Annotated in this window: 54 protein-coding genes and 1 riboswitch (1 of these 55 cut by a window edge); of the genes, 29 read left to right on the forward strand and 25 right to left on the reverse strand. The window is 72.6% G+C overall.

Annotation, left to right across the window (positions count from 1 at the left end; translation table 11 throughout):
- Positions 1-460: 460 nt before the first annotated feature.
- Positions 461-1,399 carry a hypothetical protein gene (locus JFN87_RS07765; protein WP_209339168.1) on the forward strand — a complete coding sequence of 313 codons (939 nt, stop codon included), beginning with the start codon at positions 461-463 and terminating at the stop codon, positions 1,397-1,399.
- A 99-nt stretch (positions 1,400-1,498) separates the two neighbouring features.
- Here the strand turns inward: JFN87_RS07765 and JFN87_RS07770 are convergent, their stop codons facing one another.
- Both JFN87_RS07770 and JFN87_RS07775 read right to left on the reverse strand, forming a co-directional pair.
- Positions 1,499-4,852 carry a trypsin-like serine protease gene (locus JFN87_RS07770; RefSeq protein WP_245178932.1) on the reverse strand — a complete coding sequence of 1,118 codons (3,354 nt, stop codon included), beginning with the start codon at positions 4,850-4,852 and terminating at the stop codon, positions 1,499-1,501.
- Between the two features lie 261 nt (positions 4,853-5,113).
- Entirely contained in the window at positions 5,114-5,833 is a 720-nt protein-coding gene (locus JFN87_RS07775; RefSeq protein WP_209339170.1) for a copper homeostasis protein CutC, read from the reverse strand.
- Between the two features lie 190 nt (positions 5,834-6,023).
- Here JFN87_RS07775 and JFN87_RS07780 point away from each other — a divergent pair, with 190 nt between their 5' ends.
- The 3 genes from JFN87_RS07780 (at position 6,024) to JFN87_RS07790 (ending at position 10,493) form a co-directional block, all read left to right on the forward strand.
- Entirely contained in the window at positions 6,024-8,315 is a 2,292-nt protein-coding gene (locus JFN87_RS07780; protein WP_209339171.1) for a heavy metal translocating P-type ATPase, read from the forward strand.
- A gap of 132 nt (positions 8,316-8,447) precedes the next feature.
- Positions 8,448-9,140, forward strand: coding sequence for an HD domain-containing protein (locus tag JFN87_RS07785; RefSeq protein WP_245178929.1), 693 nt, complete (start codon positions 8,448-8,450; stop codon positions 9,138-9,140).
- A 102-nt stretch (positions 9,141-9,242) separates the two neighbouring features.
- Positions 9,243-10,493 carry a Cmx/CmrA family chloramphenicol efflux MFS transporter gene (locus JFN87_RS07790; RefSeq protein ID WP_209339217.1) on the forward strand — a complete coding sequence of 417 codons (1,251 nt, stop codon included), beginning with the start codon at positions 9,243-9,245 and terminating at the stop codon, positions 10,491-10,493.
- Between the two features lie 37 nt (positions 10,494-10,530).
- Here JFN87_RS07790 and JFN87_RS07795 read toward each other — a convergent pair whose 3' ends face one another.
- Together JFN87_RS07795 and JFN87_RS07800 are read right to left on the reverse strand one after the other, a co-directional pair.
- Positions 10,531-10,800 (reverse strand): DUF4031 domain-containing protein, encoded by a 270-nt coding sequence (locus JFN87_RS07795; RefSeq protein ID WP_209339172.1) that lies wholly within the window; start codon positions 10,798-10,800, stop codon positions 10,531-10,533.
- On the reverse strand, positions 10,797-11,162 hold the full coding sequence (locus tag JFN87_RS07800) for a DUF8819 family protein (RefSeq protein WP_209339173.1): 366 nt from the start codon (positions 11,160-11,162) through the stop codon (positions 10,797-10,799). Before JFN87_RS07800 ends, JFN87_RS07795 begins: the two co-directional genes overlap by 4 nt.
- Positions 11,163-11,261: 99 nt before the next feature.
- Here JFN87_RS07800 and JFN87_RS07805 point away from each other — a divergent pair, with 99 nt between their 5' ends.
- From JFN87_RS07805 to JFN87_RS07825, 5 genes are all read left to right on the forward strand, one after another.
- Positions 11,262-12,179, forward strand: coding sequence for a MurR/RpiR family transcriptional regulator (locus JFN87_RS07805; protein WP_209339174.1), 918 nt, complete (start codon positions 11,262-11,264; stop codon positions 12,177-12,179).
- A 224-nt stretch (positions 12,180-12,403) separates the two neighbouring features.
- Complete coding sequence (gene murQ, locus JFN87_RS07810) at positions 12,404-13,375, forward strand: N-acetylmuramic acid 6-phosphate etherase (protein ID WP_209339175.1); 972 nt, start codon at positions 12,404-12,406, stop codon at positions 13,373-13,375.
- A gap of 52 nt (positions 13,376-13,427) precedes the next feature.
- A complete protein-coding gene (locus JFN87_RS07815) occupies positions 13,428-14,972 on the forward strand; it encodes a PTS transporter subunit EIIC (RefSeq protein ID WP_209339176.1) in 1,545 nt (514 codons plus the stop codon).
- 33 nt (positions 14,973-15,005) lie between these two features.
- Positions 15,006-15,632, forward strand: coding sequence for a DUF7010 family protein (locus JFN87_RS07820; RefSeq protein ID WP_209339177.1), 627 nt, complete (start codon positions 15,006-15,008; stop codon positions 15,630-15,632).
- A gap of 60 nt (positions 15,633-15,692) precedes the next feature.
- Positions 15,693-17,198 carry a purple acid phosphatase family protein gene (locus tag JFN87_RS07825; protein ID WP_209339178.1) on the forward strand — a complete coding sequence of 502 codons (1,506 nt, stop codon included), beginning with the start codon at positions 15,693-15,695 and terminating at the stop codon, positions 17,196-17,198.
- Between the two features lie 48 nt (positions 17,199-17,246).
- Here the strand turns inward: JFN87_RS07825 and groL are convergent, their stop codons facing one another.
- The 4 genes from groL to thrC form a co-directional block, all read right to left on the reverse strand.
- Positions 17,247-18,872 carry a chaperonin GroEL gene (gene groL / locus JFN87_RS07830; protein WP_209339179.1) on the reverse strand — a complete coding sequence of 542 codons (1,626 nt, stop codon included), beginning with the start codon at positions 18,870-18,872 and terminating at the stop codon, positions 17,247-17,249.
- 364 nt (positions 18,873-19,236) lie between these two features.
- Positions 19,237-19,440, reverse strand: a complete 204-nt coding sequence (locus JFN87_RS07835) for a cold-shock protein (protein WP_005315736.1) — start codon at positions 19,438-19,440, stop codon at positions 19,237-19,239.
- A gap of 394 nt (positions 19,441-19,834) precedes the next feature.
- Positions 19,835-20,113, reverse strand: coding sequence for a ubiquitin-like small modifier protein 1 (locus JFN87_RS07840; protein ID WP_209339180.1), 279 nt, complete (start codon positions 20,111-20,113; stop codon positions 19,835-19,837).
- An 82-nt stretch (positions 20,114-20,195) separates the two neighbouring features.
- Positions 20,196-21,497 (reverse strand): threonine synthase, encoded by a 1,302-nt coding sequence (thrC, locus tag JFN87_RS07845; protein ID WP_209339181.1) that lies wholly within the window; start codon positions 21,495-21,497, stop codon positions 20,196-20,198.
- A 17-nt stretch (positions 21,498-21,514) separates the two neighbouring features.
- Positions 21,515-21,642, reverse strand: a riboswitch (SAM riboswitch).
- A 434-nt stretch (positions 21,643-22,076) separates the two neighbouring features.
- Between thrC and JFN87_RS07850 the strand changes: the two genes are divergently transcribed.
- Positions 22,077-23,510 carry an alpha,alpha-trehalose-phosphate synthase (UDP-forming) gene (locus tag JFN87_RS07850; RefSeq protein WP_209339182.1) on the forward strand — a complete coding sequence of 478 codons (1,434 nt, stop codon included), beginning with the start codon at positions 22,077-22,079 and terminating at the stop codon, positions 23,508-23,510.
- A gap of 238 nt (positions 23,511-23,748) precedes the next feature.
- On the opposite strand, the gene otsB is transcribed toward JFN87_RS07850, so the two are convergent.
- The 3 genes from otsB to JFN87_RS07865 all read right to left on the reverse strand — a co-directional run bounded on the left by otsB (position 23,749) and on the right by JFN87_RS07865 (position 26,242).
- Positions 23,749-24,612, reverse strand: a complete 864-nt coding sequence (gene otsB / locus JFN87_RS07855; protein WP_209339183.1) for a trehalose-phosphatase — start codon at positions 24,610-24,612, stop codon at positions 23,749-23,751.
- Positions 24,613-24,638: 26 nt separating this feature from the next.
- Positions 24,639-24,827: a DUF3263 domain-containing protein gene (locus JFN87_RS34505; RefSeq protein WP_372449200.1), complete on the reverse strand. Its 189-nt coding sequence runs from the start codon at positions 24,825-24,827 to the stop codon at positions 24,639-24,641.
- Between the two features lie 143 nt (positions 24,828-24,970).
- Positions 24,971-26,242, reverse strand: coding sequence for an extracellular solute-binding protein (locus JFN87_RS07865; protein WP_443732199.1), 1,272 nt, complete (start codon positions 26,240-26,242; stop codon positions 24,971-24,973).
- Between the two features lie 208 nt (positions 26,243-26,450).
- Between JFN87_RS07865 and JFN87_RS07870 the strand changes: the two genes are divergently transcribed.
- The 3 genes from JFN87_RS07870 to JFN87_RS07880 all read left to right on the forward strand — a co-directional run bounded on the left by JFN87_RS07870 (position 26,451) and on the right by JFN87_RS07880 (position 29,715).
- Entirely contained in the window at positions 26,451-27,383 is a 933-nt protein-coding gene (locus JFN87_RS07870) for an ROK family protein (RefSeq protein ID WP_209339184.1), read from the forward strand.
- Positions 27,383-28,642: an N-acetylglucosamine-6-phosphate deacetylase gene (nagA, locus tag JFN87_RS07875; protein ID WP_209339185.1), complete on the forward strand. Its 1,260-nt coding sequence runs from the start codon at positions 27,383-27,385 to the stop codon at positions 28,640-28,642. Before JFN87_RS07870 ends, nagA begins: the two co-directional genes overlap by 1 nt.
- Positions 28,643-28,791: 149 nt before the next feature.
- On the forward strand, positions 28,792-29,715 hold the full coding sequence (locus tag JFN87_RS07880) for a 1-phosphofructokinase family hexose kinase (RefSeq protein ID WP_209339186.1): 924 nt from the start codon (positions 28,792-28,794) through the stop codon (positions 29,713-29,715).
- 42 nt (positions 29,716-29,757) lie between these two features.
- Here JFN87_RS07880 and JFN87_RS07885 read toward each other — a convergent pair whose 3' ends face one another.
- Together JFN87_RS07885 and cdgB are read right to left on the reverse strand one after the other, a co-directional pair.
- Complete coding sequence (locus JFN87_RS07885) at positions 29,758-30,792, reverse strand: carbohydrate-binding protein (protein WP_209339187.1); 1,035 nt, start codon at positions 30,790-30,792, stop codon at positions 29,758-29,760.
- A gap of 93 nt (positions 30,793-30,885) precedes the next feature.
- Complete coding sequence (gene cdgB / locus JFN87_RS07890; protein ID WP_209339188.1) at positions 30,886-32,682, reverse strand: diguanylate cyclase CdgB; 1,797 nt, start codon at positions 32,680-32,682, stop codon at positions 30,886-30,888.
- A gap of 430 nt (positions 32,683-33,112) precedes the next feature.
- On the opposite strand from cdgB, the gene JFN87_RS07895 reads away from it, so the two are divergent.
- Positions 33,113-33,595 carry a flavin reductase family protein gene (locus tag JFN87_RS07895; protein ID WP_209339220.1) on the forward strand — a complete coding sequence of 161 codons (483 nt, stop codon included), beginning with the start codon at positions 33,113-33,115 and terminating at the stop codon, positions 33,593-33,595.
- Between the two features lie 74 nt (positions 33,596-33,669).
- Here JFN87_RS07895 and arfB read toward each other — a convergent pair whose 3' ends face one another.
- On the reverse strand, positions 33,670-34,104 hold the full coding sequence (arfB, locus tag JFN87_RS07900) for an alternative ribosome rescue aminoacyl-tRNA hydrolase ArfB (RefSeq protein ID WP_209339189.1): 435 nt from the start codon (positions 34,102-34,104) through the stop codon (positions 33,670-33,672).
- Positions 34,105-34,137: 33 nt separating this feature from the next.
- Positions 34,138-35,103, reverse strand: a complete 966-nt coding sequence (locus tag JFN87_RS07905) for a LysR family transcriptional regulator (RefSeq protein ID WP_209339190.1) — start codon at positions 35,101-35,103, stop codon at positions 34,138-34,140.
- A 137-nt stretch (positions 35,104-35,240) separates the two neighbouring features.
- On the opposite strand from JFN87_RS07905, the gene JFN87_RS07910 reads away from it, so the two are divergent.
- Positions 35,241-36,548 carry an MFS transporter gene (locus tag JFN87_RS07910; RefSeq protein ID WP_209339191.1) on the forward strand — a complete coding sequence of 436 codons (1,308 nt, stop codon included), beginning with the start codon at positions 35,241-35,243 and terminating at the stop codon, positions 36,546-36,548.
- 100 nt (positions 36,549-36,648) lie between these two features.
- The gene (locus JFN87_RS07915; protein WP_209339192.1) at positions 36,649-37,224 is read left to right on the forward strand and encodes a TerD family protein; all 576 of its coding nucleotides are present in this window, start codon (positions 36,649-36,651) and stop codon (positions 37,222-37,224) included.
- A gap of 128 nt (positions 37,225-37,352) precedes the next feature.
- Here the strand turns inward: JFN87_RS07915 and JFN87_RS07920 are convergent, their stop codons facing one another.
- Positions 37,353-38,708 carry a M1 family metallopeptidase gene (locus tag JFN87_RS07920; RefSeq protein WP_209339221.1) on the reverse strand — a complete coding sequence of 452 codons (1,356 nt, stop codon included), beginning with the start codon at positions 38,706-38,708 and terminating at the stop codon, positions 37,353-37,355.
- A gap of 222 nt (positions 38,709-38,930) precedes the next feature.
- On the opposite strand from JFN87_RS07920, the gene JFN87_RS07925 reads away from it, so the two are divergent.
- Positions 38,931-39,428: a hypothetical protein gene (locus JFN87_RS07925; RefSeq protein ID WP_209339193.1), complete on the forward strand. Its 498-nt coding sequence runs from the start codon at positions 38,931-38,933 to the stop codon at positions 39,426-39,428.
- A gap of 26 nt (positions 39,429-39,454) precedes the next feature.
- Here the strand turns inward: JFN87_RS07925 and JFN87_RS07930 are convergent, their stop codons facing one another.
- Complete coding sequence (locus JFN87_RS07930; RefSeq protein WP_209339194.1) at positions 39,455-39,874, reverse strand: cupin domain-containing protein; 420 nt, start codon at positions 39,872-39,874, stop codon at positions 39,455-39,457.
- Between the two features lie 103 nt (positions 39,875-39,977).
- On the opposite strand from JFN87_RS07930, the gene JFN87_RS07935 reads away from it, so the two are divergent.
- From JFN87_RS07935 to JFN87_RS07945, 3 genes are all read left to right on the forward strand, one after another.
- Positions 39,978-40,580 (forward strand): DJ-1/PfpI family protein, encoded by a 603-nt coding sequence (locus tag JFN87_RS07935; RefSeq protein ID WP_209339195.1) that lies wholly within the window; start codon positions 39,978-39,980, stop codon positions 40,578-40,580.
- A gap of 460 nt (positions 40,581-41,040) precedes the next feature.
- The gene (locus JFN87_RS07940; RefSeq protein ID WP_209339196.1) at positions 41,041-41,625 is read left to right on the forward strand and encodes a sigma-70 family RNA polymerase sigma factor; all 585 of its coding nucleotides are present in this window, start codon (positions 41,041-41,043) and stop codon (positions 41,623-41,625) included.
- Entirely contained in the window at positions 41,622-42,374 is a 753-nt protein-coding gene (locus JFN87_RS07945; protein WP_209339197.1) for an anti-sigma factor, read from the forward strand. Before JFN87_RS07940 ends, JFN87_RS07945 begins: the two co-directional genes overlap by 4 nt.
- Before the next feature lie 165 nt (positions 42,375-42,539).
- On the opposite strand, the gene JFN87_RS07950 is transcribed toward JFN87_RS07945, so the two are convergent.
- The 3 genes from JFN87_RS07950 to JFN87_RS07960 form a co-directional block, all read right to left on the reverse strand.
- The gene (locus tag JFN87_RS07950) at positions 42,540-43,061 is read right to left on the reverse strand and encodes a GNAT family N-acetyltransferase (protein WP_209339198.1); all 522 of its coding nucleotides are present in this window, start codon (positions 43,059-43,061) and stop codon (positions 42,540-42,542) included.
- A 153-nt stretch (positions 43,062-43,214) separates the two neighbouring features.
- Positions 43,215-43,874: a fasciclin domain-containing protein gene (locus JFN87_RS07955; protein ID WP_209339199.1), complete on the reverse strand. Its 660-nt coding sequence runs from the start codon at positions 43,872-43,874 to the stop codon at positions 43,215-43,217.
- A gap of 93 nt (positions 43,875-43,967) precedes the next feature.
- Entirely contained in the window at positions 43,968-45,641 is a 1,674-nt protein-coding gene (locus tag JFN87_RS07960) for a molybdopterin-dependent oxidoreductase (RefSeq protein WP_209339200.1), read from the reverse strand.
- Between the two features lie 169 nt (positions 45,642-45,810).
- Between JFN87_RS07960 and JFN87_RS07965 the strand changes: the two genes are divergently transcribed.
- From JFN87_RS07965 to JFN87_RS07980, 4 genes are read left to right on the forward strand one after another with little or no spacing between them, the layout of a single operon-like run.
- Positions 45,811-47,091, forward strand: coding sequence for an NAD(P)/FAD-dependent oxidoreductase (locus JFN87_RS07965; RefSeq protein ID WP_209339201.1), 1,281 nt, complete (start codon positions 45,811-45,813; stop codon positions 47,089-47,091).
- Positions 47,088-47,837: a DUF1365 domain-containing protein gene (locus JFN87_RS07970; protein ID WP_209339202.1), complete on the forward strand. Its 750-nt coding sequence runs from the start codon at positions 47,088-47,090 to the stop codon at positions 47,835-47,837. The genes JFN87_RS07965 and JFN87_RS07970 overlap by 4 nt, the downstream gene beginning before the upstream one ends.
- A gap of 54 nt (positions 47,838-47,891) precedes the next feature.
- On the forward strand, positions 47,892-49,151 hold the full coding sequence (locus JFN87_RS07975) for an SAM-dependent methyltransferase (protein WP_209339222.1): 1,260 nt from the start codon (positions 47,892-47,894) through the stop codon (positions 49,149-49,151).
- Entirely contained in the window at positions 49,148-49,963 is an 816-nt protein-coding gene (locus JFN87_RS07980; RefSeq protein ID WP_209339203.1) for a DUF1295 domain-containing protein, read from the forward strand. Before JFN87_RS07975 ends, JFN87_RS07980 begins: the two co-directional genes overlap by 4 nt.
- Positions 49,964-50,036: 73 nt before the next feature.
- Here the strand turns inward: JFN87_RS07980 and JFN87_RS07985 are convergent, their stop codons facing one another.
- The 5 genes from JFN87_RS07985 to JFN87_RS08005 all read right to left on the reverse strand — a co-directional run bounded on the left by JFN87_RS07985 (position 50,037) and on the right by JFN87_RS08005 (position 52,535).
- Positions 50,037-50,633 (reverse strand): alkaline shock response membrane anchor protein AmaP, encoded by a 597-nt coding sequence (locus tag JFN87_RS07985; RefSeq protein WP_209339204.1) that lies wholly within the window; start codon positions 50,631-50,633, stop codon positions 50,037-50,039.
- Positions 50,634-50,675: 42 nt separating this feature from the next.
- Positions 50,676-51,335, reverse strand: a complete 660-nt coding sequence (locus tag JFN87_RS07990) for a DUF6286 domain-containing protein (protein WP_209339205.1) — start codon at positions 51,333-51,335, stop codon at positions 50,676-50,678.
- 2 nt (positions 51,336-51,337) lie between these two features.
- Complete coding sequence (locus JFN87_RS07995; protein WP_209339206.1) at positions 51,338-51,685, reverse strand: Asp23/Gls24 family envelope stress response protein; 348 nt, start codon at positions 51,683-51,685, stop codon at positions 51,338-51,340.
- Complete coding sequence (locus JFN87_RS08000; protein ID WP_209339207.1) at positions 51,685-51,873, reverse strand: hypothetical protein; 189 nt, start codon at positions 51,871-51,873, stop codon at positions 51,685-51,687. Before JFN87_RS08000 ends, JFN87_RS07995 begins: the two co-directional genes overlap by 1 nt.
- A gap of 125 nt (positions 51,874-51,998) precedes the next feature.
- A complete protein-coding gene (locus JFN87_RS08005) occupies positions 51,999-52,535 on the reverse strand; it encodes an Asp23/Gls24 family envelope stress response protein (RefSeq protein WP_209339208.1) in 537 nt (178 codons plus the stop codon).
- A 222-nt stretch (positions 52,536-52,757) separates the two neighbouring features.
- Between JFN87_RS08005 and JFN87_RS08010 the strand changes: the two genes are divergently transcribed.
- The 5 genes from JFN87_RS08010 to ligD form a co-directional block, all read left to right on the forward strand.
- Positions 52,758-53,351, forward strand: a complete 594-nt coding sequence (locus tag JFN87_RS08010) for an RNA polymerase sigma factor (RefSeq protein ID WP_307865357.1) — start codon at positions 52,758-52,760, stop codon at positions 53,349-53,351.
- The gene (locus JFN87_RS08015) at positions 53,342-54,073 is read left to right on the forward strand and encodes a hypothetical protein (protein ID WP_209339209.1); all 732 of its coding nucleotides are present in this window, start codon (positions 53,342-53,344) and stop codon (positions 54,071-54,073) included. Before JFN87_RS08010 ends, JFN87_RS08015 begins: the two co-directional genes overlap by 10 nt.
- The gene (locus JFN87_RS08020) at positions 54,067-54,438 is read left to right on the forward strand and encodes an Asp23/Gls24 family envelope stress response protein (RefSeq protein ID WP_209339210.1); all 372 of its coding nucleotides are present in this window, start codon (positions 54,067-54,069) and stop codon (positions 54,436-54,438) included. Before JFN87_RS08015 ends, JFN87_RS08020 begins: the two co-directional genes overlap by 7 nt.
- Positions 54,439-54,507: 69 nt before the next feature.
- Positions 54,508-55,230: a DNA polymerase ligase N-terminal domain-containing protein gene (locus tag JFN87_RS08025; RefSeq protein ID WP_209339211.1), complete on the forward strand. Its 723-nt coding sequence runs from the start codon at positions 54,508-54,510 to the stop codon at positions 55,228-55,230.
- On the forward strand, positions 55,227-55,717 hold the 5' portion of the coding sequence (gene ligD, locus JFN87_RS08030) for a non-homologous end-joining DNA ligase (protein WP_209339212.1). It continues 526 nt past the right edge of the window; the window shows 491 of its 1,017 coding nt (coding positions 1-491); it begins with the start codon at positions 55,227-55,229; the stop codon falls past the right edge of the window. The genes JFN87_RS08025 and ligD overlap by 4 nt, the downstream gene beginning before the upstream one ends.

Consider the following 55,717-nt stretch of genomic DNA (forward strand, 5'->3'; position numbering starts at 1 on the left):
TGGGATCACCGTGCGGCGCACAGCACGGTGATCCCACCGGCGGCCGTGCCCGCCCGGGCGCGCGGGGCGCCCCCGTACGTGCCGCGCCGGCAGCGCCCGAGCAGGCGCCGCGCCACCTCCTCGAACAGCGTCGCACCGCCCTTCGCGCGTGCTTCGCCACGACGCCGGGCTCGCGTCCGCCGTGAGCGCGTCCCCCGTGAGCGCGTCGCCGTGAGCCGACGGCACCGCCCGCCCGGGACCGGAAGCGGTCCCGTACGCCCGGCGCCGCGAGCGCGCCCGGAAGCCGCCGCACCGCCTGCCCGAACAGCGTCGCGCTCGTGCCCACGCGGCGGGCGATTACGCATCCAGCGTCCCGCGTCAGGCGGCGACCGCCCGCCGCGAGGCGCCACTCGCTCTGGACCATTGACGGCGGCGCGTCGATAGTGGGAGGCGCATCGTCCGCCGTGGATGGAGGTACGCGATGGCGAGTGGCGTGCCGTTGGTTCCCGTCGACCGTCCGCTGGACCGTGAGTTGCGCCGGCTGCTGCGGCACGGCACGTTCGCCCAGGTGCTCGATCACGCGCTCAACACCCGCGGGCTGAGCCTGGAACGTGTGCAGCACCACCTGGCCGCGCAGGGCGTCCACGTCAGCCGGGCGGCGCTGAGCTACTGGCGGCACGGCCGCAGCCGTCCGGAACGCGCCGAGTCGCTGCGGGCGGTCCGCGGCCTGGAGGCGGTGCTCTGCCTGCCCGCCGACTCGCTGGTGTCGCGGCTCGGACCGCCGCGGCCGCGCGGACCGCGCCGCAAGGCCGGTCCCGACGCGATCGACCGGCGCAGGCTCTGGCCCGCGCACCGGCCGCTGCTCGCCGCGATGAGCACACCGCCCGACGACCGGATACGCACGCTCGACGTGCAGGAGCACGTCGAGGTCGGGGCGGACCGCCGGCTGACGAGCCTGCGCACCCGGCTGGTGCTGGAGGCGTCGGCCGACCGCGTCGACCGCCATACGATCCTGCTGTGGGCCGAGGACTCGACCGCCGCCGTCCCGTCCGATCCCAAGTGCTGCCGCGTCGGCCGGGTGCGGGCCGACGACGCCACCGGCGCCACGGTGTGCGAGCTGATCCTCGACCATCGGCTGAACGCCGGCGAGCGCACCGTCGTGGACTACACCTGCGCCTTCCCGCCCGGCCCCGAACTGACCTTCTTCCACCACCGGTTCACCCGGCCGATCCGCCAGTACGTGCTCCAGGCCGAGTTCTTCGGGCAGGTCCCGGTGAGCTGCGTGCCGTTTCGCCAGACGGGCCTCCAGGCGCCGCGGCACGTCGGCCCGTCGCTGTGGATCGGGGCGAGCGGGACCGCGCACCTCGTGGTCACGGACGGCGCTCCCGGCATCGTCGGCATGGCCTGGGAGTGGGACTGACACGGCAGGACGGGTCCGACCGGTGGCCCACGAGCCACCGGTCAGACCCTCACGCGTCCTGTGCCGAACCGCAGGTGCGGACGGTCAGTACTCGGACGGTCAGTACACGAACCAGCCGAATCCCACCTTTCCGCTGCCGCCGCCGCTCTCCGCGGCCGTCACCGTCACGTTGTAAATCTGCGTCGCGCCGGCCTGCGCGCTGCCGCTGATCACACCGGTGCGGCTGTCGATGGACAGCCCCGGCGGCAGGCCGGTAGCCGACCACGTGTACGTGCCGCTGCCGCCGTTCGCGTGCATCGGCAGGCTGACCGGCGTCCCGTGCTGGGTGAACTGGAAGCCGGGGTCCTGCACGGTGACCGGCGTCGGCGTCCCGCCGCCCTGGACGTTCAGGGTGAACGTGGTGTCGTGGCCGGCGGTCGCGTTCTTGCCGCTGACCGTCACCTTGTACGTGCCTTCGGGTGTGGAGGCGCTCGTGGAGACGGTCAGCGTGGACGAGCCGCCCGCGCTCACCGATGACGGGTCGAACGTGGCGGTCGCGCCCGACGGCAGCCCGCTCGCCGACAGGGCGATGTCGCCCGCGGGGGGCGGTGTGCTGCCCGGCAGGTGCGCCTTGATCTCGTCGGCGTAGCTCGTCACGCGCGTGTACACGCCGTACGTGTCGCACTTGTTGGACATCCAGGAGAAGAACCCGACGATCTGGTTGCCCTCCAGGAACGGGGATCCGCTGTCGCCCACGCAGACGCCCGCGTGGCCGTCGGAGTAGCCGGTGCACAGCATCGACCCGTCGCCCTTCCAGTACGTCGACAGGGTCGGCTGCTTCGCGCAGGCCGAGTCCGCGGCGACCGGCAGATCGACCACCCGCAGCACGTCCGAGTACTGCTGCGGTCCCGTCTCGCCCCAGCCGATGCCCTTGCCCATCGTGCCGGGTGCGTTCAGCGAGGTGTCAGTCGCGATCGTCGGGTAGACGATGCCCGCCGGCACCGGCACGTCACGGTCGAGGGTGTAGACCGCGACGTCGTGGCCGTCCTGCCAGCTCGTGTAGTCCGGGTCGGTCCACACACTCTTGATGTCGGCACGGAATCCGGTGTCGTTGAGGTCGGTCGCACCGTAGACGAACCACTTGGCGCCGCCGTTCTCCAGCCAGCAGTGTGCGGCGCCGACCACGGTGTGCGGGCCGACCAGCGCCATGCTGCACGACTGCTGTCCCGGGAAGACGCTGCCGTCCCTGCGCAGCGAGATCATGAACGGGTACGTGTCGACCGAGGTCGGGGTGCCGCCGACAACTCCCGGCTGGGCCGCGGGAGTCGCCGTGGTTCCGGCGCTCGTCCCTCGTGCCGGGTGGATCGCCTGCGGCGCCGCCGCCGTGTGCACCGTCGCGGTGGCGGACTGCCCGGCGTTCACCGTCGCGGACGACGGGTCGACGCTGATCGAGAAGTCGCCCTGGCCCGAGCCGTTGACGGTCAGTGACACCGGGGTGTTGTGAGTCGCGTCGGTGCTCTTGCCGGTGACGGTCACACTGCTCTGGCCGGGCGACGCGGAGGACGACGCCGTCAGGGTCAGCTTCGACGAGCCGCCCGCGGTGACGGACGCCGGGTCGAAGCTGGCGGTCACGCCCGCGGGCAGCCCGGATGCCGTGAGTGCCACGGACTGCGCACTGCCCTTGGTGACCTTGGTCGTGACGGTGGTGGTCACCGACTTGCCCGGGTCGACGCTCACCGACGCCGGGTCGGCGCTGATCGAGAAGTCGTTGGCCGCGGGCGGCGTGGCGCCGTTGATCAGCGGGTCGGCCAGGTTGTCGCCCCGCATCGAACCCCAGCCGGTGCACAGGTCGTAGCCGGTGCCCGCGTTGTAGGTGCCGTTGTCGCCGGTCGTCACGTCGTTGAACGTGGAGTCGTATTGGGACGACTTGGCGACGGCGTAGATGGTCGGGTTCATGGCGCCGAGGTCGGCCTTGCCCTCGGCCTTCGCCTTCTGGTTGACCATGGCGATGTAGCCGGCCCACAGCGGCGACGACGCGCTGGTGCCGCCTACGTCCTCCCAGTTGCCGTTCATGTAGACCGACATCGCGCCCGCGCCGTAGTCCGCGTCGAGCGCCACGTCGGGCACCGACCGGTAGCCGTTGCTGCCCGACTGCCAGTCCGGCTTGGCGTAGATCTGCGAATAGCCGCCGCCGGAGCGGGTGTTGCCGGTTCCGCCCTGGTTCCAGCAGGTCTCCGACTGGTACGTGCCGGCGTTGTCGCTGGTCCGCAGCTGCGTGCCGCCGACACCGGTGAACAGCGGGTCGCTCGGCGGGTAGTCGGCCTGGACCGTGGAGTTGTCGCCGTTGTAGCCGCAGCCGGTGGCACCCCAGTCGCCGGACGCGGACAGCAGCGTCACGCCCTGCGCCACCATCTGGGTGTACGAGTCGTGCGAGGACTTGATCGGGGAGGACTCGCACTTCTCGCCGAGCAGCCAGGAACCCGAGAGGATGTTGATCCGGTCGTCACTGGCGATCTTCGCCATCTCGTCGACCCAGGCGTTGTCCGAATTGGGCGCCTCGTAGACGACCTGTCCCGCGTTCGGCGCCGTCGCGGCCACCGCCTCGACGTCCAGTGTCACCTCCAGCTGGCCGCTGCCGGGGCTGGACACACCGCCGTCCACCGGGGCGACCTGGGCGTCGACCGACGGCTGCTGGTAGTGCTGCGTCCATGCGTCGAGGTCGGACTGCTTGAAGGAGTCGAACTCGATGAGGCCGACCTTCTGGCCCGAGCCGTTGTACGACCCGGACATCTTGTTCATGCTGTAGGCGGTGCGGAACTGGGCCGGTGTGTAGCCGCCGCCTGGCCCGGTCGGGCCCGCGGGGTGGCCGGCGGGCTTGCCGTGCCCGGCCGGGTGACCTGCCCGGTGCGCCGCGGGCCGGTCGGTCAGGCCGGTGACCGCCCTTATGGTGGACGCGAGCGCCGCCGGCACGGTCGGCGCCTTGTCGCTCGCGTAGAAGTGCTTGCCCGCCGCGTCGGAGTAGTCACCGATCGACGTTCCGAACGCCGCCTTCACCTGCTCGGCGGTGCCGACCGCGTCGATCACCTGCCGGTTGCCCGACACATGCGTGACGCGCAGCCCGTTGGACTTCAGGAAGGCCTTCGAGTCGGCGATGTCGGACAGGCGGGGCGCGTACCGCTCGTTGTACTGCGCGCTGGTGAGGTAGTGACGGTAGTTCGGCGACGACGGGTCGCTGACGGACTTGACGAACGCGTCGAGCCCGGCCTCGTCGTGCGGCTTGAGCGACAGCGCCACACTCATCTCGCGGTCGGCGGCGGTCGTACCGAGCCGGTGCGCGCCGGCGGGGGCCGGTCCGCTGGGGCCGAGGGACGCTCTTGGATGGTGTGGGGCCGCCGACGCGGGGACGGCCGCGGCGAGTGCGGCCACTGTGGCCAGACACGCCGCCGCGGCGACCGCCCGCGCCGTCATGGGCATTCGTGACACGATGCCTCCAGGGTGGGGAGTGGGTTCAGCGCGTCAACGTAGCTACTACGACGGCGAGTTGAGAGGCCCTGGTGAACGTTCCACCCTGTTCACGGAGTTCTTCGGGACGGTCGGCGTCCGCGCTGGTCACGCCGGTGCGGCGAGCCAGTCGTCAACAGTCAGGCATCAGATGCCTCAGGCAACTGAAGGGGCGCGGGCGGTCCGGCCGCGCCTTCCGGGCGGACCGTCGGGCGGATGTACGCCCGCCGGGCCCTACTCCCCGCCCGGACGCCCGTCCAGCACCTCGCGCCAGGCGGCGACCGCCCGCGGGGAGACGGGGGCCTGCCAGCCTTCGGGACGAGCGGCCCCGCCGATGTGGAACGCGGTGACGCCGGCGGCCCGCAGCACGGGCAGGTGGTCGAGGCGGAGGCCGCCGCCCACCATCATCCGCGCCTCGTAGCCGGGCTCGTCCGCGGTGGAGGCCGCGGCCTCGTCGAGCAGTGTCGGCATGCCGTCGTCGACGCCCTTGGGGGAACCCGCCGTGAGGAACCCGTCCAGGCCCGGCACGTCCGCGAGGCGCCGGCGCAGCGCGTCCCGGTCGGCGGCGCGGTCGATGGCGCGGTGGAACGTCCAGTGGCAGCCGTCCAGCACGGCGACGAGCCGCTCGACCGTCACCAGGTCGGCGCGGCCGTGCGCGTCCAGGAACCCGAGCACGAACTCCCGCGCGCCCTCGGCGCGCAGCCCGGCGGCGACCTCGGCCAGCCGGTCCACGTCCTGGGGCGTGCCCGCGGCGAAGCCGTCCGTGAGCCGCAGCATCACCCGCAGGGGGATGTCCACGGCGTCGCGGATACGGCCGAAGGTCTCGCGCGACGGACTCAGGCCGTCGGCGGCCATGTCCGAGACGATCTCCAGCCGGTCGGCCCCGCCCTTGCGCGCGGCGACCGCGTCGTCGCCGTCGAGGGCGATCACCTCCAGGAGTGGGCGCTCGCTCATCAGCCATCCGTTCAAGAGGTCTAGTCCAAAGTCGCCCCCACTTTACGATCCACCCCTCCCCACCCGCACCACTACCCCGCCCCCGCACCCCGCCACACTTGCACTTGCTACCCCCTGGGGGTATACCGACAGGAGCCGTTCATACCCCCAGGGGGTAGGATCGGACGTAGTCGATGTCGAGGAGCGCCTCATGAGCCCCACCAGGACCACGGGATCCGGCAGCGGACCCGGCCTCGCCCCGGCCGAGGTCGAGCTCACCATCGGCGGTATGACCTGCGCCTCCTGTGCCGCACGCATCGAGAAGAAGCTCAACCGCATGGAGGGCGTCGAGGCCACGGTCAACTACGCCACCGAGAAGGCGAAGGTCAGCTACGGCGGCGAGCTCTCCGTCGGCGACCTGATCGCCACCGTGGAGGCGACGGGCTACACGGCCGAGGAGCCCCCCGCCCCGGAGGCCGCCGGCAACGGCGGCGACGCCGGCCAGGGCGGCGCGACTCCCGCCGAGGACGCCGAGCAGCGGACGCTGCGGCAGCGGCTGACGACCGCGGTCGTGCTCGCCGTGCCCGTGATCGCCCTGGCGATGATCCCCCCTCTCCAGTTCGACAACTGGCAGTGGCTCTCCCTGACGCTCGCCGCGCCCGTCGTCCTGTACGCGGGCCGGCCCTTCCACCGCGCCGCCTGGACGAACCTGCGGCACGGCGCCGCCACGATGGACACGCTGGTCTCCGTCGGTACGCTCGCCGCCTTCCTCTGGTCGCTGTGGGCCCTGTTCTTCGGCACGGCCGGCATGCCGGGCATGCACGACACCTTCACGCTGACGGTCGCCCGCTCCGACGGCGCGGGGAACATCTACCTCGAAGCCGCGGCCGGCGTCACCGCCTTCATCCTGGCCGGGCGGTACTTCGAGGCCCGTTCCAAGCGCACCGCGGGCGCGGCCCTGCGCACCCTGCTCGAACTGGGCGCCAAGGAGGTCACGCTCCTGCGCGACGGCCGCGAGGTGACCGTGCCCACCGCGCAGCTCGGCGTCGGCGACCGGTTCGTCGTCCGGCCGGGCGAGAAGATCGCCACCGACGGCACCGTCGTCGAGGGCGCCTCCGCCGTGGACGCCTCGATGCTCACCGGCGAATCCGCGCCCGTCGAGGTCGCCGTGGGCGACACCGTCACCGGCGCGACCCTCAACGCCGGCGGCAGGCTCGTCGTCACGGCCACCCGTATCGGCTCGGACACCCAGCTCGCCCGCATGGCGCGCATGGTCGAGGAGGCGCAGAACGGCAAGGCCGCGGCGCAGCGCCTGGCCGACCGCATCTCGGCCGTCTTCGTGCCGGTCGTCATCGCGCTCGCGCTCGCGACGCTCGGCGGATGGCTCGCCTTCGGCGGCGGTCTGACCGCGGCCTTCACCGCGGCCGTGGCCGTGCTGATCATCGCCTGCCCCTGCGCGCTCGGGCTCGCCACCCCGACGGCACTGCTCGTCGGCACCGGTCGCGGCGCCCAGCTCGGCATCCTGATCAAGGGCCCAGAGGTGCTGGAGACGACCCGGCGCGTGGACACGATCGTGCTCGACAAGACGGGCACCGTCACCACGGGCCGGATGGAACTGCAGGACGTGCACGTGGCACCGGGCGTCGACGAGAACGACGTCCTGCGTCTCGCGGGGGCGGTCGAGCACGCCTCCGAGCACCCCGTGGCCCGGGCAGTGGCGGAAGGGGCCGCCCGCCGCGCGGGCGAGCTGCCCTCGCCCGAGGACTTCGCCGCCGTGCCGGGGCTCGGCGTGCAGGGCGTCGTCGAGGGGCACGCCGTGCTCGCCGGCCGGCCGAAGCTCCTCGCCCAGTGGGAGATCCACCTGCCGGACGACCTGGAGCGCGCCCGGCTGGACGCGGAGGCCGCGGGCCGCACGACCGTGGCGGTCGCCTGGGACGGGGAGGCGCGTGCCGTCCTCGCCGTCGCCGACGCGATCAAGGACACGAGCGCCGAGGCCGTGCGCCGGCTGCGCGCCCTCGGCCTGCGGCCCGTCCTCCTCACGGGCGACAACAAAGCCGTCGCGAACACCGTGGCCGACGAGATCGGCGTGTCCGAGGTGATCGCAGAAGTGCTGCCTGAGGACAAGCTCGGCGTCGTCAAGCGCCTCCAGAGCGAGGGGCGGTCCGTCGCGATGGTCGGCGACGGCGTCAACGACGCCGCCGCGCTGGCCCAGGCTGACCTGGGTCTCGCGATGGGCACGGGCACCGACGCCGCGATCGAGGCCGGGGACCTGACCCTCGTGCGCGGGGACCTGCGGACCGCGGCCGACGCGATCCGGCTGGCGCGCCGCACGCTCGGCACGATCCGCGGCAACCTCGTATGGGCCTTCGGGTACAACGTCGCCGCGCTGCCCCTCGCTGCGGCAGGGCTGCTCAACCCCATGATCGCGGGCGCGGCCATGGCGTTCTCCTCGGTCTTCGTGGTGGGCAACTCCCTGCGCCTGCGCGGGTTCAAGGGCATGTGAGGCCGAGCCGGCCTGGTCCGGTTCGTCATACGGAGATGCGTCATGCGGAGATGCGTCATGCGGAAAACCGTAGGCGTGCCGGGCCCGGCCACGTCGGGAGTTGTCCACAGCCTCGGCCGTATTGTCGTACCTATGCCCGAGCACCACACAGGCCACCACAGCAGCCACCGCCCCGCCGACGCGTCGGCCCACGGCCCGGACCTGCGGGAGCGCTTCGCCGCCGTGCTCAGGCCGCTGAGCGGCGCGGGCACCGACCCCTACCCGTACGCGGACGACCTGCTGGCCCGCTGGTCGCAGCCGCAGCGGCGCTACCACACGACCCGTCACCTCGCGGCCGTGCTCGACCACGTCGACACGCTGGAGGACCACGCGCACGATCCCGGCCTCGTACGCCTCGCCGCCTGGTTCCACGACGCCGTCTACCGGCCGGACCGCAGCGAGAACGAGGAGCGCTCCGCCCGCCTCGCCGAACGCGCCCTGCCCGAGGCAGGCGTGGCCGCCGACGCGACGGCCGAGGTGGCGCGCCTCGTACGCCTCACCGCGGACCACGCGGCTCGGCCGGGCGACGCGAACGGCGCCGTGCTGTGCGACGCGGACCTGGCGATCCTCGCCTCGCCGCCCGCGACATACGCCGCCTATGCCGCGGACGTACGCGCCGAGTACGGCTTCGTGCCCGACGACCTGTTCCGCACGGGCCGCGGCGAGGTGCTCGAACAGCTCCTCGCCCTGCCGAGCCTCTTCCGCACCCCGTACGGCCTGCGCGAGTGGGAGGAGCAGGCCCGCCACAACATCGCCGCCGAGCTGCGGCTGCTCGCGGCGGGCTGAGGCCGGGTCCCGGGTCCCGGGGCCCGGGACCGCCCGGGAATGCGGGGAACATCCGGAACCGTTGACCGTGTCATGCCTGAGACAACGGGTCGACGTGCCCGCATGCCGCTCGCCGTCTACATCCTGGGACTGTCCGTCTTCGCTCTCGGAACGAGCGAATTCATGCTGTCCGGCCTGCTGCCGCCCATCGCCCGCGACATGGACGTGTCCATCCCCACCGCGGGGCTGCTGATATCGGCCTTCGCGATCGGCATGGTGATAGGCGCGCCGCTCCTCGCCGTCGCCACCCAGCGGCTGCCGCGCCGCACCACCCTCGTCGTCCTGATCTCGGTGTTCGGCCTCGGCCAGGTCGCCGGTGCGCTGGCTCCCTCCTATGCGCTCCTGTTCGTCTCACGTGTCGTCAGCGCCTTCGCCTGCGCGGGCTTCTGGGCCGTCGGCGCCGGCGTCGCGGTCGCGATGGTCCCGCTGAACGCGCGGGCCAGGGCGATGGCGGTCATGATCGGCGGCCTGTCCATCGCCAACGTCCTCGGCGTGCCCGCGGGCGCCTTCCTCGGCGAGAACTTCGGCTGGCGTGCCGCATTCTGGGCGGTCGGAGGTGCCTCCGCGATCGCGCTCGCCGGGGTCGTCACGCTGATCCCCCGCATCCCGCGGCCCGAGCGGAAGCCGGAACTCCGGCGTGAGCTGGCCGTCTACCGTGAGGGCCGCGTCTGGCTCGCCGTCATGATCACGGCGCTCGCCGGGGGCGCCGTGTTCTGCGCGTTCTCCTACATGGCGCCCCTGCTCACGGACGTCTCCGGGCTGTCGTCCGGCTGGGTGCCGACCGTGCTCGCGCTGTTCGGCCTCGGGGCGCTCGTGGGGACGACCGTCGGCGGCAGGTACGCGGACGCGCACCTGTTCGGCGTGCAGCTGAGCGGCGTCATCGCCTCCACGGTGCTGCTCGCGGCGCTCGCGCTGACCGCCTCCCACGCGGTGGCCGCGATCGTGCTGACGTTCCTGATCGGCTTCTCGGCCTTCTTCACCGCGCCCGCGCTCAACGCCCGGATGTTCGACGTCGCGTCGGCTGCGCCGACCCTGGCGGGGGCCACCGCGACGGCGTCCTTCAACGCGGGCAACACGGCGGGCCCCTGGCTCGGCGGACGCGTCATCGACGCCGGGTTCGGCTTCGCCGCCACGGCCTGGGCGGGTGCGGCGATGGCGCTGGCCGCCGTCGCGCTGTGCGTGGTGGCGATGCGCCCGTGGACGCGCACGCCGCGCGGCGGGCGCCGGGTCAGCAGGCTCGTGGCGGCGTCGCCGCTCGCCTCGCGGGACACCGGGGAGCGCGCCGCGACGCAGGCCGCGGGCCGCGACGCCTGACAGTCCGGGTGGCGGGCGGGCCGCCGGAGACGGGCCGTCAGGCGGTGGGGCGTCCCTTGGGCCTGCGCAGACCCGCCTCGGTGATCCTGCGGACGAGTTCCTTCGAGCCGATCTCGACGGCCCCGGCCCGCACGGCGTCGTCGTAGCGGTGCGAGGGCAGGTCGTAGTGGTCGCGCTCGAAGGCCCTCGGCGGGCAGCCGAGACCGGCCGCGAACGCGTGCAGCTCGCCGAACGAGGCGTCGCTGACCAGGTGGGACCACATCCGGCCGTGCCCCGGCCAGGTCGGCGGGTCGATGTAGACGGTCACGGGCGGACGCCCAGCGCACCGACCGGTGCTATGACGGTGCCCGACCTGCCGCACACCCAGTGCGGGTCGGGGCCCAGCTCGGGCTCGACGTCGAGCGCGTGGGGATCGTCCGCCGCGCACAGGGGACACAGGGGCCACCGCCCGTACCGTTCGAGCAGCGCGTCCTGCACGTCCTGGGCGACGAGGCCCGCCACGAACGGCGCCCCCTCGGGCCACTGCTCGATCCACCACCTGCGGTGCGCGACGGACTCCTCGACGAGCGAGACGGTCTCGGCGCCCGCGACGCCGCCTGCGGCCAGGTCGGCCATGACCAGCGCGCGGGCCGCGTGCAGCGCCTGCTCCAGCGGGTTCACCTCATTCATCACGCCATTGTCGCCCCGTGGCAGAGCCCGATACACATGAGAGGGATTGCGGCGGGCCAGGGGTTGACTGGCCGCTCGCCCTGAAAATACCTTTCAAGTGTGACCAATGACCTGAAGGAAATTTTCAGCGCACGTCCGCCGGCGCCCGCGGCCCTCGCCGCCAAGGTGCGCACGCTCGGCCCCTCGATGACGCGCTCCATGCAGCTGGTCGCCGAGGCCGTCGCCGGCGACCCGGCGGGCTGCGCCGCCCTGACGGTCACCGGTCTCGCCGAGCTCACGGGCACCAGTGAGGCCACCGTCGTGCGCACATCACGCCTGCTCGGATACCCCGGATACCGCGATCTGCGCCTCGCGCTCGCCGGGCTCGCCGCCCAGCAGCAGTCCGGCCGCTCCCCCGCGGTCACCGCCGACATAGCCGTCGACGACTCGATCGCCGACGTCGTCACCAAGCTGGCCTACGACGAGCAGCAGACCCTCGCCGACACGGCCGCCTCCCTCGACACCACCCAGCTCGGGGCCGTGGTCTCCGCCGCCGTGAGCGCCCGCAGGATCGACATCTACGGCGCCGGTGCCTCCTCCCTCGTCGGCATGGACCTCGCCCAGAAGCTGCAGCGCATCGGCCTGATCGCGTACGCGCACGCGGACCCGCACCTAGCGGTGACCAACGCGGTGCAGCTGCGCTCGGGCGACCTGGCGATAGCGATCACCCACTCGGGTTCCACGGGCGACGTCATAGAGCCGCTGCGCGCCGCCTTCGACCGCGGGGCCACGACGGTCGCGATCACGGGCAGGCCCGACAGCGCGGTGACGCAGTACGCCGATCACGTGCTCACGACGTCCACCGCCCGGGAGAGCGAGCTGCGTCCGGCTGCCATGTCCAGTCGCACGAGCCAGCTGCTCGTGGTGGACTGCGTCTTCATAGGCGTCGCCCAGCGCACGTACGAGACGGCGGCGCCCGCCCTGTCCGCTTCGTACGAGGCGCTGGCCCACCGGCACAGCCCCCGCACCCCCCGCTGAGGTCCGCGCACGGCCGCCGCGGTCCCGCGCGAACCGCTGGACCGTCCGGCCTGCGGAGCACGGCCGCCACACGTGCCCGCCCCGGCCCGCCGTAGCCATACCCGTTCCCGTTCCCGTTCCCGTAAGCGAGCCGCACCCGCCAGCCGTACCCGTCAGCACCCCGTGTGCTCCGCCCCCCACACCCCGACGCTTTCTCCGCACATCCAGAAAGAGCCGCACCAGACATGACCTCCACGCCCGCACCCGCGCCCTACGGGGACCTCCGCGCGCAGCTCGAGACCCTGACCACCGAGGCGTTCCGCACCGATCTCGCCGAGATCGACCGGCTGCCCACGGCCGAGATCGCCCGCCTGATGAACGGTGAGGACGAGACGGTCCCGGCCGCGGTCGCGCGGCAGCTGCCCCAGATCTCGGCGGCCATCGACGCGATCGCCGAGCGCGCCGCGCGCGGCGGCCGGCTGGTCTACGCGGGCGCGGGCACCGCCGGGCGCCTCGGCGTGCTGGACGCGAGCGAGTGCCCGCCGACGTTCAACACCGACCCCGGCGAGGTGGTGGGCCTGATCGCCGGCGGGCCCGGCGCCATGGTGACGTCGGTGGAGGGCGCGGAGGACTCCAAGGAGCTGGCCGCGGCCGACCTCGACGCCCTGGAGCTCGGCCCCGACGACGCGGTGGTCGGCGTCTCCGCGTCGGGCAGGACGCCGTACGCCATCGGCGCGGTGGAGCACGCGCGTGCGCTCGGCGCCCTCACGGTCGGCCTCTCGTGCAACGCGGACAGCGCGCTCGCGGCCACCGCCGAGCACGGCATCGAGGTCGTCGTGGGCCCCGAGCTGATCACCGGCTCCACCCGGCTCAAGGCGGGCACGGCGCAGAAGCTGGTGCTCAACATGGTCTCGACGATCACGATGATCCGGCTCGGCAAGACCTACGGGAACCTCATGGTCGACGTCCGCGCCTCCAACGAGAAGCTGCGCGCCCGCTCCCGGCGCATCGTCTCGCTGGCCACCGGCGCGTCCGACGACGAGATCGAGGCCGCGCTCGCCGCCACCGAGGGCGAGGTGAAGAACGCCATCCTCGTCATCCTCGGCGGCGTCGACGGCCCCACCGCCGGCTCGCTCCTCACCCGGGCGCGTGGCCACCTGCGCGCCGCGCTCGACGCGCCCGCGCCCACCCGGCCCGCGGGCTCCGCCCCCCACTGACCCGTACACCCCCCACGCCCGTACCACTTCGCACAGCAAGGCACCGAGCACCATGGCAACTGACAAGAACCGCGCGACGGCGGAGGCGATCCTCCCGCTGGTCGGCGGCGCGGCGAACGTCACGTCCGTCGCCCACTGCATGACCCGGCTCCGACTCGGCCTGCGGGACAGGTCGCTCGTCCAGGACGAGGCGCTGAAGGCGCTGCCCGCGGTGCTCGGCGTGGTCGAGGACGACACGTACCAGATCGTGCTCGGCCCCGGGACGGTCGCACGGGTCACCCCGGAGTTCGAGGCACTCGTCGCCGAGGGGGCCGGGAGTTCGGCCGCGGCGCAGGCCCCGGCACCGGAGCCGGTGGCGGCCGCGGGCGGTGCGCGCACCGCGGAGCAGCTGGCGGCGCAGGGCGCCGAGATGCGCGCGGCCAGGAAGGCGAAGAACGCGACCCCGTTCAAGCTGTTCCTCAGGCGCGTCGCGAACATCTTCGTCCCGCTGATCCCCGCGCTGATCGGCTGCGGCATCATCGCGGGGATCAACGGCCTGCTGACCAATCTGCACTGGCTGCCGTCGATCGTCCCCGCGCTCGCCGCGATCTCGTCCGGGTTCATGTCGCTGATCGCGGTCTTCGTCGGCTACAACACGGCTAAGGAGTTCGGCGGCACGCCCGTGCTCGGCGGCGCCGTCGCGGCCATCACGGTCTTCCCCGGGGTCACCTCGATCGACGCGTTCGGCCAGAAGCTGGCGGCCGGGCAGGGCGGTGTGCTGGGGGCACTCGGCGCGGCGCTGCTCGCGGTGTTCGTCGAGAAGTCGTGCCGCAGGTGGGTGCCCGAGGCGCTGGACGTGCTGGTCACGCCGACGGTGACGGTGCTGGTGTCCGGCCTTGTCACCCTCTTCGGGCTGATGTTCGTCGCGGGCGAGGTCGCCACCGCCATCGGCGACTTCGCCGACTGGCTGCTGTCCAACGGGGGCGCCGCGGCCGGGTTCGTACTCGGCGGCCTCTTCCTGCCCCTGGTGATGCTGGGCCTGCACCAGGCACTGATCCCGATCCACACCACGCTCATCCAGCAGCAGGGCTACACCGTCCTGCTGCCGATCCTCGCGATGGCCGGCGCCGGCCAGGTCGGCGCGGCCATGGCCGTGTACCTCAGGCTCCCGCGCAACGGCTCCGTCCGCAGGACCATCAGGTCGGCCCTGCCCGCCGGGTTCCTGGGCGTCGGGGAGCCGCTCATCTACGGCGTGTCGCTGCCGCTCGGCCGCCCGTTCATCACGGCCTGCGTGGGCGGCGCCTTCGGCGGCGGCTTCGTCGGCCTGTTCAACCAGCTGGGCGACGCGGTCGGTTCCACGGCCATCGGGCCTTCGGGCTGGGCGCTGTTCCCGCTGCTGCAGGGCAACAGGGGCATGGGCACGATGGTCGCCGTGTACGCGGCCGGGCTCGTCGTCGGATACCTGGCCGGCTTCGTCGCCACGTACTGGTTCGGCTTCACGCGGACGATGCTGGACGAGCTCAACTCGGACGCGGAGGCCGCGCCGGCGGACGCGGGCGCGAGCCCCGCCCCGCGACCGGTTGCCGTCCCCACCGACGTCGCGGTACGAAGCACCTGAACACGCTCGCACATCCCACGGGGGGGGAACCGCATGGATTCGACCACCGGCAGGGCCGAGGCCGCCGCCGCACCGCACCCGGCCGAGCTGAGAGGACGCGCCGCGGGCACCGGCATCATGGCCTTCTTCGCCCTCGCCTGGACGGGCTGGGGCACCACAGGCGTCCCGGCCGGCACAGGGAAAGCGCTGGTCGGCGCGGGGGCGGTGGTCACGGTCGTGTTCTTCGTGCTCGCCGTCCGCCTCCACAGGTCGGCGGCGCTGCTGCCCGTGCCCACGGACGATCCGCTGACCGAACAGGCCGTGCGGGGCACGGGCAGGCGGTTCGGTGTCGTCCTCGGCCTCGAATGGGGCGCGTGCGGGGTCATCGCGGCCGTGCTGGGGGCCACCGGGCACCCCGAGGCGATACCGGCGCTCATCGCGCTGATCGTCGGGCTGCACTTCCTGCCGCTCGCCACGCTGTTCCACGTCGACGGCTACCGGGTCACGGGGTGGGTGATGTGCGCCGTCGCCGTAGCGGGGGCGCTGCTCGCGATCCTCACGTCGACGCGTGCGCTGTGGGCCGCCGTGCCCGGGCTCGGTTCCGCGCTGATTCTCTACCTGACCAGCGCCTATCTCGTCCGTACGGCGCCGCGGGCAGCCACGTACGCCGCGGCCGCCTGACACCTGACACCTGACACCTGCGGTCGGTCGCTCGGGGCCGCGAGTGGGTACCCGTACCCCATGCGCTGCTGTCCCTCGGCCCGCCACGAGCTCCTGCACCGCGCCGCGATCTGGGCCGCCGCCCTGGCACCGCCGCTGCGCGCCACCCCGCGCGCCCGCGGGGGTGCCGTCGCGCCCGTCGGGCTCGAACTCGTCACGCTCACCGAGGACCGGGCGATCTTCACCTGGTACACGGGCGTCCCCGGCACCGACAACGGCTGCGGCGGGATGCTGCCCGCCGTCACCGACGGCGAGATCGCCTTCGGCGCGCACCCGGGCCGGCTCGACCGGCATGTCGCCGAGGGCCGCAATACCGCCTACCACCAGGTGGAGGTCACCGGCCTCGAACCGGGCCGCACCTACTACTACCAGGCGCGGTCGCACGGGCGGGCCGCGCTGCCCACGCCGCTGTGCCTCGTCGCGGGCAACGCGGCGGGCACGTCCCCCTACGGGCTCGGCACGGCCGGGGGGCCGTACGCGTTCACCACGCCTCAGCCCCCGCCGGGGCGCTACCTGTTCGCCGTCGCGCTCTGCAACGACCTGCACCTCGGCGAGACCACGGCGGGACGGATCTCCGGCCTGCCGAGCGTGCCGGGTCTGCCGCAGCTGAGGGGCATCGCGCAGCCGGAGGGGCTGCCGCCCTACCCGGAGCTGATGGGCCGCGCACTCGTCGAGGAGGCCCTGCGGCGCGGCGCCGACTACCTGCTCGCGGCCGGCGACATCTCCGCCGAGGCCGGCCCGGCCGACCTGCGCAGGGCGAAGGAGATCCTGGACGGCTTCGGCCCGCACGACGAGCGGTACTTCACCGTGCGCGGCAACCACGACAGGCCGCGCGAGCGTGACGGCTTCCGTGACACGTTCCCGTCCGGCGGCGATCCCGCGTATTTCGCGCGCGACCTCGGCGGGCTGCGGGTCGTCGGCCTCGACACGTACGACAAGCCGGGCAACGGCGGCGACGGCGGCGGCCTCTCGCCCGAGCAGATGTCCTGGTTCCTGCGGGGGCTGCGGGACCACAAGGACCAGCCGACGGTCGTCTTCGGCCACCATCCGCTGTCCGTGCCGCACTCGCCGTTCCCCGCCACGCACGGCCAGCGCCTCGGCCGCCGCCAGGCCAGGGCGATACTCGCCGCGTACGGCGCCGCCCCCGGCGTCTTCCTGCACCACGCGGGCCACACGCACCGCAACAAGCGGTCGATCCCGCCGCACGCGCCGCGGGTGACGCTGCAGGAGGTCAGCGCCGTCAAGGAGTACCCGGGCGGGTTCTGCCTGCTGCGGGTGCACTCCGGCGGGTTCGCGCTCAACTACTACAAGGCGGGGGGCGCGGCGGCGCGGGAGTGGAGCGAGCGCAGCCGCTCCCAGGCGGCCGGGCTGTGGCCGCAGTTCTCGCTGGGCCGCACGGTGGCCGACCGCAACAGCATGACGGCACGCGACCTGTCGGGCGTGCGGGCGCCGCACCGTCCGCCCGTGCCGCCAGTACCGCCGGTGCGACCCGTACAACGGGCCGAGGGCGGCACCCCTTGGGAGTAGGGGTGCCGCCCTCGGATCCGTGCGGGATTCCGAACCTCGGGAAGAGGATCAGAAGTCCATGTCACCGCCCGGCATGCCGCCCGGCGCGCCCGCGGGGGCGGCCTTCTCGGGCTTGTCGGCGATGACGGCCTCGGTGGTGAGGAACAGCGCCGCGATGGACGCCGCGTTCTGCAGCGCGGAGCGCGTCACCTTGGCCGGGTCGAGGATGCCCTCGGCGATCATGTCGACGTACTCGCCGGTGGCGGCGTTCAGGCCGTGACCGACGGAGAGGTTGCGCACCTTCTCGACGACGACGCCGCCCTCGAGACCACCGTTGACGGCGATCTGCTTCAGCGGGGCCTCGAGCGCGAGCTTGACGGCCTGGGCGCCCGTCGCCTCGTCACCGGTCAGGTCCAGCTTCTCGAAGACGGAGGACGCCTGCAGCAGGGCGACGCCACCACCGGCGACGATGCCCTCCTCGACGGCGGCCTTCGCGTTGCGCACCGCGTCCTCGATGCGGTGCTTGCGCTCCTTGAGCTCGACCTCGGTGGCGGCACCGGCCTTGATGACGGCCACGCCGCCGGCCAGCTTCGCCAGACGCTCCTGGAGCTTCTCGCGGTCGTAGTCCGAGTCGCTGTTCTCGATCTCGGCACGGATCTGGTTCACGCGGCCCTGGACCTGGTCGCTCTCACCCGCGCCGTCCACGATCGTGGTCTCGTCCTTGGTGATGACGACCTTGCGGGCGCGGCCGAGCAGGTCGAGGCCCGCGTTCTCCAGCTTGAGGCCGACCTCCTCGGAGATGACCGTGCCGCCCGTGAGGATGGCGATGTCGCCGAGCATGGCCTTGCGGCGGTCGCCGAAGCCCGGGGCCTTGACGGCGACGGACTTGAAGGTGCCGCGGATCTTGTTGACGACCAGCGTCGACAGGGCCTCGCCCTCGACGTCCTCGGCGATGATCAGCAGCGCCTTGCCGGACTGCATGACCTTCTCCAGCAGCGGAAGGAGGTCCTTCACGTTGCCGACCTTGGAGTTGACGATCAGGATGTACGGGTCGTCCAGGGACGCCTCCATACGCTCCATGTCGGTGGCGAAGTACGCCGAGATGTAGCCCTTGTCGAAGCGCATGCCCTCGGTGAGCTCGAGCTCGAGACCGAAGGTCTGCGACTCCTCGACGGTGATGACGCCTTCCTTGCCGACCTTGTCCATGGCCTCGGCGATCAGCTCGCCGATCTGGGTGTCGGCGGCGGAGATGGAGGCGGTGGAGGCGATCTGCTCCTTCGTCTCCACGTCCTTGGCCTGCTCGAGCAGCGCGCCGGAGACGGCCTCGACGGCCTTCTCGATGCCGCGCTTCAGGGCCATCGGGTTGGCGCCGGCCGCCACGTTGCGCAGGCCCTCGCGGACGAGTGCCTGGGCGAGGACGGTCGCGGTGGTCGTACCGTCACCGGCGACGTCGTCCGTCTTCTTGGCGACTTCCTTGACCAGCTCGGCGCCGATCTTCTCGTACGGGTCCTCGAGCTCGATCTCCTTGGCGATGGAGACACCATCGTTGGTGATCGTGGGGGCGCCCCACTTCTTCTCGAGGACGACGTTGCGCCCCTTGGGGCCAAGGGTGACCTTGACGGCGTCGGCGAGCTGGTTCATCCCGCGCTCGAGACCGCGCCGTGCCTCCTCGTCGAACGCGATGATCTTGGCCATGTGAAGTGGTCCTCCCGGACTGGGGTGGATTGCTCCGGACCGCGCCCGTGCCCGCGACGGACGGCCAGTGCGCTCGCCCGTTCCTTCCGGGGTCGCGCGACGGGCCTCACCGACCCGGTCCAAGTTGTCACTCTCACTCGTAGAGTGCTAACGCCAATGATTAGCACTCGACCCCTTCGAGTGCAAGCGACTCGAAGAGTTGTCGTACAGGGGCGGTGGTCGGGCGACGGGCGGGCGCAAGCGACTCAAGCCAGGGGTGGCCGGGCGAGCGGAGGGCGCAAGCGACTCGCGCGCAGGAGGCCCGTACCCGCTGTGCGGGTACGGGCCTCCTGGTTACGACTGAGTCTGGCCGATCGCGCCGGGATCAGACGGCGAGCTTGACCATGTCCGCCTGCGGACCCTTCTGGCCCTGCGAGATCTCGAACTCCACTCGCTGACCTTCTTCAAGGGTGCGGTAGCCGTCCATCTGGATCGCGCTGTAGTGGACGAAAACATCCGCACCACCGTCGACCGCGATGAAGCCGTAGCCCTTCTCCGCGTTGAACCACTTGACGGTGCCCTGAGCCATGCCTAACTCCCCTATTACAGGCCCCTGCTCGGGACCGCACTTCGCGCCGGAACGCGTCGACCGCGGCTGAATGTATCTGCCCAACTGCCCTCTGCAACAGGTCAATCGGACGAGAATTCTGGGCATGACTGAGGACGCGAACCGGATGTACGTTCGCGTTCCTGGGCAAGTCGGGCCGCACAAAGTGCACTTATTGCACGATCGGCACCAAAATTTTGACCCGATGTTGTCGTGTTCTCGTGCGCGTTTCCCGTGCGCGTTCGGTATGGCCCCGCATGTCGCCTGCGCGTCGCGGATGGGCGGTCGCGTGCTCGGTTGAATCGTACCGCGCTCAACAACATGAAAACGCCCCCTCCGCGACGGCGGAGGGGGCGCTCGGCGCACTCGGCGTGGTTCAGCAGCCGCCGGCGACCGCCGGGATGATCGACACGCCCGCGCCGTCCGGCGTGGCGGTCTGAAGGCCCTGCTCGAAACGGACGTCGTCGTCGTTGACGTACACGTTGACGAACCGGCGGAGCTTGCCCTGGTCGTCCAGGACGCGACCGGCGATGCCCGGGTGGTTCTTCTCCAGGGACGCGATGACGTCGGACAGCGTGGCGCCGTCGGCGGCGACCTCGGCCTGCCCGCCCGTGTAGGTGCGGAGGATGGTGGGGATGCGGACGTTGACGCTCATGGGCGGGGTGCCTGCCTTTCGGATGTCGCAAAGCTCGGGTGTGCGGGGCGGCGCGCGCGGGGCCGTCGCGCGCGGGAGCGGGCTAGGCCAGCCCCGCCTCGCGGAAGGCGTCGAGGCTGGGCCGGATCGTGGCCGTCGGGCCCGTGGTCGGCGCGACCGCGTCCAGCGTCTTCAGCCCGTCGCCGGTGTTCAGCACGACGGTCGTGAGCGACGGGTCGATGAGGCCGGCCTCGATCAGCTTCTTCGTCACGCCGACCGTCACGCCGCCCGCGGTCTCCGCGAAGATGCCCTCGGTGCGCGCGAGCAGCTTGATCGCGTCGACGACCTGCTCGTCGTCGACGTCCTCCACGGCGCCGCCGGTGCGCCTGGCGATGTCGAGCACGTACGGGCCGTCGGCCGGGTTGCCGATCGCCAGGGACTTGGCGATGGTGTCCGGCTTCTGCGGGCGCACGACGTCGTGTCCGGCCTTGAAGGCCGTGGAGACCGGCGAGCAGCCCTCGGCCTGCGCGCCGAAGATCTTGTACGGCTTGTCCTCGACGAGCCCGAGCTTGATCAGCTCGCGCAGCCCCTTGTCGATCTTGGTGAGCTGCGAGCCAGACGCGATCGGGATGACGATCTGGTCGGGCAGGCGCCAGCCGAGCTGCTCGCAGATCTCGTACGCGAGCGTCTTGGAGCCCTCGCCGTAGTACGGCCTGAGGTTGACGTTCACGAACCCCCAGCCCTCGCCCAGCGGGTCGCCGATGAGCTCGGAGCAGAAACGGTTCACGTCGTCGTAGTTGCCCTCGATGCCCACGAGTTCACCGCCGTACACGGCGGCCATGACGACCTTGCCCTGCTCCAGGTCGTGCGGGATGAACACGCAGGAGCGGAAGCCGGCCCTGGCGGCCGCGGCGCCGACGGCGCCCGCGAGGTTGCCCGTGGACGAGCAGGAGAGCGTGGTGAACCCGAAGGCGCGCGCGGCCTCGACGGCGATCGCGACGACACGGTCCTTGAAGGAGTGCGTCGGGTTGCCGGAGTCGTCCTTGACGTGCAGTTCCCCGGTGATGCCCAGCTCGCGGGCGAGGTTGTCGGCCTTGACGAGCTTGGTGAAGCCGGGGTTGATGTTCGGGTGCGCCGCGACGTCGGCGGGGACGGGCAGCAGCGGCGCGTAGCGCCAGATGTTGTTCGGGCCCTGCGCGATGCGCTCCTTCAGCGCCTCGGGACCGTCGGTCGGCAGGTCGTAGGCGACTTCGAGGGGGCCGAAACAGCTCTCGCAGGCGAAGATCGGTCCGAGGGGGAAGCGCTCGCCGCATTCGCGGCACGAGAGCGCGGCGGCGGGTCCGAGATCGACGGTGCCGGTGCCGGCATCGGAGGCACTGGTGTTCTGGACGGTCTGCACAGCCATGGAGGCGAGGCCCTTTCTCCTCATCTTCCTTGCGACGCGTCTCGCCGCAAGACGGAATTGGCACCTTCCCCACCGTGACCTCGCGGTCGGCGGGAGGGTTGCCGGGGCTTCAACGGGCCGTTCCCTCTGCCCCTCTGGATGAGCGCTATGGCGACCGGAACCAGGCTCCGGCGCGTTTGTCCCGCGGCGGGCCACCCGGCGTCCGGGCACCCTTCGCGTTGTTCAAGACTGTAGCCGAAGGGCCGGACAGCGGAAGTTGCCGTCCGGCACGCGAGATGGATCACGCGGTGGCCGCGCGAGCGCGAACCGGCCGCGCCCGGAGCGATGAATCCCTCGCTGACCAGGTGTTTCCGTTCCGCCGGTGATCCGTGCTCCCGTTCGGCCCCTCGTGTCCAAGGCCACACACCGGCATACGTGGGTCCCACGCGGGCCCCACGCGGGCCCGCCGTGCGGTCGTCGCGAGGTCACCGTGCGCGCGCCGTACACGTGCCGTCATGCGCCGTCATGTGCGCCGTCACCGCTGCCCCACCAGCCCCGTCCGTACGTTTGAGCGTTTCCATGACTGGCTAGGTTCGCGATATGGCTTCCGAGCACGACGCACACGGCGCTTCCGTCCTAGTCGCTTCCAACCGCGGGCCCGTCTCGTACACCCTGCGGGACGACGGCGCGCTGGCGGCGCGGCGCGGTGGCGGCGGGCTGGTGTCCGGGCTGTCCGCGATAGGACCGGGTACGGACGCGGTGTGGGTGTGCGCGGCCCTCGGCGACGGCGACCGCGAGGCGGTGCGCCGCACGGGCGGGCGGCTCGACCCGGACGACACGGGCGGGCAGCGCGTGCGGATGCTGGGCATCCCGCCCGAAGTGCACGGCGACGCGTACAACGGCATCGCGAACTCGGTGCTCTGGTTCGTGCACCACATGCTGTTCCAGACGCCGGTCGAGCCGTCGTTCGGCGCGGAGTTCCGGGCTCAGTGGGCGTCCTACGAGGCGTACAACCGTGCGTTCGCCGAGGCGCTGGCCGACGACGCGGGCGAGGGCGCCGCCGTGCTCGTGCAGGACTACCACCTCGCGCTCGTGCCAGGCATGCTGCGCGCCCTGCGGCCCGACCTGCGGATCGGGCACTTCTCGCACACGCCGTGGGCACCCGTGGACTACTTCAAACTGCTGCCGGACGACATCGCGCGCCAGCTGCTGCGCGGCATGCTCGGCGCCGACCGCGCGTGCTTCCTGACCAGGCGCTGGGCGGACGCGTTCCGTGCGTGCTGCGACGAGCTGCTCGGCGGCACGGGCGAGACGCGCACCGGGGTGCACGGGCTCGGCGCGGACGCGGACTTCCTGCGGGAGCGGTCGCACCGCGCGGACGTCGGCGAGCGGATCGGGATGCTGCGCGAGCAGATCGGCACCGACGCGTCGGGGGCGCCGCGCCGCACGATCGTCCGGGTGGACCGCACGGAGCTGTCGAAGAACATCGTGCGCGGCCTGCTCGCGTTCCGCGGCCTGCTCGCGGAGCGGCCCGACTGGCGGGAGCGCGTGGTGCACGTGGCGTTCGCGTACCCGTCGCGGCAGGACCTCGCGGTGTACCGCTCCTACATGGAGCGGGTGCGGCAGCTCGCCGACGAGATCAACGCCGAGTTCGGCACGGACGGCTGGACGCCGGTGCTGCTGCACCTGGAGGACGACTTCGCGCGCTCGCTCGCGGCGTACCGCATCGCGGACGTCGCGCTGGTCAACCCGATCAGGGACGGCATGAACCTCGTCGCGAAGGAGGTGCCGGTCGTCTCCGACGGCGGCTGCGCGCTGGTGCTGTCGCGGGAGGCGGGCGCGTACGAGGAGCTGGGCGAGGACGCGCTGGTGGTCAATCCGTACGACATCACGGCGACGGCACAGGCGCTGCACGAGGCGCTGACCATGCCGGACAGCGAGCGCGGCGAGCGTACGAAGCGGCTGGCGGCGGCGGCCACGGCGCTCCCGCCGAGCCGGTGGTTCCTCGACCAGCTCGCGGAGCTGCGCGCCTGAGCGCACGGTCCGGCGGGTCCGCCCCGCCGGACCGTCGCGCGGCCCCGTGCGGACGCCTGCCCGAGCAGGCCGCTCGGCGACGGGCCACAGAACTGGGCCGCAGCCGACGCAGAACCGCGTGGCGGGGCGGTCCGCGCCGCGGGAAGCGTGCCGAGGGCGGTACCGCGCCGGTACGGGGGCGACGGGCGGCGCGGCCCGCGGCCGACCGCGTTCGGGGAAGTCGCGGTAGCCCGTGCCGTCAGCGCCCGTTCCCGCCGAGCCTGGCCGCGAGGCCGGCGAGGAACGCGGCCAGGTCGGCGGGGCCGTCCAGGGCGAGGTCGGCGCGCGCGGTCAGCTCCGGGGTGGCCGCGCCGCTGGAGACGAGGAGGCCGCCGCGGCCCTCGGAGCGCAGGGCGTCCACCGCGTCGTAGGCGGCGAGGTCGCCGAGGTCGTCGCCGGCGTAGACGACGGTCTCCGCGCCCTTCTCGCGTGCGAACGCGGTGAGCGCGACGCCCTTGTCCATGCCGGGCGGCCGCAGTTCGAGGACCATGCGGCCGGGTTCGAGGAGCAGCCCGTGGCGGGCCGCGAGGTCTTCCAGCGGCGGGCGCAGGGCGTCGAAGGCCGCGACGGGTTCCGCGGCCCTGCGGGTGTGGACGGCGAACGCGTGGCCCTTGTCCTCGACCCTCACGTCCTGCCCTGCGGCGAAACGGCCGAGGAGGTCCGGCAGTTCGGCGCGCGCGGCGGCGACGCCCGGGTGCGGGGGCGGGGTGCGCGGCGCGCCGCTCTCCGAGTCCGCGTCCCAGCGCTCGGCGCCGTAGTGGCCGAGGACCACGAGCCCGTCGAGTCCTGGCACGCCGGCGAAGCCGCCGTACTCCACGGCGACCGCCGCGGGCCGCCCGGTGATCACCACGACGGACGCGAGGTGCGGGGCGAGCGCGGCGAGCGCGGGCACGGCGTCCGGGTGGGCGCGCGCCTGCTCGGGGTCGGGCACGATCTCGGCGAGCGTGCCGTCGAAGTCGAGCGCGACGACGGCCTTCCCCGGCGCGGCGAGGAGCGCGGCGAGGCCGTCCGCCCCCGCTGCGGTGGTCGGCCGTGGCAAGGAGGGGGTGCGGTTGCTGCCCATGGCACCCGACCCTACCGGCCCGCGTGTCAGCGGGCGTCCCGGTGGGCCTGGCGCACGCGCCGCAGCCGGTTGACGGTGACGGGGTCGTGGGCGAGGGCGGCGGGGTCGTCGAGCAGTGCGCTCAGGAGCTGGTAGTAGCGCGTCGGGGACAGCGCGAGCTGCTCGCGTATCGCGCGCTCCTTCGCGCCGGGGCCCGGCCAGGGGCGGCGTTCCATGGCGAGCACGGCCTCGTCACGCGCGGACAGGCCGCCCCCGGCGGAGGAGTCGTCCGCGGCGGAGTCGTCGGCGGGGGCGCCGGGCGCGGCGGAGTCGTCGGCACCGGTGGGCTCGGGGGCGTCGGTCGGCATGGTGAGCCAGGCTACTGGGCGGCCGCGTCCGCCGCCCCGGCCTGCTTGGCGATCTTCGACAGGACCTGCTGCGGGTCGTTCCCCGGCTCGACCGCCTGCCCGATGTCCTTCTTGATCAGCCCGCTCACCTGCGACCACGAGCTCTTGCCGAACGGGTACAGCTCGGAGGTGCTGAGCGTCTTCTGGAACTGGTGCAGGTCCTTCTCGCTGTCGTCGACCGACATCTCGTCGTTGGCGCTGTAGGTGACGGGCAGCAGGTCGTACTGGGTCGCGAAGTCCAGCACGTTCTGGTCGTCGTACACGTAGTCGAGGAACTCGCCGATCTGCTTGGCGTGCTTGTTCTGCTTGAACGCCATCATCCAGTCGGCCACGCCCATCGACGACTTGGCCGCGCCGTCCTTGCCCGGCATCGGCACCATGCCGAAGTGGATGCCCGCCTTGCGCGCGTCGTTCATCAGCGTCGGATGGCCGTTGAGCATGCCGACCTTGCCCTCGGTGAACTCCTTGAAGGCGTCGGCGCGGTCGAGCTTGCCCGGCGCGACAGGTCCTGTGAGGCCCTTGCCGACCAGGTTGTCCTTCAGCCACCGGAACGTCCTGACGTTCTCGTCGGAGTCGATGGTGTACGGGCCGTCGGTGGTGTCGGTGTAGCCGCCGCCACCGCTGAGCATCCACATCATGGTCTCGGCCTGGGCCTCCTCGCTGCCGAGCGGAAGGGCGAACGGCACGGGGACGCCGTCGTCCTTCAGCGCCCGCGCGTCGCTCGCGATGTCGGCCCAGTTCTTCGGGGCCTTGATGCCGGCCGCGTCGAAGAGGTCGCGGTTGTAGAACAGCAGGCGCGTGGAGGCGACGAACGGCAGCCCGTACTGCTTCTGGTCGACCCTCCCGGCCTCGGCCAGCTGCGAGACGAAGCTCGACTGGACCGGGACACTGAGTAGCTGGTCGGCGCTGTAGAGCTCGCCCTTGTCGGCGTAGTCGGCGAACGAGCCGACCTGCGCCATGTCCGGCGCGTCACCGCGCTTGACCATGGCCGCCACGTCCGCGTCGACGGTCTTCCAGGAGCGGACGTCCACGTCCACCTTGATGTCCGGGTGCCTCTTGCCGAACTCGGCTGCCAGCTTCTTCCAGTAGACGCTGGACGACGTCTTCGGGCTGTTGCCGTAGTCCGCGGCCACGAGCTTGAGCGTGACGTCGCCCGAACCCGCCGGGCCGCCGCACCCCGCGGCGCCCATGGCGGTGCTCGTGACGATCAGGGCCGTGGCGATGCCAAGACAGCGTTGGCGCACTGCTCCTCTTCCCACCTTTCGCCCACCGCGGGGCGGGAAGCCCGACGATCGAACCGAGAAACGAAAACTTGACGGTACGCGGACGATGCCGGAACGCCGACGGTGGGGTGGAAAAATACGTCAAAGGCAGGGGCTGCCCTTGTACGAGCGGGAAAGATCACGCAGAGTGGACTAGACCTCTCAAGGGTGTACGCGCGAGACTGTCACCGTGAAACACGTCATCGCCCTCGATGTGGGCGGCACCGGCATGAAGGCCGCCCTCGTGGGGGCGGACGGCGAGCTGCTGCACGAGGCGCGCAGGCCGACGGGCAGGGAGCGCGGGGCCGACGCGGTCGTGGAGGCGATCCTCGGCTTCGCCGCCGACCTGTACGCGTACGGCGCCGAGCGGTTCGGCGAGGGGGCGCGCGCCGCGGGCGTCGCGGTCCCCGGCGTCGTCGACACCGGGCGCGGCATCGCGGTCTACGCGGCGAACCTCGGCTGGCAGGACGTCCCGCTGCGCGCCCTCGTCGGCGAGCGGCTCGGCGGCATCCCGGTGGCCCTGGGACACGACGTGCGCACCGGCGGCCTCGCCGAGGGCCGCCTCGGCGCGGGCCGCGGCTCCGACCGCTTCCTCTTCATGCCCATCGGCACGGGCATCGCGGGCGCCATCGGCATCAACGGCGTCATCGAGGAGGGCGCGCACGGCGTGGCCGGCGAGATCGGCCACGTCGTCGTGCGCCCGGACGGGCCGCAGTGCAGCTGCGGGCAGTACGGCTGCCTCGAGATGCTCGGCTCGGCCCGCGCGGTGACCCGCGCCTGGGCGGCGGCGTGCGGCGATCCCCGCGCGGACGCCGCGGACTGCGCCAAGGCCGTCGCCTCGGGCGACCCCGCCGCGTCCGAAGTGTGGCGTGACGCGGTCGACGCGCTCGCCGCCGGACTCGTCACGGCCCTGACGCTGCTCGACCCGCGCACGCTGATCGTCGGAGGCGGCCTCGCCGAGGCGGGCGACACGCTGTTCGGACCGCTGCGCGCGGCCGTCGCGGACAAGGTCACCTTCCAGAAAACGCCCACCATCGTTCCGGCCGCGCTCGGCGACACCGCGGGGTGCCTCGGCGCCGGACTGCTCGCCTGGGACCTACTCGCCACGGAGGTAAGAGCCTGATGGCCGCCGCACCCACGTCGCCCGTTTCCCCGCCCACGACCGGTCCCGGCACCGCGGCCGCGCTCGCCACCGAGCCCAGGACCGCGCCCGCCGACACCGGCACAGTGACCGGCACAGGTACGTACACCGTGCTGACCGGGGGCCGCGTCGTCCTGCCCACGGGCACCGTCGACGGCGGCCGGGTCATCGTGCAGGGCGGCCGCATCGTCGGCTCGGCCCCCGAGGGCGCCCCCACCGTCGACCTGAGCGGGCACTGGATCGTGCCCGGCTTCGTGGACATGCACAACCACGGCGGCGGCGGCGCGTCCTTCACGTCCGGGTCGCACGAGGACGTACTCAAGGGCGTGCGCACGCACCGGGAGCACGGCACGACGACGGTCGTCGCCTCCACGGTGACCGGCGAGCTCGACTTCCTCGCCCGTCGCGCGGGCGTGCTGTCCGAACTGGTCGAGCAGGGCGACCTGGCGGGCATCCACTTCGAGGGGCCGTTCATCTCACCGTGCAGGAAGGGCGCGCACAGCGAGGCGCTGCTGCGCCACCCGGACCCGGCGGACGTCCTGACGCTGGTGAAGGCCGCGCGCGGCACCGCGCGGATGATGACGCTCGCCGCGGAGCTGCCGGGCGGCCTCGAGTCGGTACGGCTGCTCACCGACCACGGCGTGATCGCGGCGCTCGGCCACACGGACGCGACGTACGAGCAGACCGTCGAGGCGATCGACGCGGGCGCGACGGTCGCGACGCACCTGTTCAACGCGATGCCGCCGCTCGGCCACCGCGCGCCGGGGCCGATCGCCGCGCTGCTCGAGGACGAGCGCGTCACCGTCGAGCTGATCAACGACGGCACCCACCTGCACCCGGCGGCGCTCGGCGTGGCGCTGCGATGCGCGGGCGCGTCGCGCGTCGCGTTCATCACGGACGCGATGGACGCCGCCGGCTTCGGCGACGGGACGTACGCGCTCGGCCCGCTGGAGGTCGAGGTGAAGGACGGCGTCGCGCGCGTCGTCGAGAACGGGTCGATCGCCGGTTCCACGCTGACGCTCGACACCGCCTTCAAGCGGGCCGCGACGATCGACGGGCTCGGCGTCGAGGACGTCGTCCGAGCGATTTCGGCCAACCCCGCACGCCTGCTGGGCCTCTCGGACCGGGTGGGCTCGCTCGAACCTGGCAAGGACGCCGACGCGGTGATCCTGGACGCGGACTTCACCCTGAAGGGTGTGCTGCACAAGGGCGCGTGGGTGGTGGACCCGCGCACGGCCTGAGCTGTGACGCCGGGCCGCGCGACCGTATCCCCACGCGACCGGATCCCCACGCCCCCTCTAGGCCTCAGCGCTCGTGTTTGGCATGATCGAACACGGCGATCGGCAGCGCCTGAAACCGGCGGACGAAGAGGATTGGGGGTTGGGGCGGCGTGATTCTCACCGTCACCCTCAACGCGGCCCTGGACATCACCTACCGCACCGCCTCGCTGGTGCCGCGGTCCAGTCACCGCGTCAGCGAGGTCTCGGAGCGGCCCGGCGGCAAGGGCGTCAATGTGGCGCGCGTGCTCTCGGACCTCGGCCACGAGACCGTCGCCACCGGGTTCCTCGGCGGCAGGACGGGCGACGACGTGCGGCAGCTGCTCGCGCGCCTGTCACCGCGCACCGTCGACGCCTTCGTGGAGATCGAGGGCACGACGCGCCGCACCCTCGCCGTCGCCGACGAGAAGAGCGGCGACACCACGCAGTTCAACGAGCCCGGCCCCGTCGTGTCGGCCGCCGAGTGGGGGGCGTTCACCGCCACGTACGAGCGGCTGCTCGACGGCGCGCAGGCCGTGGCGCTGTGCGGCAGCCTGCCGCCGGGGCTGCACGTCGGCGCGTACGCCGAGCTGGTGCGGCTCGCCCGCACCGCCGGGGTGAGCGTCCTGCTCGACACCAGCGGCGAGCCGCTGCGCCGCGGCGTCGCCGCGCGGCCCGACATCGTCAAGCCCAACGCCGACGAGCTCGCCGCGCTCACCGGCTCGCGCGAACCGGCGCGTGCCGGCCGGGACGCCCGCCGCCGCGGGGCGCGCTCCGTCATCGCCTCCCTCGGGCCCGACGGGATCCTCGCCACCACGCCCGACGGCTCCTGGCGCGCCCGTCCGCCTGCCGCCGCGCGCGGCAACCCGACGGGGGCGGGCGACTCCGCCGTCGCCGGGCTGCTCTCCGCCCTCGCGGAGGGCATGGCCTGGCCCGACCGGCTGCGCCGCGCCGTCGCGCTGTCCATGGCGACGGTGCTGGCCCCCGCGGCCGGCGAGTTCGACGCGGCCGCGTACGAGGAAGTGCTGCCGCGGGTCACCGTCGAGTCGGCCGCCTGACCGCTCGCCGCGTGGAGGCGGCCGCCCGACCGCTCGCCGCGGTCAGCTCGTGACGTGGCCCGGCTTCAGCTTCACCTGGTCGAGGTTGACGCCGCACTGGTCGCCCTGCTCGCAGGAGATCTTGATCGTGTTGGAGCCCTTGTCGAGGCTGACCCACGAGTACGTGGTCGTCCAGCCCTTGTCCGCCGCGCCCGCGGGGGCATTGGCGAAGTTCTTCATGCTGATCGAGCGCCGGTCCTGGTCGTTGACGAACAGCGACATCTTCGCGTCCTTGCCGGGCACGCCGTAGTTCACGAAGAGCGTGTAGTCGCCCTTCTTCGGCACGCTGACCGTCCACGTCGCGGAAGCCCCCACGCTCGGCATCGACACGTAGACGCCGCCCTTGGCCTGCGCTCCCGGCACGTCCGTCGACGCGGCGGCCGGCGCTCCGAGCTGCAGCGTCGACGCGTCCTGCTCCGGCGGGGGCGCGTCGGCGCTCGCGCTCGTCGACGGCGAGGGGGACGGCTGCTGGGAGCCGGCGGCGCTGGGCGAGCTGCCCGAGCCGCCGGCCTGGCTCTTGGCGTCCCCGTCGCCGCTGGTCGACAGCGCGACGGTGATGCCGATCACGACGGCGGCGACCACGGCGACCGCCGCGATCAGCAGTCCTCGCGTGTTCGGGCCGCGGCCGCCCCTGCGCTGCTGCCCGGACGGCGGGTCCTGGCGCACCGGACCGCCCGGCTGGGTCTCGGGCGCCGCGTAGTGCGGGCTGGGCGAGCCGTAGCCGCCCTGCTGCCCGTACGGGGCCTGCTGCTGCCCGTACGGCTGCTGGGGCTGCCCGTACTGGCCGCCCTGCGGGGGCTGGCCGTACTGGCCCTGCGGCGGGACCTGCTGCTGCGGCTGCCCGTACTGGCGCTCGCCGACGGTCCTGACCTGGTTGTACGACGTTCTGGGCACACCGGGCTGCGCGGTCGGGCCCGGGTAGCCGTAGCCGCCCTGCCGCCGCTGCTGGGCACCGCCCGACTGCTGCCCGTCGGCGTACAGATAGCCGAAGGGGTCGTCGTCCTCGGGCGTGCTCGCGCCGTCGTTCCCGGCCGTCATCCCTGGGTCACTCCTCTACCATCTCGCCAGCGTCGCCGACCGGGCGAGCCTACCTCGTAAGGCTGAGCGCCAGGACTTTCCTCGGGCCGCGGGTCAGCCGGCCCTGCGGTGCACCCTGCTCCTTGACCGCTTCTCGACATACATGCGCTGGTCGGCCGACTTCAGGACGTCCTCGACCGACATCCCGCAGCTCGCCCAGCTGATGCCGAAGCTGGCGCCGACCCGCACCGCGCGGCCGTCCACCCTGATCGGCGGGAGGATCGCGTTCCGCAGCCGGGTGGCGAGGTCGGAGGCGTCTCCGGGGCCGAGGCCGTCGGCGAGCACCACGAACTCGTCCCCGCCGAGGCGCGCGACCGTGTCGCCGTCCCGCACGCCGGTGGTCAGCCGCCTGGCGACCTCGATCAGCACGGCGTCCCCGGTGTTGTGGCCGAACCTGTCGTTGATCGACTTGAATCCGTCCAGGTCGCAGAAGAGTACGGCGAGTCCCTTCGCGCCCTCCGCGTCCTCGCCCGGGGCGGCCACATGGACGTGGTGGTCGTAGCCGCTGCCGCCGGGCGTGAAGCCGCCGAAGCCGCCGCCGCGCTCGCCGGTGCGCTCCTCGTAGGCGTCCTGGCCCGACCCGTACCCGTCGGACCCGTACGCATCGGATCCGGACCCGTCGCTTCCGTCATACCCGTCGTAGGCGGTCACGTCGTACGGGGTCGAGTCGTATGCCGTCACGTCGTACGGGGCCGCGCCGTGCGGGCTGCCGCCGAACGCCGCGTCCAGCTGCTCGACGGCCGTCGCCGCACGCGAGGCGCCGGGCCGCGCGCACAGGCGCGCGCTGAGCCTGGCGCGCAGCTCGGCGCTGTTGGGCAGGCCGGTCAGCGAGTCGTGCGAGGCGCGGTGCGCGAGCTGCAGCTCGCGGCTCTTGCGCTCCTCGATGTCCTCGACGTGTGTGAGCAGGAAGCGCGGCCCGTCGGCCGTGTCGGCGACGACGGAGTTGCGCAGCGACACCCAGACGTAGCTGCCGTCGCGGCGGGTGAGCCGCAGCTCGGCGCGGCCGCCCTCCGCCGAGGTGCGCAGCAGGGTGCCGATGTCCTCGGGGTGCACGAGGTCGGCGAACGAGTACCGGCGCATCGCGGACGCGGGCCTGCCGAGCAGCCGGCACAGTGCGTCGTTCGTGCGCAGCAGCCTGCCGCGCTGGTCGCCGCCCATCTCGGCGACGGCCATGCCGCTCGGCGCGTACTCGAAGGCCTGGCGGAACGACTCCTCGCTGGCGCGCAGGGCCTGCTGCTCCCGTTCGAGGCGTACGAGGGCGCGCTGCATGTTGGCGCGCAGCCGGGCGTTGCTGATGGCGAAGGCCGCCTGCGACGCGTACATCTGGAGGGCCTCACGACCCCAGGTGCCCGGCTTGCGCCCGCCGCGCGGGCGGTCGACGGAGATGACGCCGAGCAGTTCGCTGCAGCCGCCCCCCGTCGACGCGTACATGGGCGCGTAGAGGCGGTCCTGCGGGTGCCACTCGTCGTCGAACTGGGGCTCGGGGCCCTCGGTGTACCACTGGGGTACGTCGTCGTCGAGGAGTATCCAGCCCTCGGTGTGGGGTATGAAGCGCAGATCGCCCCAGCGCTCGCCCATGTTGATGCGACGCTCCCAGGAGGAGCGTGAGCCGACGCGGCCCGCGATCAGCGCCTCGGCCGCCGCGGATCCCGCGAACGCGGCGACGACGAGGTCACCGTCGGCCTGGACGACGTTGACGCAGGCGAGCTCGTAGCCGAGTCCCGTGACCACGCCGTCGGCGACGGTCTGCAGGGTGTCCGCCAGGCTGCGGGCAGTGTTGAGCTCCGCGACGACCTGGTGCAGGTGCCGCATGGTCGCAAGGCGGACATAGGGCTCCGACTCGGCCTCCATCGCTCGCTCTCCCTGAGACCTCGACAGCAACTCCAGATTTCTGATCGGCTCTCGCGTTGCGCTGTTCCCGCCACTGAATCACAGCGAGCTGTACCGCCGGTACACAGGGTCAACGATTAATGAGCTCTGTGAGTCAAGTCACACCAAATGATGAACGATCGGGACGAGCTATGGAGAGCGCTCCATGCAGTTTTTGAACACGGTTCAGCGGACTGTCCGGTTCGTGCCGGACCGGAGGCGGGACCGGGCCGTGCGTCCCGCCGGGTCCTAGGACCCGGCTGGTCCCCTGGCCCGATGCGGTGACCGCGCTGCTCCGGTTAGCGTCCCCGACGTGCACCAGACGACACCTGCCTCCGCCTCCCCCCTGCCCGGCTCCCGGGACGACGTCCCCCATGCTGAGGGGGTGAGCAACGACGAGTTCCGCGGCGCCATGGCCCGGCTTGCCGCGGGCGTGGTGCTGGTGACGGCGCGCGAGGCACCCCTCACCGAGGACGGGCCGCAGGGCGAGGACGCGGGGATGACGGCGACGGCCTTCCTCTCGGTCTCGCTCGACCCGCCGCTGGTGCTGGTGAGCGTGCGCACCGGCTCCCGCATGGACGACCTGCTGGACGAGCAGCCGCTCTGGGGGGCGTCGCTGCTGACCGAGAGCCAGCGCCACATCGCCGGGCGGTTCGCGATGAAGGGGCGGCTGAGCGACCGGCTGCTGTTCGAGGACGTGCCCTACCGCAGGGGCGAGCTGACGGACGCGCCCCTGGTGCGCGGCGCGCTCGCGACGATGGAGTGCAGGACGGAGCAGCGGGTGCCGGCCGGGGACCACACGCTGGTGATCGGCAGGGTGCTCGCGGTGGAACTGCCGCCGGCGGAGGGCGGCCCGCTGGCGTACTTCAAGGGGCGCTACCGCAGGCTGGAGTGAGCCGCACCCGGCTCAGCCTTCGCGCTTCATCCGTCGCGGTCGCCCGTCGCGGTCGCGGCCGGAGCGGCCGCGCTTCACCAGTCGCGGTCGCGGCCGGAGCGGCCGCGCTTCGTCTCGCCGCGCCGCTTCTTCTCCCGCAGGCGCCGCTCGTTGATCCCCCGGGGGATCTTCGACGCCCTGCGCGGCCTCGGCGGCGGCGCGGTCGCCTCCGCCAGCAGCGACGCCAGCCTGACCGCGGCCGTCTCCCGGTTGCGCCACTGCGAGCGGTGCTCGGAGGCCCGTACGGCGACGACCCCGTCGACCAGCCGGCCCGCGAGGCGTTCGAGCGCGCGCTCCTGCCACACCGGCGGCAGCGCCTTGGTGCGCGCGAGGTCGAAGCGCAGCTCGACCTGCGAGTCGGTCGTGTTGACGTGCTGGCCGCCAGGGCCCGAGGAACGGGAGAAACGCCACATGAGCTCGGCCTCGGGCAGGGAGACCGAGCCTCGGATGACATAGGGCGGCCCGGGCATGGTCCCCATGGTCGCGCGGCACGCACCCGCGCGTCACCTTCTTTTGACGCCGGGCTCCTGAAGACGTGCCCAGTCAGGAGTCCAGGCACCGGGGGCGCCGGGGCCTGAGTGGCCGTACCGTCCGGCGCACAGGTGGTCGCGGAGCGCGGCGAGCGCCGGGTGCGGGTTGTCGCGGTGCCACACCAGCGAGTGCGGGTAGCCGGGCGCCGGATCCCGCAGGGCGATGCGCCGCAGGCCGCCGCCGTCGGGCCAGGAGAGGATCGTCCGCTCGCCGACGAAGGTGGCCAGTGACCGGGACGCGGCGAGGGTGTCGAGCAGGGGCTCGGCGCCGAAGTCGGACCCGGTGACCTCGATCGTGAGGCCGAACGCGGCGGCGAGAGCGTCGTAGTACGCGGCCCACTCGGTTCCCGGCACGATGCCGGGCATCCAGATCCGGTGCCGCGCGAGCTCGGCGGGCGCGACCGCGCCTGCGTCGGCGAGTGCGTGGTACGGGCCGGCGAGGAGCTGGATCGGCTCGTCGTAGGCCCTGGCCGCGGCGAGGTCGTCGGGAAGCTGCCCGCCGGGCGCGCCCACAGCCCGGATGGACGCGTCGACCGTGCCCGACCTGATGGCGTCGAAGGCCGCACCGGCGTCGAAGAGGGTGACGACGTCGAGCTCGACCTCGGGGTGTGCGCGGTGGAAGTCGCGCAGCAGCCCGGCCGGGGCGAGCCGCCGCCCGATCACGTCGACGCGCAGGGCGCGGCGGCCGGGGCGTACGGAGGCGACGGCGCGCGCCTCGGCCCGCAGGAGGTCGCGCGCGTGCGGCAGCAGCGCCTGCCCGTCGACGGTGAGTTCGGCGCCCCGCGCGGTGCGGGTGAACAGCCGCACGCCGAGGTCCTTCTCCATCGCGGCGACGCGCTTGGAGACGGCCTGCTGCGTGATCGACAGCTCCGCGGCCGCGTCCCCGAACCGCCCCGCGCCCGCGATGGCCACGAAGGTGCGCACGGCGTCGAGATCCACCCGGCGAGGGTACGTGCACAACGTGAGGTTGTGGCGTACCGGCGAGCCGGTTGTTTGCCCCGGCCGTCCTCCACTCGCTTTGATGCCGGGGGTCAGGTGGGGTCGGTGCGGATCGGCGAGGGGCGGCGCGGCGGGACATGGCGGGCAGGCGGGCGCTCGGCAGGCGCTTCGGGTGGTTGTGGGCGTCCTACGCGGTCAGCGCGTACGGGACGGGGCTCGGGTTCGGGGCCTTTCCGCTGATCGCGATCCTCGTGCTGCACTCGGGGCCGACGGAGGTGGCCGCGCTGTCGGCCGCCGGCCGTGCGGTGGGCGCGGTGGTCGCGGTGCCGTTCGGCCCGTGGGTGGAGTTCCGGCGCAAGCGGCCGGTCATGGTGGCGGCGGATCTGATCCGCTTCGCGGCGATGGCGTCGGTCCCGGCCGCGTTCGCGCTCGGCCTGCTCACCTTCGTCCAGCTCCTCCTGGTCTCCGTCGTCGTCGCCGCGGCCAACATCGCGTTCAAGGCGGCGAGCGGCGCATATCTGAAATCGCTCGTTCCGCCGGCCGACCTGCTCGTCGCGAACGGCCGCTTCGAGTCCACGACCTGGACGGCGACGGTGGTCGGCCCGCCGCTCGGCGGGGCCGCGATCGGGCTCTTCGGGCCGGTGGCGACGGTGCTGGCCGACGCGGTCAGCTACCTGCTGTCGGCGCTGGGCATCCGCGCCATCGGCGGCCACGAGCCGCTCCCTGCGCCCGCCGCGCGGGCCGGTGCGGCACGGCTGCGAGCGGGTGACCTGCTCGAAGGGTGGCGCCACATCCTCGCCCACCGCACGCTGCGCCCGCTGTTCCTCAACTCGATCGTGGTCAACGGCCTGATCATGGCCTCGGAGCCGCTGCTCGCCGTGCTGCTGCTCGGCCGCCTCGGGTTCGCCCCGTGGCAGTACGGTCTCGTGTTCGCGGCCCCCTGCGTCGGCGGTCTCGTCGGCTCGCGCCTCGCGAGCAGGCTCGTGACGCGGTTCGGGCAGCGCGAGGTGCTGCTCGTCAGCGGCGCGCTGCGGGCGTGCTGGCCGGTGGGCCTCGCGTTCGTGCAGCCCGGCGTCCCCGGGATGGTGCTCGTCATCGCCGTCCAGCTCGGGCTGGTGACCTGCTGCGGCGTCTTCAACCCGGTGCTGGCCACCTACCGGCTCGACCACACCGACCCGGGCCGGGTCTCGCGCATGCTGTCGGCCTGGTCGGTCAGCAGCAGCGCCGCCATCGCGGCCCTGACCGCCGCGTGGGGGCTGCTCGCCGCCGTCGCCGGCGCCCGCACCGCGATCGCGGCGGCCGGGGTCATCCTCCTCGCCACGCCGCTGCTGCTCCCGCGCCGCGCGAAGGACCGTCACGGCGAGAACGGGGCCGGGGCCGGGGCAGACGACGGGGCCGGCGCTGTGAGCCTCGCGGCTCGGGAGACCGCCGCCGACCAGGCCTGAAAACCGTGGATGGAACCCGCTGCGGCCCTGGTGGCGTTGTAGGGGGTGGCGGTAGCTTTCCGTACCGCCACCAGTGCACACGACGAAAGGGACAATTCCCATGGCTGTAAGCCTGTCCAAGGGCGGCAACGTCTCGCTCACGAAGGAGGCCCCCGGCCTCACCGCCGTCACGGTCGGCCTCGGCTGGGACGTCCGCACCACGACCGGCAAGGACTTCGACCTCGACGCCTCGGCGATCGCGGTGAAGGCCGACGGCAAGGTCGTGTCGGACGGTCACTTCATCTTCTTCAACAACAAGTCCGCCCCGGACCAGTCCATCGTGCACACCGGTGACAACCTCACCGGCCAGGGCGAGGGCGACGACGAGCAGATCAACGTCAACCTCGCGGCCCTGCCCGCCGACTGCGACAAGGTCGTCTTCCCCGTCTCCATCTACGACGCGGACAGCCGCCAGCAGAACTTCGGCCAGGTGCGCAACGCGTACATCCGCGTCGTCAACCAGGCAGGCGGCACCGAGATCGCCCGCTACGACCTGAGCGAGGACGCGGCGACCGAGACCGCCATGGTCTTCGGCGAGCTGTACCGCAACGGCGCCGAGTGGAAGTTCCGCGCCGTCGGCCAGGGCTACGCCTCCGGACTCGTCGGCATCGCGACGGACTTCGGCGTCAACCTCTGAACGGTCCGGCGACGGGCCGACGGGGCCCGGCGAAGGAACGGCGCGAGCGTGGGGGTCCGGCCCGGAGTCGAGGCCGGGCCCCTGTCGCGTCGGCCTCGCATGCGGCCTCGCATGCGGCCTGACGGGGCCTACAGCTCCGGCTTGCCCTGCCCGTACAGCCACGGCTGCCACACCTCGGCCGCCAGCCGCTTGCCGGCGGCGCCCGCCTGCTTCTGCGCGTACGCCGTGAAGTCCGCCGTCGTCGCGTTGCCGTAGCGGTGCGCGCGCGGCCAGCCGCGCAGGATCCGGAAGAACGCGGCATCGCCGACCACCTCGCGCAGCCGCTGCAGGACCATCGCGCCGCGCCCGTACACCGGGGGCCGCGATATGTCGGCGGCCGTGGGCGGCTTCGCCGGCGGGAACGCCCAGTTCGCGGCGGACGCGTACGCGTCGGCGAAGCTGCGTGCGAGCGGCACGCGGTCCTTGCCCGTGCGGCTGTCGAGCCACAGCCACGTCCCGTACGTGGCGAAGCCCTCGTTCAGCCACATGTCACGCCAGCTCGCCGGGGTCACGCAGTCGCCGTACCACTGGTGGGCCATCTCGTGGACGAGCGTGGCCGTGCCCTCGGGGCCCGGCAGGAACGGCCGGTTCTGCGTCTCCAGCGCGTACCCCGAGTCGCCGGTGCGGCCGATGATCACACCGGTCGACGAGAACGGGTAGGGGCCGAACGTCTTCTCCTCCCACGCCACGATCCCCGGCAGGGCGTCGAGCAGCCGCTTCCCGCCCGCGCCGGCTCGCGGATCGGTCGCGGTGAAGGCGGTGAGCGCGGGGCCGCCGCCGGCGCGCGCGAGGCGGGTGCGGTGCGTCGCGTACGGGCCGATCACCAGCGTCGCCAGGTAGGTCGCCATCGGATACCCGGTGTGCCAGGTGTAGGTGGTGCGCCCCGCGTTGCGGCGCGTGGCGCGCAGCTCGCCGTTGGAGACCGCCGTGAGCCCCTCGGGCACGCTGACGCTGACGTCGTACGTGGCCTTGTCGCCCGGGCGGTCGTCGGACGGGAACCACGCCATGGCGCCGGTCGGCTCGCCGAGCGCCGCGACGCGGCGTCCGCCGTCGGACGCGAGCCAGCCCTCCTGCGAGCCGTCGGGGTCGGTGATCCGGCGCGGCACCCCCGCGTAGTGCACGACGGCGCGGAAGGAGCGGCCGGGCGCCGGGGCGTGGCGCGGGTGCAGCGTCAGCTTCGCGGCCGACCTGGTGACGGCGGCGGGGTCGCCGTCCACGGAGGCCGACGAGACGTTCATTCCGTCGAGGTCGAGGGAGAGCGAGCCGAGTCTCCTGTTCGCGCGCGCCGTGATCTCGGCGGTGCCGGTGAGCCGGCCGGTGGACGGCGCGTACGAGAGGGTGAGGGCGTAGTGGGTGGCGTCGTAGTCCCGGCTGCCGACGGGGAAGTACGGGTCGTCCGCTCCGGGGAGGCGGCCGATGCCGCTCGACCCGGAGCAGGCCGCCATGACGAGGGCGACGGCGAGGGGCACGGCGGCGGCGCGGGTGAGGGGCGCACGCCCGCAGCGTATTCGGGTGGCCACGCGCTGATCGTAAGCAGGACGGGGCGCGGGCGCAGCGGCTGCGACGGCACGATACGTACGGGGCCGCGCGGCCCGCGCGCCCAGCCGCACACGGGCATCGCCCGATCGGCGCAGTGGCGTGGCCGGGCGGCATGGCACGATCGGCGGGTGCTCGACATCGGCTACTCGCTCTCCCGCCGCTTCCCGGACCCGCCGCAGACGGACTACCGCTCGGCGGACTCCCGCGCGCTGCGCCACGACCTGTTCTGCGGAGACGTGTACCTCGCCGACACGGCGGCCGACCGGGAGCTGTCCACAGCCTGGGGATGGGTGCCCGTGCTCGACTTCGCGTGGGCGCTGTGCGACATCGTGGAGCGGCTGGATCGAGACCCGCGCGGCAACCGCGCCGCCCGCCCGCAACACGCGGACCTGGACTTCACGGAGTCGAGCGACCGCATGCTCTTCACGCGGCGCTTCGGCTGGGTGGACGTGGAGGCCGACTGGATGGCGCGCGACGAACCACCGCTCACGTTCAACCACGGCCTGCTGCGGCGCGAGGCACGGGACTTCCTGCACGACCTGATCGCCGACCTCACGGACATGCACGAGGGCCTGGCGGACAACGTACTGGTATGGGACCTGCAGGCGCGGTTCCCGCGCACGTAGCGGCCGTTCGGCCGGCCGTGGGGTCGTCAGCCGGCGTCGAGCGCGTGGCCCGTCGTCGCGTCGACGTGGCCGGGGACCTCGTCGTGGCGGTCGCCGACGGACAGCGTGCCGGTGGGCTCGAACAGCAGGATCGACGCGCCTGCCGGCGACGAGGGCTTGTGCTCGACGCCGCGCGGCACGACGAACACCGAGCCGCGCGTGAGCCGTACCGTCCGCTCGCCCTCCAGGCCGCGCAGGGCGATCGTCAATTCGCCGTCGAGCAGCAGGAAGAACTCGTCCGTGGTCTCGTGCACATGCCACACATGGTCGCCCGCGACCTTCGCGACGCGCACGTCGTAGTCGTTCACCCGGGTCACGATCCGCGGGCTCCACAGGTCGCCGAAGCCCGCCAGGGCCTCCGCGAGGTCGATGGGCTGCCGGCCGTCCTTCGCTCGCTGCTCGTCCATGGGTCCATGGTCGCCGCCGCATGCCTCCTCTCGCCAGGGGGCGCCGGCGCACGACCCGCGCGGTGGCGGGGCCCCGCGAGGCGGCGTCTGCTTGGATCGGCGTATGAGCGAAGAAGCCACGCGGAACATCGGGATCCTGCTGTTCCCGGACGTCGAGGAGCTGGACGCGATCGGCCCGTGGGAGGTCCTGGCGTTCTGGACGCGGACCTTCCCGGACGACGGGTGGCGCGTGTTCTGCCTCTCCGCCGACGGCGCCCCCGTGACGTGCGCGAAGGGCCTGACCGTCCAGGCGCACCACTCGATGGCCGACGCGCCACCGCTGGACGTGCTGCTCCATCCCGGCGGCCAGGGGACGCGTCCGCTGCTCCGTGACGAGCGGCACCTGGAGTGGGTGCGGTCGCAGCGGCGCGCGGCCCCGCTGATGACCAGCGTGTGCACGGGGTCGCTGGTCTACGCGGCGGCGGGGCTGCTGGCCGGGCGGCCCGCCACCACGCACTGGGGCTCGCTCGATCTGCTCGCGGAGCTCGACCCGACGATCGACGTGCGGGCCGACGACCGGTTCGTCGACGACGGCGACGTCGTCACCTCGGCCGGGGTCTCGGCCGGCATCGACATGGCTCTCCACCTCGTCGCGCGGCTCGCTTCCGCCGAGCGTGCGCGCGAGGTGCGGCGCGGCATCCAGTACGACCCGCGGCCGCCGGTCTGAGACGGCCGGCCGGCGGCCTGAGACGCCCGGCCGGCGGGCCTGGCTCTCCGGACGGACAAGACGGGCGATTCACGGGCGATTACCGGACGAGTGGGGAGCCTGCCAGGCCGGGCGCGCGCCGACGCACTGCGGTCTCCGGACCGCCCGGCAGTACCGCACGCGTCGTAAACCAGCCACCCGGCGGGGATCCACCGGCGGGTTTCTGTGATACGAGGAGGGGGGCGAGAAACGCAGGTCGAGCGCTCCCCCGCTCCGACCGCGCACCGCCCCGGGCGGCCGCTCCCGCACCTGAAACGGGAGCGGCCGCCGCGTGCACGGTGCCGCACCACGGCTCGACGCCGATCACGGCGGCTCCGTACCACGTCGTCAGACCAATCCCGCCCACCCGTGGCAACGAAGAACCATTGACGTTCTGCGGACGAATGCCGCGTGCGAAAGACCACATCCGGAGGAGAGCCGCGTGAAAGAGGCCGTTCATATCGGCGGGTCCGTGCCCGTGGGGCCAGATCTGGAGGAGTTGCTCGGCCAAACGGCCCGCGGCGACCAGGATGCCTTCTCACGCGTCTACGACATGGTGTCCGGGCCCGTACTCGGGCTGGTGCGCTCCGTGCTGCGCGATCCGGCGCAGTCCGAGGAGGTCACCCAGGAGGTGCTGCTCGAGGTCTGGCGCACGGCGGCCAGGTTCCGGCACGACAAGGGCAGCGGCATGACGTGGGTGCTGACCCTCGCCCACCGGCGGGCCGTGGACCGCGTGAGGTCCGTACAGGCCGCGAGCGACCGCGAGGAGAAGGCCGCGCTGCTGGCACGCACGCCGTCCTTCGACGAGGTCACCGAGCAGGTGGAGGCGAGGCTCGAACGCGAGCAGGTGCGGCGCTGCCTGCGCACCCTCACCGAACTCCAGCGGCAGTCCGTGACGCTCGCGTACTACCAGGGACTGCTCTACCGGGAGGTCGCCGAGCTGCTCTCGGTGCCGCTCGGCACCGTCAAGACGCGACTGCGTGACGGTCTGATCCGACTGCGTGACTGCCTGGGGGTGACGGTATGACCACCGCTGATCTGCACACCCTGACCGGTGCCTACGCGTTGCACGCGCTGGGCCCCGAGGAGCGTGCCGAGTTCGAGCGCCATCTCCTCGCCTGCCCGGCCTGCGCGCAGGAGGTCGCCGAGCTGTCGGCGACCGCCACGCGGCTCGGCCTCGCCGTGTCCCTCGTCCCGCCCGACCACCTCAAGCAGCAGGTGCTCCAGCGCGTCGCGACCGAGCGCCAGCTGCCGCCCGAGGTGGCGACGTCCGCGCGGCCGGGCGCGGGCGCCCGGCGCCGGCGCGCGCTGACACGGTGGGCGCTCGCGGCGTGCATCGCGGGAGCCGCCGCACTCGGCGGCGTGGCCGTCTGGCAGCACCAGGAGGCGCAGGACGCCCGCGCCCAGGCGCAGAGCGTCATACAGGACTCGCACAACCTGGCCGCCGTGCTGTCCGCTCCTGACGCGCGGACCACGGCCGGCAAGCTCAGCGACGGGGCGACCGGCACGGTCGTCGTCTCCCGCTCGCAGGACAGAGCGGCGTTCATCGCGTCCGGGCTGCCGACACCGCCGAGCGGCAAGACGTACCAGCTCTGGTACGACGACGCGGGCACGATGCGATCCGCCGGGCTGCTGAATCCGTCGGCCGCCTCGCAGGCGGTGCTGCTGACGGGCCACGTCGGGCAGGCGTCCGCCATGGGCATCACGGTGGAACCGGCGGGCGGTTCCGCCGCGCCGACGACGACTCCGCTCGCCCTGATGAAGTTCCCCGCGTAGCCGAGCCGATTTCGAGGCCCCCGGTGCTCAGCCGGGCGCCGCGCCCACAGCGGCGGGCGCGGCAAGGGAGGGCGGTCACCCTGGCGGGGGTGGCCGCCCTTTCCTGTCCGTCCCCTGTCCGTCCCTGTCCGTACAGCCGGATTCCCCCTCGCCGGCTCGGCACACCTAGGAACGTGGGCCGGTGCCGGCCGCCGGACCCGTCCAGGAGATCTCGAAGTACTTCAGGCGCTCGTCCTCACCCGCAGGACGCATGCCGGCCGCCGTCATGACGTGGTGGGACGGGGTGTTGTCGTGGTCGGCATCACCCTTCACGGACGTGACGCCGTGCGCCCGCGCGAACCGCAGGAGTTCACGCAGGGCTTCGGAGGCGTAGCTCCTGCCCCGCGCCGACGGAACGAGGCCGTAGCCGATGGTGACGCTGCCGTTCTCGTCCGGCGGCCCGTGGAAGCCGAGGCCGCCGATCGCCCGGCCGTCCTCGCGGCGGCGGATCTCGTAGTTGCCGAACGGCCGCGGATCGCCGGTTGCCGCGCAGGCCTCGACGAAGCGCCTGGCGGCGATCACATCGCCGGGGGTGGGATAGCCGGGCGCCCATCGGTCGCCGCTGTCCGCCTCGCCCGACACGACGCGCTCGGCCTCGCCGGCGGTCATCGGATGCAGTATGAGCCGCGCTGTCACAAGGGGATTCACACCGGCGAGGAGTATCACGCGGGAGAACCGGCCCGCACGCGAATTGCGGCGCCGACGCACCGCATCCCCGCACGCGAGGAAGGCGCGTACGGGGATGCGGTACGGGATGCGGCGCGGTGTGGCTCGGCGCGGTGCGGTGCGGTGCGGCCGGTACTAGCTCTTCGGCGGCATCAGGACGCTGTCGATGATGTACACGGTCGCGTTCGCGGTCGGCACGTTGCCGCAGACGATGTTCGCCGTCTTGTTCACCTTGAACGACTCGCCGGAGCCGGACGTCATGACCTTCTGCTTCTCCAGGGTGGTGAAGGAGCCGTTGGACAGCTGCGACGGCGTCACCTTCTGGCCCACCACGTGGTAGGTGAGGATCTTCGTCAGCATCGCCTTGTTGCTGAGAACCTTGTCAAGCTGCGCCTTCGGGATCTTCGCGAACGCCTCGTTGGTGGGCGCGAAGACCGTGATGTTCTTCGCGTTGTTCAGCGTGTCGACGAGTCCGGCCTTCTTCACGGCCGTCACCAGCGTGGACAGGTCGGGGTTGTTCGACGCGGCGGTGGCGACCGGGTCCTTCGCCATGCCGTTGAAGCTGCCCGCGCCGGTCTTCGGGACGGACGAGCAGGCCGGGCCGAACGGCTGGTCCATCGCCGTACTGGACGCGGACGTGGACGGCATGGCGGCCGACGACGAGGCGGTCGCGGACGCGCCCGAACCGCTGCTGTTGCTCTTCCCGCTGTCGCTCGAGCACGCGGTGAGGACCACCGGCAGCGTGATGGCGGCGGCGGCGATAGCGGCGGTGCGCTGGAATCGCTTGGCGAGCATGGCACTTCTCCTTCTGGGTGGCGCACTTCTTCGTGCGCCGAGGGGGGTTGGGGTTGGGTCTGACGTCGTGGTTTCGTGGGGCGGGCGGCTGTCTCAGGGCACGGAGACCACCACCGAGTGCCAGCCGGTCGCGCCGTTCGGCACGGTGCCGACGCGCTTGTCCGTCTGCGTGTAGCCCGTGCGGTCGGTGGCACGGACCTCCAGCGTGTGGCTGCCGGACGTGGCCTGCCACGGCCACACCCACTGCCGCCACGTGTCGCTGGTGTCCTGCGCGCCGAGCTTCGCCTCGTGCCACGGGCCGCCGTCGACCCGTACCTCGACCTTGGCGATGCCCTTGTGCTGGGCCCATGCGACGCCCGCGACCGGCACCGTGCCCGCTTTGGGGCTCGCGAAGGGGCGGGGGGTGTCGATCCGGGACTCGGTCTTGATGGGCGCCTTCTGCGACCAGGTCCGCTTCACCCAGTAGGCGTCGAAGTCGTCGAACGTGGTCAGTTCGAGGTCGGTGAGCCACTTGCAGGCGGAGACGTAGCCGTACAGGCCCGGGACCACCATGCGCACCGGGAAGCCGTGCGCGAACGGGAGCGGCTCGCCGTTCATCCCGAGGGCGAGCAGCGCGTCCCTGCCGTCCATGACCGTCTCCACGGGGGAGCCGATCGTCATGCCGTCCACCGACCTGGCCACGAGCTGGTCGGCCGGGCCGCCGTGCGACGGCGGCTTGACGCCGGCCTCGCTCAGCACGTCGGCGAGGCGGACACCGATCCAGCGCGCATTGCCCACGTAGGGGCCGCCCACCTCGTTCGAGACGCAGGTGAGGGTGATGTCGCGCTCCACGAGGTCGCGCCGCAGCAGGTCCTGGAACGTCAGCGTCACCGGTCGGCTCACGCCCTTGCCGTGCAGCCGCAGCCGCCACGTCGTGGCGTCCACATGCGGTACGGACAGGGCGGTGTCCACCCGGTAGAAGTCCTTGTTCGAGGTGAAGAACGAGCTCAGGCCCTTCACGTCGGGGTGCACGCCGCTCGGCACGGGCCGCGCGGGCGAGGCGGGGCGGGGCAGCGTGATGTCCGCCCGGCTCGCCGCCTGCTGGGCCACCTTGTCGGCGTTGAGGTAGCGGCCGAGGGCGCCCGCCCCGGCGGACGCTGCCACGGCGGCGGTCGCCGCGACGACGAACCCGCGCCGGTCGAACGCCCCGCCCGAGCCACCGTCACCGGCCCGCGTCGATCCACCGCCCGATATGTCCTCACCCGCGTCAGCGGCAGGGGCGGCGCCGTACGGCTCGCGCGCCCGGCCTGCCAGCCAGTACAGCAGCGCGAAGGCCACCACCCCGCCGACGGCCGAAGGCAGCACGTCGGTCGGTTGCGCGTCGGGGCGGGACGCGGCGGCCGCGACGCCCACGGCGCCGAAGGCCAGGGCGGCGGTCGCGCCGATCCGCCGGTGCCGCGTCGCGATCACCCCGATGACGATGGCGAACAGCCCCAGGACCACCACGATCCCCAGCTGCAGCACCGCCTTGTCGTTGGTGCCGAAGTGGCGTACCGCGAAGTCCTTCAGCCCCGGCGGCGTGCGGTCCACCGCGGCGCCGCCCACCACCGTGATCGGACTCGCCTCGGGGCGGACCGCGGCCGACACCAGCTCGGCGACAGCCAGCGCCGCGAAGCCGGCGATCAGGCCGCTCGCCGCACCCAGCAGGACGCGCAGCGCCCGGCTCTGGCCGCGTCCCGGCCCGTTCTTCGATGGGGTGGCACTCGCTTCTCGACTCACACGGCCCATTCGGCGCGGAGCGCGGAACGGATTGGTCCGTCTCGCATCGTTCACCCGCCGGTGTGAGCCACGCGGTGTGCCGATGACGAGGCACGAGGTGCACCAGTCCTTTTCGGCCCCTGCTCCGAAGTACCCACGTGAAGGGTGGTGTCCGGCCGCCCGGCAGGGAAGGAACGCGATGAGTGGAGCGGCGCGGAGCGCGGCCGTCGTGGGCAGCGGGGTGGCGGGGCTGACGGCCGCCTACATCCTGCGCAAGGGCGGTCGCGAGGTGACGCTCTACGAGGCGGACGACCGCCTCGGCGGCCACGCCCACACACACGACCTTCCGGGCGCCGACGGCCGGGTCCACCACGTCGACTCCGGCTTCATCGTGCACAACGCACGCACGTACCCCTTCCTGCTGCGGCTCTTCGCCGAACTGGGCGTCAGGACCCAGGAGTCCGAGATGTCCATGTCCGTGCGGTGCGAGGGCTGCGGCCTCGAGTACGCGGGCGCCCGAGGACCGCGCGGTGTTTTCGCCCAGCGCCGCAACGCCTTCAACCCGTCCTACCTGCGGATGATGGTGGAGATACCCCGCTTCCACCGCGCCGCCCGCCGGCTGCTCGCCGAGGAGCCGCCCGCGCAGGCCGGAGAGTCCACGCTCGGTGCCTTCCTCGCCGACCACGGCTTCTCGCGGTACTTCACCGCTCACTTCATGACCCCCCTCGTCTCGGCCGTCTGGTCCTGCGACGCGCGGACCGCGCTGCGCTACCCCGCCCGGTACCTGTTCCGCTTCCTCGACCACCACGGCCTGCTCTCCGTCGGCGGCTCGCCCACGTGGCGCACCGTGAGCGGCGGGTCGCGCTCGTACGTGGAGCGGATAGGCAAGCAGCTCACCGCCGTGCGCACCGCGACCCCGGTGCGCTCAGTGACCAGGGACGAGGACGGTGCCACCGTCACGGCGGACGACGGCCGCCCCGAGCGGTACGACGCCGTGGTGATCGCCGTCCACCCCGAACAGGCGCTCAAGCTGCTCGGGGACCCGACGGACGAGGAACGCGCGGTCCTCGGGGCCTTCCCGTACTCCCTCAACCCGGCCCAGCTCCACACCGACACGGGTCTGCTGCCTCGCTCGCCGGGTGCCGCCGCATCCTGGAACATGCTCCTGCCCGCTTGCGACGCGGGCGCCTCGGCCGTGAGGATCAGTTACGACATGAACCGGCTCCAGCGCCTCGACACGGCGGAGCGGTATGTCGTGACACTCAACGGGACCGACCGTGTCGACCCCGGCCAGGTCCTCGCGCGCATGGACTACGAGCATCCCGTCTACACGCCCGAGTCGGTGGCCGCCCAGCGTCGGCTGCCCGGCCTGAACACCGGCGTCACCGCCTTCGCGGGGGCGTACCACGGCTGGGGCTTCCACGAGGACGGCTGCCGCTCCGGTGTGGCGGCCGCCGCGGCACTGGGGGTGGACTGGTGACGACGCCGACCGCTCCCGTCGCCCCGGCGCTGTATCCGTGCACCGTCGCGCACGTACGCGTTTCGCCCAAGCGGTACGCCTTCCACCTGCGCACCTATCTGTGGCTCATCGATCCCGACCGTCCGCCCGAGCTGCCGTGGTGGCTGCGCCCGCTGGCGGGCTTCGACGCGCGGGACCACTTCGGCGGCAGCCGGGCCACCGTGCGCGAGGGGCTCGACGCCTTCCTCGCGGCCAACGGCATCGATCTGGCGGGCGGCAAGGTCGTCATGCTCGCCCACGCCCGGGTGTTCGGCCATGTGTTCAACCCGCTGACCCTGTACTGGTGCCACTATCCGGACGGCTCGACGGCCTGTGTGGTGGCCGAGGTGCACAACACCTACGGCGAACGCCACTGCTACCTGCTGGACACCGACGAATCCGGCCGAGCCACCGTCTCCAAGGACTTCTACGTGTCGCCGTTCTTCCCCGTGGACGGCGGCTACACGATGCTGCTGCCTGAGCCGGCCGGCCGGCTCTCGCTGACCGTCCACCTCGACCGGGAGGGCGGCCGTGCCTTCACCGCCACCGTGCGGGGCGAGCGCCGTCCGGCCACCCGTCGCGCGCTCGTGGGCGCGGCCGTCCGCCATCCGTGGTCCACGGCCGCCGTCTCCGTGGGTATCCGGGTACATGGCATCGCACTTTGGGTGCTGCGCGGCCTGCCCGTTCAGCCCCGTCCCCGACATTCGCACCAGGAAGGCGTGGAGTAAGCCGTGACCCTCTCCCCGTACCCGCACCACAACCCGTCCGCCGACCGCTCCCCCATAGCGGCGCACGCCGCGCCCGTCGACGCCCTGCGGTGGCCCGACGTGGCCCGGCTGCCCAGGTCGTCCCGCTTGCGGACGGCCGTCGCCGAACGGATCGTGCGCCACGCCCTGGGCGGTCTCCCCCTCTATGTGCGCCTCGGCGGGCATGAGGCGGGACCGGAGACGATCGGGCTCGGCGGACCGCGGATGAACATCCACGATCCGGCGGCCTTCTTCCGCAGGGTCGGCGTCGGCGGGCTGATCGGCTTCGGCGAGTCGTACATGGCCGGCGAGTGGGACGCACCCGATCTCGTCGCCGTGCTGACCGTGCTCGCCACGCACGCGGACCGGTTGATCCCGCAGCGGCTGCAGCGGCTGCGCAAGGCCTTCGTGCGCAAGCAGCCCGCCGGCCAGCGCAACACCCCCGAGGGGTCGCGCGACAACATCCACCACCACTACGACCTGTCGAACGACCTGTTCGCGCTGTTCCTCGACGAGACCATGACCTACTCGTCGGCCGTTTTCCGCGCACTGCCGTCCGACATGTCGCTGCTGGCCGACGCTCAGCGCCGCAAGATCGACCTCCTGCTGGACGCGGCGGACGTGGGGCCTGGCACCCGGCTGCTCGAGGTCGGCACGGGCTGGGGCGAGCTCGCCGTGCGGGCCGCGGCACGCGGGGCTCGCGTGCACAGCGTCACGCTCTCTGCGGAGCAGCGGGACCTGGCGCGTGAGCGTGTACGGGCCGCGGGCCACGCCGACGCCGTGACGATCGAGCTGTGCGACTACCGGCGCGTCGAGGGCACCTACGACGCTGTGGTGAGCGTCGAGATGATCGAGGCGGTGGGCGTGGAGTTCTGGCCCGAGTACTTCCGGACGCTGGATCGGCTGGTCGTGCCGGGCGGGAGGGTCGTGCTGCAGGCCATCACCATGGCGCACGACCGGGTGCTGGCGACGAAGGACACCCACACCTGGATTCAGAAGTACATCTTTCCCGGCGGGATGATCCCTTCCCTCGACGCCGTGGAGAGCATCACCCGTGACCAGACGGACCTGCGGAGCGTCCGCGTGGACGGCTACGGCGCCCATTACGCCGAGACTCTCAGGCTGTGGCGCGAGACCTTCACCGAACAGGCGGACGCGGTGGACGCGTTGGGCTTCGACGAGACATTCCGGCGCATGTGGACCTTCTATCTGGCGTATTCGGAAGCGGGCTTCCGCTCGGGCTACCTGGATGTGCGGCAGATCGCGCTGGCGAGGACCGGAGGCGGCGCGAGGTGAGCGGTTTCCCCTGGGCCGATTTCGGGGCGGGGGTCGGTGTCTCGGCTGGAGGGGTGCTCGCCGTCATGCTCGTGACCTTCGCCCTGGGCGCGTCGCGCGGCAGGCACCGTTATGTGGATGCCGCATGGGGAACCGCCTTCTCGGTGGGGGCCGTTGTTTCCTTCGCTGTGGTGGCGTCGGAGGGCGACGGCAACCGCGTCCGGCAGTACCTCGCCGTCGCGCTGACCGTCATCTGGGGGATGCGTCTGACCCTGCACATGGCGCACCGCGGCTGGGGCAAGGCCGAGGATCCTCGCTACGAGAAGATGCTGGCGAAGGGCTCTGGCAACCCGCATCTGCATGCGTTGTGGAAGGTCTATCTGTTGCAGGCGGCGCTGGTGGTGCTTGTGTCGCTTCCCGTGCAGGCGGCCCTCTATCTGCCCGCCGGCCCGGACGCAGCGATGTACGTGGGCTGCGCTCTCTGGCTGCTCGGGTTGTTCTTCGAGGCGGTCGGTGACCGCCAACTCGTGGTGTTCAAGGCGGATCCGGCGAACAAGGGCCGCATCATGGACCGCGGCCTGTGGAGCTGGACCCGCCACCCCAACTACTTCGGCGACTTCTGCGTGTGGTGGGGGCTGTTCCTGTTCGCATGCGGCAGCTGGCAGACGGCCGCGGCGACCGTGGTGAGTCCCGTCGTGATGTCCCTGCTGCTGACACGTGGCAGCGGGAAGCGTCTGCTGGAGCGGCACATGGCCGACCGCCCCGGTTTCGCCGCCTACGCGGCCCGCACCAGCGGTTTCTTCCCCCTGCCGCCCAAGAGGCATGCCGCGTAGGGCGAGTCCCGGAGCGGGCTTCCCGCCCAGGCACCGGCTCCGAGGCCGGTGCCTGGGCCAGGGGCAGGGCCGCTCAGCGGACCCTGCGGCCCCGGTGCCCGGTGGCCCGCATCCGCACTGTGGTGGCCGGTATGCCGAACCCTGTGGAGCTGCCGGCATCCTTCAACGGGCCGTGCACCAGCCCGTCGAGCACCGGGCCCGGTTCCGCGTACGGCTCCAGCACCACCGTCATCCGCGCCCGGAACCTGCGCTGTCCGCGCTTCTTCATGGTCAGCCTCGCCCGCGCACCGGCCACGCCGGGCAGGGTCTCCGCCTCTGCGGTCACCGCACTCTCCAGCGCCCCCCTGCGCAGCCGGCCACCGGAGCGCCGCAGCAGGAGCGACGCCGGCCCGCGCGACCTCCCTTGCGCCAACAGCCAGAAGAGGAAGAGCAGGAAAAGCACCGCGAGACCGCTGATGACCACGGGGGCCCACCAGCCCTGGTCCCGCATCCTGTCGAGCGCCGCACGGTCGACCAGGTGGTCGTACGCACGCGGACCGCGCCACCACGAGGGCAACTGCCACGACACCTCGTCGCGGGCGACCAACGCGTTGACACCGAGCCAGCCGCCCCCTCCCAGGAGGACGAGCCCGATCACCACGATCAGCAGCCTGTTCAGTACATTCCTCACACCACTCACCGCCTTCCCGCACTCGCGTCGCTCACGTGTCGCCTATTTCTTTCCGCCCGCGGTCATGGGCGCGTCCTCGCTGCCGGCGGATTCCGCCTGCTCCGGGACGGGAGGCGTCCAGTCGCCGTCCGGCCGCACCCGTATGGCAAGGCGAGGCGGCCTGGCGAGCCCCAGCCCGTCACGCTTGCTCGTGAGGGCGCGTGTCAACTCGGCCTCGACCTCCGTCGGGTCGCCGAAGCGCACTGTCGCCCGAACACGCACCTTCCGGCGCCGCACGCGGATCTTCGCGTCACCCGCACCGGGGACCTCCAGCGCCACGTCGCGCAACAGCAGCGCTGTCGCCGACCGGTCAAGGAACGCCCTCACGTCGCCTCCTGGCGGCTTCATCGGTGCGCGCTTGCGCGCGCCCGGTGTCACCGCGAGAAAGATCAGCCACAGCCCCACGACGACCAGCACCGCCGCCGCCACCACCGCGAGGGCGTCCGTGACGCTCATCCCGTACAGGTGGTTGAGCAGGGCGTGGCGCCAGGGCGACGGCGTCCCGCCGAACCGCACCGACACCACGTCGTACAGCACCGCGGCGCAGGCGGCCGCGCCGAGCAGCGCACACAGCACAGCCGGAGCGCGCCGCGCGGACCACGAACGCCGGGGCTTCGGTGCGGACGGGGACTCGACCGCTCGCCCGTCAGGTACCTGACTCATCGTCACACCAGCCTTTCGGCATCGAGCGCATGGACCGGCGTGAGCCTGCCCACCAGCACCTCCACCGAGGTGACCGGCACACCGGTCAACTCCAGGGTGCGCGAGCCGACATGGCGCCTCACCTGCCCGCACACCCCGTCGATGTCGACCGGGTACGGGAGGTCGACCTCAAGCGCGATCTTCGTCCTGCCTCGACGCGTGTCCGCACTGGCGCGCGCCGCGGTGTGGGGGCGCGACTCGAGCGCCTCCCTGGCGGCCTGCGCCGCGATCCGCCGCGTCGCCCGTTCGCTGATGACCGTCGCTCCCCGGCTCGCCGGCTCGCCCGGAGCCCGGGGCGGACCCTGCGTCATCACGGCCTCCTGCGCCGGTCCGGGTGCAGGATGTCCTGAACGTCGAGATCGCCGTCGACCATGCGGCCGACGAAGAATCCGACCGCTCCAAGCGCTGCCACCAGCAGGAACGCCCCGAAGCCGCCGAAGTAGCCGGCGAAGCCGAGCGCCATCCCCACTACGAGGCCCAGCGCGGACCACCCTTTCATCGCTCCTCCTAGACCGAGCTCGGAACTGCCGCTCTGCGTATCGCGCGCCGGCGAATCGCCTGTTCGCGCGACGCGGTTTCGTTCTGCCCCATTACCGCCTCCGGGCCGTGCGAAGCACGGACGGGTTACTGCACGCGCAGTTCGCCGTCGGGCTCCGCGTCGTCGTCGGGCAGATGCACGTCGCCGACGGCGATGTTCACCTCGACGACTTCCAGGCCCGTGATCCGCTCGAGCGCCGCGATCACGTTCTCCCTGACATCGGCCGCGCAGTCCTGGATCGGTACGCCGTACTCCACGATGATGTCCAGGTCGACGGCCGTCTGCCGCTCACCCACCTCGACCTTCACCCCTCGTCCGAGGCCGGCGCGGCCACCGCCGCCCGGCACCTTGTCCCGCACGGCGCCCAGTGTGCGGCTGAGGCCGCCTCCCCCGAGCGCGTACACGCCGCGGACCTCGCGCGCGGCCATGCCCGCGATCTTCTCCACCACGCCGGTGGCGATGATCGTCCTGCCGCGGGTGGCGGCAGGCTCGTCCGTGCCCCTGTGACCCGCGTCCACAGTCGTGAGCCCCTGGCCGCTCCCGGGGCGCGGGCTCTGCGAGGGCGAGCCGTTCGGCGCCGCGGGGATGCCCGTCTTGCTGGTCGAAGCCGTGGGTGTCGTCATGGGGTGCTCCTCGGATCGTCGTGTGCTCGCTGCCCGCGGGGGCAGCTTCGCCGTGTGGTGCCGGGCTGTTCCGCGCCGACAAACGTTGGACCCGCCTCCGAGGCATTCCTCACGCACCCGAACCGAATTGATCGAAATTTTTTTCTCGGCGGGCCGGCGTGACGATCGGGCCGCCCGCCGTGTCCAAGGTCGTGTACAGCCAACGGGGAAAGGAGTTCGTTCGTGCCTGTTGAGGAGTCGGCGCTCAGACGCGCCAGAGCACCGGAGCGCCGCACCTGGCCCGACGATCCCTTGCTGGCCGTGCGGGCCGGCGAGGGCGACACGGAAGCCTTCGAAAGGCTTGTCCGGCGGCACACGCCCGTGCTGCTCGCCCTGGCCAACCGCATGCTCACGGACGCCGGTGATGCGGAGGACGCCGTGCAGGACGCGTTCGTGAGCGCGTGGCGACGGCTGCCCGAGTTCCGGGCGGACGCGTCGTTCCAGACATGGATGTACCGCATCGTGACGAACAGGTGTCTCAACCAGCTGCGCTCCCGTCGCCCGACCACCACGCTCGACGCGGTCCCGGAACCGCAGGCGCCCGACCACTACGCGTCGCCGTCCCGTGCCGCGGAGTCCTCCGCCGCGGTCTCGGATCTCCACAGCGCGCTCGGCCGGCTCTCCCCCGAGCAGCGGGCATGCTGGCTCCTGCGCGAGATGCACGGTCTGTCGTACGAGGACATCGCGTCGGTGGTCGGGATCAACCAGGAGGCCGTACGAGGCAGGATCTACCGGGCACGCCGCTCTCTGACGGAGGCGATGGTCGCATGGCGATGAACACGAACCCGCCGAACACGCCCCCGTGGCAGCAGGACGGCGAAGAGGACCGGATGCACGGGGACGGTGAGCTGCTGCCGTGCGGTCGTTCCCTCGCATCACTGTGGGAGGAGTGGGACGACGGCGACGCCCGCTCCGACCCTCATGTGGCGGAGTGCCCCCACTGCACGGCCGCTCTGGGCCGGCTCAGCGCCTTGCAGGACTTCGTGGGCCGAGCCACGGACGACGGGACGGGTGCGGCCGACGGTGCGGGTGAGTCGATCGCGAGCCGCACCGAGTCGGTGACGGCCAGGGTGATGGACGTTGTCCGGCTCGAGCTCCGTCCCGGGCTCACCCTGCCTCTCGGGGAGCCCGAGGAGGACTCCTGGATCGTGGAGGCCGCCGTCGCCAAGGTTCTGCGCAGGGCGGCCGAGACGCTGCCCGGCGTGCGGGCGGGAAGCTGCCGGGTCCGTCCGGTGGCGGACGACCATGTGGGGGCCGGCGGTCCGCTGCCGGACATGCCCCTGCACCGCCCCGTCGATGTGCACGTGGAGCTGGCGGTGTCGATGTCGTGGGCGATGCCCGAGCTGGCGCGCCAGGTGCGCGGGCGGATGATGGCCGCCGCTGACGAGGCGGTGGGTCTCGATGTGCGGACGATAGACGTCTCGGTGATCGACCTTCTGGACGAGGAGGCGGTCGACGCGGTGGCCGGGGGCGAGAGCGAGCGAGGTGCGCGATGGTAAGCAGGCGCGACATGGCGGCCCGGCTCGCCCAGGAGGCGGCTGCGGCGGCACGTGGCACGGACGGCGTGGCGTTCCTCAGGCCGGGGCTCGGGGACGTCGTCCGCGGTGCCGCCCGCCTCGCACCGCCGACGGGCGGGGTGCGCGTCCGGTACGAGGCGGACGGGGCCCACTGGCGGATAGGGATCCAGCTGGTGGCGGCCCAGGATCACCGCGCGGTGGATGTGACCAGGGCTGTGCGCGCCGCCGTCGAGTCGGCGGCGCACGCGGTCCTCGTCGAAGCGGTGGCAGGGCAGGAGGGGTCGGTGCCTGCGGCGGAGGACGGATGTCACGTGTCCGTGTCGGTCACGATCACGGGCGTCGCCTGAGGGCGGCGGGATGGGACGGAAGTCGCTCGCGGGGTACCCGGGCAGGGATCGGTACGGAAGGAGGAGCCTGTGGGAGAGGCAGAATCGCTGCGGCGTTACCGCGGCAAGCGCGATTTCGGCGCCACGAGCGAACCGCGCGGCAGCACGGGCGACCTCGCTGCGCGGGAGGAGGAAGGGCCCGGGCAGCAGGGCGGCGCCGGCGGCGCCCCGGCGTACGTCGTGCAGATCCACGATGCGAGCACGATGCACTTCGACTTCCGCCTCGAGGTGGACGGTGTGCTCAAGTCCTGGGCCGTCCCCAAGGGCCCGTCCACGAACCCCGGGGACAAGCGTCTGGCGGTCCCGACCGAGGACCACCCGCTGGAGTACCGCGAGTACGAGGGCGTCATCGGCGGCGGGCAGTACGGCGCCGGGGCAGTGATCGTGTGGGACGCGGGTACGTACCGGCCGCTGAACAAGGACGGCACCCCAGGGGACGAGGCATCGTTCGCCAAGGCGCTGGCGAAGGGGCACGCCAGCTTCTGGTTGGACGGGCCGAAGCTCAAGGGGGGCTTCTCACTCACGCGCTTCCGCGGCGGCGGTGACAGGGGCCGTGAGCACGACAGCGAGGAAGCCTGGCTGCTGGTCAAACGCTCAGGCACGGGCGCGGACCGCTCGGGCCGCACCACGCCCGACCCCCGCAGGGCCAGGTCCGCGAGGTCGGGTCGCACGTTGCGGCAGGTGTCGCGGGAGGCGTCTGAGGCAGGGACCAGGCACAGGCACAGAGCCGGGAAGGGGACTACCGCGTCATGAGTGAGCTGCTTTCCTCCCTCACCGACGACGAGCGGCGGCTGCTGTCGGACGCGCCGTCGGGTGCCGAGTTGGCGGCGCAGCCCATGCTGGCCACGTTGAGCGACCGCAGGGACTTCCACGCGGGTGGATGGATCTTCGAGCGCAAACTCGACGGGGTCCGCGTTCTGGCCGTGCGCGACGGGCGGGGCGTCCGGCTCCTTTCGCGGACGGGCCAGCGGCAGAACGCGACGTACCCCGAGATCGTGGACGCGCTGCGGGAGCAGGGGTCCGACGACTTCGTGCTGGACGGCGAGGTCGTGGCGTACTCGCACGGGCGTACTGATTTCTCACGTCTCCAGCAGCGCCTCGGCATCACCGACGAGCGCCGGGCACGCGCCAGCAAGGTCGCCGTCACGTACTACGTCTTCGACATCCTGCGGCTGGACGGCGCGGACCTCACCCGGCTTCCGTTGCGGGCCAGGAAGGCGCTGCTTCGCAGGGCCCTCTC

Source organism: Streptomyces montanisoli (assembly GCF_017813245.1).
GTDB lineage: Bacteria > Actinomycetota > Actinomycetes > Streptomycetales > Streptomycetaceae > Streptomyces > Streptomyces montanisoli.

Excerpts from the sequence above, each read along its gene's own strand:
- JFN87_RS07990 (WP_209339205.1), bottom strand. The coding sequence starts at position 51,335 with ATGAGTCAGGTACCTGACGGGCGAGCGGTCGAGTCCCCGTCCGCACCG.
- JFN87_RS07770 (WP_245178932.1), bottom strand. The coding sequence starts at position 4,852 with ATGCCCATGACGGCGCGGGCGGTCGCCGCGGCGGCGTGTCTGGCCACA.
- JFN87_RS07930 (WP_209339194.1), bottom strand. The coding sequence starts at position 39,874 with ATGGACGAGCAGCGAGCGAAGGACGGCCGGCAGCCCATCGACCTCGCG.
- JFN87_RS07835 (WP_005315736.1), bottom strand. The coding sequence starts at position 19,440 with ATGGCTCAGGGCACCGTCAAGTGGTTCAACGCGGAGAAGGGCTACGGC.
- groL (WP_209339179.1), bottom strand. The coding sequence starts at position 18,872 with ATGGCCAAGATCATCGCGTTCGACGAGGAGGCACGGCGCGGTCTCGAG.
- JFN87_RS07995 (WP_209339206.1), bottom strand. The coding sequence starts at position 51,685 with ATGACGCAGGGTCCGCCCCGGGCTCCGGGCGAGCCGGCGAGCCGGGGA.
- nagA (WP_209339185.1), top strand. The coding sequence starts at position 27,383 with ATGGCCGCCGCACCCACGTCGCCCGTTTCCCCGCCCACGACCGGTCCC.
- JFN87_RS07910 (WP_209339191.1), top strand. The coding sequence starts at position 35,241 with ATGGCGGGCAGGCGGGCGCTCGGCAGGCGCTTCGGGTGGTTGTGGGCG.
- thrC (WP_209339181.1), bottom strand. The coding sequence starts at position 21,497 with ATGGCTGTGCAGACCGTCCAGAACACCAGTGCCTCCGATGCCGGCACC.
- JFN87_RS07775 (WP_209339170.1), bottom strand. The coding sequence starts at position 5,833 with ATGAGCGAGCGCCCACTCCTGGAGGTGATCGCCCTCGACGGCGACGAC.
- JFN87_RS07840 (WP_209339180.1), bottom strand. The coding sequence starts at position 20,113 with ATGAGCGTCAACGTCCGCATCCCCACCATCCTCCGCACCTACACGGGC.
- JFN87_RS07785 (WP_245178929.1), top strand. The coding sequence starts at position 8,448 with ATGCCCGAGCACCACACAGGCCACCACAGCAGCCACCGCCCCGCCGAC.
- JFN87_RS07790 (WP_209339217.1), top strand. The coding sequence starts at position 9,243 with ATGCCGCTCGCCGTCTACATCCTGGGACTGTCCGTCTTCGCTCTCGGA.
- JFN87_RS07920 (WP_209339221.1), bottom strand. The coding sequence starts at position 38,708 with ATGGCGGCCTGCTCCGGGTCGAGCGGCATCGGCCGCCTCCCCGGAGCG.
- JFN87_RS07825 (WP_209339178.1), top strand. The coding sequence starts at position 15,693 with ATGCGCTGCTGTCCCTCGGCCCGCCACGAGCTCCTGCACCGCGCCGCG.
- JFN87_RS08005 (WP_209339208.1), bottom strand. The coding sequence starts at position 52,535 with ATGACGACACCCACGGCTTCGACCAGCAAGACGGGCATCCCCGCGGCG.
- JFN87_RS07895 (WP_209339220.1), top strand. The coding sequence starts at position 33,113 with ATGGCCCGGCTTGCCGCGGGCGTGGTGCTGGTGACGGCGCGCGAGGCA.
- murQ (WP_209339175.1), top strand. The coding sequence starts at position 12,404 with ATGACCTCCACGCCCGCACCCGCGCCCTACGGGGACCTCCGCGCGCAG.
- JFN87_RS08020 (WP_209339210.1), top strand. The coding sequence starts at position 54,067 with ATGGTAAGCAGGCGCGACATGGCGGCCCGGCTCGCCCAGGAGGCGGCT.
- JFN87_RS34505 (WP_372449200.1), bottom strand. The coding sequence starts at position 24,827 with ATGGAACGCCGCCCCTGGCCGGGCCCCGGCGCGAAGGAGCGCGCGATA.
- JFN87_RS07935 (WP_209339195.1), top strand. The coding sequence starts at position 39,978 with ATGAGCGAAGAAGCCACGCGGAACATCGGGATCCTGCTGTTCCCGGAC.
- cdgB (WP_209339188.1), bottom strand. The coding sequence starts at position 32,682 with ATGGAGGCCGAGTCGGAGCCCTATGTCCGCCTTGCGACCATGCGGCAC.
- JFN87_RS08015 (WP_209339209.1), top strand. The coding sequence starts at position 53,342 with ATGGCGATGAACACGAACCCGCCGAACACGCCCCCGTGGCAGCAGGAC.
- JFN87_RS07965 (WP_209339201.1), top strand. The coding sequence starts at position 45,811 with ATGAGTGGAGCGGCGCGGAGCGCGGCCGTCGTGGGCAGCGGGGTGGCG.
- JFN87_RS07955 (WP_209339199.1), bottom strand. The coding sequence starts at position 43,874 with ATGCTCGCCAAGCGATTCCAGCGCACCGCCGCTATCGCCGCCGCCGCC.
- otsB (WP_209339183.1), bottom strand. The coding sequence starts at position 24,612 with ATGGGCAGCAACCGCACCCCCTCCTTGCCACGGCCGACCACCGCAGCG.
- JFN87_RS07815 (WP_209339176.1), top strand. The coding sequence starts at position 13,428 with ATGGCAACTGACAAGAACCGCGCGACGGCGGAGGCGATCCTCCCGCTG.
- JFN87_RS07820 (WP_209339177.1), top strand. The coding sequence starts at position 15,006 with ATGGATTCGACCACCGGCAGGGCCGAGGCCGCCGCCGCACCGCACCCG.
- JFN87_RS07945 (WP_209339197.1), top strand. The coding sequence starts at position 41,622 with ATGACCACCGCTGATCTGCACACCCTGACCGGTGCCTACGCGTTGCAC.
- arfB (WP_209339189.1), bottom strand. The coding sequence starts at position 34,104 with ATGCCCGGGCCGCCCTATGTCATCCGAGGCTCGGTCTCCCTGCCCGAG.
- JFN87_RS07765 (WP_209339168.1), top strand. The coding sequence starts at position 461 with ATGGCGAGTGGCGTGCCGTTGGTTCCCGTCGACCGTCCGCTGGACCGT.
- JFN87_RS07800 (WP_209339173.1), bottom strand. The coding sequence starts at position 11,162 with ATGAATGAGGTGAACCCGCTGGAGCAGGCGCTGCACGCGGCCCGCGCG.
- JFN87_RS07960 (WP_209339200.1), bottom strand. The coding sequence starts at position 45,641 with ATGGGCCGTGTGAGTCGAGAAGCGAGTGCCACCCCATCGAAGAACGGG.
- JFN87_RS08000 (WP_209339207.1), bottom strand. The coding sequence starts at position 51,873 with ATGAAAGGGTGGTCCGCGCTGGGCCTCGTAGTGGGGATGGCGCTCGGC.
- JFN87_RS07885 (WP_209339187.1), bottom strand. The coding sequence starts at position 30,792 with ATGACGGCCGGGAACGACGGCGCGAGCACGCCCGAGGACGACGACCCC.
- JFN87_RS07780 (WP_209339171.1), top strand. The coding sequence starts at position 6,024 with ATGAGCCCCACCAGGACCACGGGATCCGGCAGCGGACCCGGCCTCGCC.
- JFN87_RS07915 (WP_209339192.1), top strand. The coding sequence starts at position 36,649 with ATGGCTGTAAGCCTGTCCAAGGGCGGCAACGTCTCGCTCACGAAGGAG.
- JFN87_RS07850 (WP_209339182.1), top strand. The coding sequence starts at position 22,077 with ATGGCTTCCGAGCACGACGCACACGGCGCTTCCGTCCTAGTCGCTTCC.